55 protein-coding genes, 3 tRNA genes and 1 pseudogene (1 of these 59 cut by a window edge) are annotated in these 55450 nt (G+C 72.6%); 33 read left to right on the forward strand and 26 right to left on the reverse strand.

Annotation, left to right across the window (positions count from 1 at the left end):
- The first annotated feature begins 5 nt into the window (after window positions 1-5).
- A tRNA-Ser gene (locus JWR81_RS13380) sits at window positions 6-93 on the forward strand.
- 14 nt (window positions 94-107) lie between these two features.
- Here JWR81_RS13380 and JWR81_RS13385 read toward each other — a convergent pair.
- Window positions 108-692 (reverse strand): site-specific integrase, encoded by a 585-nt coding sequence (locus JWR81_RS13385; RefSeq protein WP_297651147.1) that lies wholly within the window; start codon window positions 690-692, stop codon window positions 108-110.
- 386 nt (window positions 693-1078) lie between these two features.
- Window positions 1079-1705, reverse strand: coding sequence for a hypothetical protein (locus JWR81_RS13390; protein WP_297651149.1), 627 nt, complete (start codon window positions 1703-1705; stop codon window positions 1079-1081).
- Window positions 1706-2199: 494 nt separating this feature from the next.
- On the opposite strand from JWR81_RS13390, the pseudogene JWR81_RS13395 reads away from it, so the two are divergent.
- Window positions 2200-2378 (forward strand): annotated as a pseudogene (locus JWR81_RS13395) (transposase family protein); the annotation flags it as partial.
- A 95-nt stretch (window positions 2379-2473) separates the two neighbouring features.
- Here the strand turns inward: JWR81_RS13395 and JWR81_RS13400 are convergent.
- The gene (locus tag JWR81_RS13400; RefSeq protein ID WP_297651151.1) at window positions 2474-2749 is read right to left on the reverse strand and encodes a hypothetical protein; all 276 of its coding nucleotides are present in this window, start codon (window positions 2747-2749) and stop codon (window positions 2474-2476) included.
- 144 nt (window positions 2750-2893) lie between these two features.
- Window positions 2894-3043: a VOC family protein gene (locus JWR81_RS13405; RefSeq protein ID WP_297651153.1), complete on the reverse strand. Its 150-nt coding sequence runs from the start codon at window positions 3041-3043 to the stop codon at window positions 2894-2896.
- A 418-nt stretch (window positions 3044-3461) separates the two neighbouring features.
- Here JWR81_RS13405 and JWR81_RS13410 point away from each other — a divergent pair, with 418 nt between their 5' ends.
- The 3 genes from JWR81_RS13410 (at window position 3462) to JWR81_RS13420 (ending at window position 5027) form a co-directional block, all read left to right on the forward strand.
- Window positions 3462-3716 (forward strand): hypothetical protein, encoded by a 255-nt coding sequence (locus JWR81_RS13410; RefSeq protein WP_297651155.1) that lies wholly within the window; start codon window positions 3462-3464, stop codon window positions 3714-3716.
- 325 nt (window positions 3717-4041) lie between these two features.
- The gene (locus tag JWR81_RS13415; RefSeq protein WP_297651157.1) at window positions 4042-4341 is read left to right on the forward strand and encodes a phage tail assembly protein; all 300 of its coding nucleotides are present in this window, start codon (window positions 4042-4044) and stop codon (window positions 4339-4341) included.
- 44 nt (window positions 4342-4385) lie between these two features.
- Window positions 4386-5027 (forward strand): DUF998 domain-containing protein, encoded by a 642-nt coding sequence (locus JWR81_RS13420; RefSeq protein WP_297651159.1) that lies wholly within the window; start codon window positions 4386-4388, stop codon window positions 5025-5027.
- A 143-nt stretch (window positions 5028-5170) separates the two neighbouring features.
- Here the strand turns inward: JWR81_RS13420 and JWR81_RS13425 are convergent, their stop codons facing one another.
- From JWR81_RS13425 to JWR81_RS13450, 6 genes are all read right to left on the reverse strand, one after another.
- Window positions 5171-5785 carry a hypothetical protein gene (locus JWR81_RS13425; protein WP_297651161.1) on the reverse strand — a complete coding sequence of 205 codons (615 nt, stop codon included), beginning with the start codon at window positions 5783-5785 and terminating at the stop codon, window positions 5171-5173.
- A gap of 119 nt (window positions 5786-5904) precedes the next feature.
- Window positions 5905-6342: a YdeI/OmpD-associated family protein gene (locus JWR81_RS13430; RefSeq protein ID WP_297651162.1), complete on the reverse strand. Its 438-nt coding sequence runs from the start codon at window positions 6340-6342 to the stop codon at window positions 5905-5907.
- A gap of 206 nt (window positions 6343-6548) precedes the next feature.
- A complete protein-coding gene (locus JWR81_RS13435) occupies window positions 6549-6734 on the reverse strand; it encodes a hypothetical protein (protein WP_297651164.1) in 186 nt (61 codons plus the stop codon).
- A complete protein-coding gene (locus tag JWR81_RS13440) occupies window positions 6731-8074 on the reverse strand; it encodes an O-antigen ligase family protein (protein ID WP_297651166.1) in 1344 nt (447 codons plus the stop codon). The genes JWR81_RS13435 and JWR81_RS13440 overlap by 4 nt, the downstream gene beginning before the upstream one ends.
- A gap of 373 nt (window positions 8075-8447) precedes the next feature.
- Window positions 8448-9287 carry an oxygenase MpaB family protein gene (locus JWR81_RS13445; RefSeq protein ID WP_297651168.1) on the reverse strand — a complete coding sequence of 280 codons (840 nt, stop codon included), beginning with the start codon at window positions 9285-9287 and terminating at the stop codon, window positions 8448-8450.
- Window positions 9288-9576: 289 nt separating this feature from the next.
- A complete protein-coding gene (locus JWR81_RS13450; protein ID WP_297651171.1) occupies window positions 9577-10836 on the reverse strand; it encodes a M18 family aminopeptidase in 1260 nt (419 codons plus the stop codon).
- A gap of 18 nt (window positions 10837-10854) precedes the next feature.
- Here JWR81_RS13450 and JWR81_RS13455 point away from each other — a divergent pair, with 18 nt between their 5' ends.
- On the forward strand, window positions 10855-12276 hold the full coding sequence (locus tag JWR81_RS13455; RefSeq protein WP_297651173.1) for a GMC oxidoreductase: 1422 nt from the start codon (window positions 10855-10857) through the stop codon (window positions 12274-12276).
- Window positions 12277-12304: 28 nt separating this feature from the next.
- On the opposite strand, the gene JWR81_RS13460 is transcribed toward JWR81_RS13455, so the two are convergent.
- A complete protein-coding gene (locus JWR81_RS13460) occupies window positions 12305-12694 on the reverse strand; it encodes an NUDIX domain-containing protein (protein ID WP_297651175.1) in 390 nt (129 codons plus the stop codon).
- A gap of 6 nt (window positions 12695-12700) precedes the next feature.
- Between JWR81_RS13460 and JWR81_RS13465 the strand changes: the two genes are divergently transcribed.
- Window positions 12701-14731 carry a M3 family metallopeptidase gene (locus tag JWR81_RS13465; protein WP_297651177.1) on the forward strand — a complete coding sequence of 677 codons (2031 nt, stop codon included), beginning with the start codon at window positions 12701-12703 and terminating at the stop codon, window positions 14729-14731.
- On the opposite strand, the gene JWR81_RS13470 is transcribed toward JWR81_RS13465, so the two are convergent.
- Window positions 14709-15914, reverse strand: a complete 1206-nt coding sequence (locus JWR81_RS13470) for a benzoate/H(+) symporter BenE family transporter (RefSeq protein ID WP_297651179.1) — start codon at window positions 15912-15914, stop codon at window positions 14709-14711. The two genes, JWR81_RS13465 and JWR81_RS13470, sit on opposite strands and share 23 nt — an antisense overlap.
- Before the next feature lie 61 nt (window positions 15915-15975).
- Here JWR81_RS13470 and JWR81_RS13475 point away from each other — a divergent pair, with 61 nt between their 5' ends.
- From JWR81_RS13475 to JWR81_RS13485, 3 genes are all read left to right on the forward strand, one after another.
- Window positions 15976-16539 (forward strand): helix-turn-helix domain-containing protein, encoded by a 564-nt coding sequence (locus JWR81_RS13475; RefSeq protein WP_297651181.1) that lies wholly within the window; start codon window positions 15976-15978, stop codon window positions 16537-16539.
- A gap of 47 nt (window positions 16540-16586) precedes the next feature.
- Complete coding sequence (locus JWR81_RS13480; protein ID WP_297651183.1) at window positions 16587-16799, forward strand: hypothetical protein; 213 nt, start codon at window positions 16587-16589, stop codon at window positions 16797-16799.
- Between the two features lie 91 nt (window positions 16800-16890).
- The gene (locus tag JWR81_RS13485; protein WP_367278788.1) at window positions 16891-17868 is read left to right on the forward strand and encodes an MsnO8 family LLM class oxidoreductase; all 978 of its coding nucleotides are present in this window, start codon (window positions 16891-16893) and stop codon (window positions 17866-17868) included.
- A 2-nt stretch (window positions 17869-17870) separates the two neighbouring features.
- Here JWR81_RS13485 and JWR81_RS13490 read toward each other — a convergent pair whose 3' ends face one another.
- Window positions 17871-18704: a slipin family protein gene (locus JWR81_RS13490; RefSeq protein WP_297651185.1), complete on the reverse strand. Its 834-nt coding sequence runs from the start codon at window positions 18702-18704 to the stop codon at window positions 17871-17873.
- Between the two features lie 211 nt (window positions 18705-18915).
- On the opposite strand from JWR81_RS13490, the gene JWR81_RS13495 reads away from it, so the two are divergent.
- Entirely contained in the window at window positions 18916-20373 is a 1458-nt protein-coding gene (locus tag JWR81_RS13495; RefSeq protein ID WP_297651187.1) for an APC family permease, read from the forward strand.
- Window positions 20370-21122 carry an IclR family transcriptional regulator gene (locus JWR81_RS13500; protein WP_297651189.1) on the forward strand — a complete coding sequence of 251 codons (753 nt, stop codon included), beginning with the start codon at window positions 20370-20372 and terminating at the stop codon, window positions 21120-21122. The genes JWR81_RS13495 and JWR81_RS13500 overlap by 4 nt, the downstream gene beginning before the upstream one ends.
- 83 nt (window positions 21123-21205) lie before the next feature.
- Here JWR81_RS13500 and JWR81_RS13505 read toward each other — a convergent pair whose 3' ends face one another.
- Entirely contained in the window at window positions 21206-22300 is a 1095-nt protein-coding gene (locus tag JWR81_RS13505) for a glycoside hydrolase family 16 protein (RefSeq protein WP_297651191.1), read from the reverse strand.
- A gap of 244 nt (window positions 22301-22544) precedes the next feature.
- On the opposite strand from JWR81_RS13505, the gene JWR81_RS13510 reads away from it, so the two are divergent.
- The gene (locus JWR81_RS13510; RefSeq protein WP_297651193.1) at window positions 22545-23279 is read left to right on the forward strand and encodes a response regulator transcription factor; all 735 of its coding nucleotides are present in this window, start codon (window positions 22545-22547) and stop codon (window positions 23277-23279) included.
- 158 nt (window positions 23280-23437) lie between these two features.
- Window positions 23438-23710, forward strand: coding sequence for a GlsB/YeaQ/YmgE family stress response membrane protein (locus tag JWR81_RS13515; RefSeq protein ID WP_297651195.1), 273 nt, complete (start codon window positions 23438-23440; stop codon window positions 23708-23710).
- Window positions 23711-23793: 83 nt separating this feature from the next.
- On the opposite strand, the gene hisC is transcribed toward JWR81_RS13515, so the two are convergent.
- Window positions 23794-24846: a histidinol-phosphate transaminase gene (hisC, locus tag JWR81_RS13520; protein ID WP_297651197.1), complete on the reverse strand. Its 1053-nt coding sequence runs from the start codon at window positions 24844-24846 to the stop codon at window positions 23794-23796.
- A gap of 61 nt (window positions 24847-24907) precedes the next feature.
- On the opposite strand from hisC, the gene JWR81_RS13525 reads away from it, so the two are divergent.
- The 4 genes from JWR81_RS13525 (at window position 24908) to JWR81_RS13540 (ending at window position 27902) form a co-directional block, all read left to right on the forward strand.
- Window positions 24908-25606, forward strand: a complete 699-nt coding sequence (locus JWR81_RS13525; protein ID WP_297651199.1) for a dienelactone hydrolase family protein — start codon at window positions 24908-24910, stop codon at window positions 25604-25606.
- A 68-nt stretch (window positions 25607-25674) separates the two neighbouring features.
- Window positions 25675-27639, forward strand: coding sequence for an acetoacetate--CoA ligase (locus tag JWR81_RS13530; protein ID WP_297651201.1), 1965 nt, complete (start codon window positions 25675-25677; stop codon window positions 27637-27639).
- Window positions 27640-27693: 54 nt separating this feature from the next.
- Window positions 27694-27783: transfer RNA gene (locus JWR81_RS13535), tRNA-Ser, on the forward strand.
- 46 nt (window positions 27784-27829) lie between these two features.
- Window positions 27830-27902, forward strand: a tRNA-Arg gene (locus JWR81_RS13540).
- Between the two features lie 181 nt (window positions 27903-28083).
- Here the strand turns inward: JWR81_RS13540 and JWR81_RS13545 are convergent.
- The 3 genes from JWR81_RS13545 to JWR81_RS13555 are packed head-to-tail and all read right to left on the reverse strand — an operon-like array spanning window position 28084 to window position 30538.
- Entirely contained in the window at window positions 28084-29199 is a 1116-nt protein-coding gene (locus JWR81_RS13545) for a zinc-binding alcohol dehydrogenase (RefSeq protein WP_297651203.1), read from the reverse strand.
- Entirely contained in the window at window positions 29196-30191 is a 996-nt protein-coding gene (locus JWR81_RS13550) for a Gfo/Idh/MocA family oxidoreductase (RefSeq protein ID WP_297651205.1), read from the reverse strand. The genes JWR81_RS13545 and JWR81_RS13550 overlap by 4 nt, the downstream gene beginning before the upstream one ends.
- Window positions 30192-30199: 8 nt before the next feature.
- A complete protein-coding gene (locus JWR81_RS13555; RefSeq protein WP_297651207.1) occupies window positions 30200-30538 on the reverse strand; it encodes a hypothetical protein in 339 nt (112 codons plus the stop codon).
- Window positions 30539-30577: 39 nt separating this feature from the next.
- Between JWR81_RS13555 and JWR81_RS13560 the strand changes: the two genes are divergently transcribed.
- Together JWR81_RS13560 and JWR81_RS13565 are read left to right on the forward strand one after the other, a co-directional pair.
- Window positions 30578-31402 (forward strand): glycosyltransferase, encoded by an 825-nt coding sequence (locus JWR81_RS13560; RefSeq protein ID WP_297651209.1) that lies wholly within the window; start codon window positions 30578-30580, stop codon window positions 31400-31402.
- Between the two features lie 641 nt (window positions 31403-32043).
- Complete coding sequence (locus tag JWR81_RS13565) at window positions 32044-33141, forward strand: hypothetical protein (RefSeq protein WP_297651211.1); 1098 nt, start codon at window positions 32044-32046, stop codon at window positions 33139-33141.
- A gap of 1 nt (window position 33142) precedes the next feature.
- Here JWR81_RS13565 and JWR81_RS13570 read toward each other — a convergent pair whose 3' ends face one another.
- The 3 genes from JWR81_RS13570 to JWR81_RS13580 are packed head-to-tail and all read right to left on the reverse strand — an operon-like array spanning window position 33143 to window position 35061.
- Complete coding sequence (locus JWR81_RS13570) at window positions 33143-33526, reverse strand: ankyrin repeat domain-containing protein (RefSeq protein WP_367278789.1); 384 nt, start codon at window positions 33524-33526, stop codon at window positions 33143-33145.
- Between the two features lie 9 nt (window positions 33527-33535).
- Window positions 33536-34711, reverse strand: coding sequence for a DUF6596 domain-containing protein (locus JWR81_RS13575; RefSeq protein ID WP_297651214.1), 1176 nt, complete (start codon window positions 34709-34711; stop codon window positions 33536-33538).
- A complete protein-coding gene (locus JWR81_RS13580; RefSeq protein WP_297651216.1) occupies window positions 34705-35061 on the reverse strand; it encodes a YciI family protein in 357 nt (118 codons plus the stop codon). The genes JWR81_RS13575 and JWR81_RS13580 overlap by 7 nt, the downstream gene beginning before the upstream one ends.
- A gap of 288 nt (window positions 35062-35349) precedes the next feature.
- On the opposite strand from JWR81_RS13580, the gene JWR81_RS13585 reads away from it, so the two are divergent.
- The 9 genes from JWR81_RS13585 to JWR81_RS13625 all read left to right on the forward strand — a co-directional run bounded on the left by JWR81_RS13585 (window position 35350) and on the right by JWR81_RS13625 (window position 47063).
- On the forward strand, window positions 35350-37155 hold the full coding sequence (locus JWR81_RS13585; RefSeq protein WP_297651218.1) for an NAD(P)/FAD-dependent oxidoreductase: 1806 nt from the start codon (window positions 35350-35352) through the stop codon (window positions 37153-37155).
- A 64-nt stretch (window positions 37156-37219) separates the two neighbouring features.
- Window positions 37220-38836: an NAD(P)/FAD-dependent oxidoreductase gene (locus JWR81_RS13590; RefSeq protein WP_297651220.1), complete on the forward strand. Its 1617-nt coding sequence runs from the start codon at window positions 37220-37222 to the stop codon at window positions 38834-38836.
- A 32-nt stretch (window positions 38837-38868) separates the two neighbouring features.
- Window positions 38869-39378, forward strand: a complete 510-nt coding sequence (locus JWR81_RS13595) for an SRPBCC family protein (protein ID WP_297651222.1) — start codon at window positions 38869-38871, stop codon at window positions 39376-39378.
- The gene (locus tag JWR81_RS13600) at window positions 39378-40424 is read left to right on the forward strand and encodes an LLM class flavin-dependent oxidoreductase (RefSeq protein WP_297651224.1); all 1047 of its coding nucleotides are present in this window, start codon (window positions 39378-39380) and stop codon (window positions 40422-40424) included. Before JWR81_RS13595 ends, JWR81_RS13600 begins: the two co-directional genes overlap by 1 nt.
- A gap of 191 nt (window positions 40425-40615) precedes the next feature.
- On the forward strand, window positions 40616-41698 hold the full coding sequence (locus JWR81_RS13605) for an alpha/beta hydrolase (protein WP_297651226.1): 1083 nt from the start codon (window positions 40616-40618) through the stop codon (window positions 41696-41698).
- Between the two features lie 375 nt (window positions 41699-42073).
- Window positions 42074-42892, forward strand: coding sequence for a PaaX family transcriptional regulator C-terminal domain-containing protein (locus JWR81_RS13610; protein ID WP_297651228.1), 819 nt, complete (start codon window positions 42074-42076; stop codon window positions 42890-42892).
- 64 nt (window positions 42893-42956) lie between these two features.
- Window positions 42957-44474 (forward strand): FAD-dependent monooxygenase, encoded by a 1518-nt coding sequence (locus tag JWR81_RS13615; protein ID WP_297651229.1) that lies wholly within the window; start codon window positions 42957-42959, stop codon window positions 44472-44474.
- A gap of 241 nt (window positions 44475-44715) precedes the next feature.
- On the forward strand, window positions 44716-46359 hold the full coding sequence (locus JWR81_RS13620; protein ID WP_297651232.1) for a (2,3-dihydroxybenzoyl)adenylate synthase: 1644 nt from the start codon (window positions 44716-44718) through the stop codon (window positions 46357-46359).
- On the forward strand, window positions 46356-47063 hold the full coding sequence (locus tag JWR81_RS13625) for a maleylpyruvate isomerase family mycothiol-dependent enzyme (RefSeq protein WP_297651234.1): 708 nt from the start codon (window positions 46356-46358) through the stop codon (window positions 47061-47063). Before JWR81_RS13620 ends, JWR81_RS13625 begins: the two co-directional genes overlap by 4 nt.
- 57 nt (window positions 47064-47120) lie before the next feature.
- Here JWR81_RS13625 and JWR81_RS13630 read toward each other — a convergent pair whose 3' ends face one another.
- A complete protein-coding gene (locus JWR81_RS13630; RefSeq protein WP_297651236.1) occupies window positions 47121-47897 on the reverse strand; it encodes a nucleoside phosphorylase in 777 nt (258 codons plus the stop codon).
- A gap of 77 nt (window positions 47898-47974) precedes the next feature.
- Between JWR81_RS13630 and JWR81_RS13635 the strand changes: the two genes are divergently transcribed.
- Both JWR81_RS13635 and JWR81_RS13640 read left to right on the forward strand, forming a co-directional pair.
- Entirely contained in the window at window positions 47975-48496 is a 522-nt protein-coding gene (locus JWR81_RS13635) for a VOC family protein (protein ID WP_297651238.1), read from the forward strand.
- 379 nt (window positions 48497-48875) lie between these two features.
- Window positions 48876-49769: an LCP family protein gene (locus JWR81_RS13640; protein ID WP_297651240.1), complete on the forward strand. Its 894-nt coding sequence runs from the start codon at window positions 48876-48878 to the stop codon at window positions 49767-49769.
- 11 nt (window positions 49770-49780) lie between these two features.
- Here JWR81_RS13640 and JWR81_RS13645 read toward each other — a convergent pair whose 3' ends face one another.
- Window positions 49781-50737, reverse strand: coding sequence for a Ku protein (locus JWR81_RS13645; RefSeq protein WP_297651242.1), 957 nt, complete (start codon window positions 50735-50737; stop codon window positions 49781-49783).
- Window positions 50738-50764: 27 nt separating this feature from the next.
- Between JWR81_RS13645 and ligD the strand changes: the two genes are divergently transcribed.
- Both ligD and JWR81_RS13655 read left to right on the forward strand, forming a co-directional pair.
- A complete protein-coding gene (ligD, locus tag JWR81_RS13650; RefSeq protein ID WP_297651281.1) occupies window positions 50765-51694 on the forward strand; it encodes a non-homologous end-joining DNA ligase in 930 nt (309 codons plus the stop codon).
- A 121-nt stretch (window positions 51695-51815) separates the two neighbouring features.
- Window positions 51816-52403, forward strand: a complete 588-nt coding sequence (locus JWR81_RS13655) for a putative glycolipid-binding domain-containing protein (protein WP_297651244.1) — start codon at window positions 51816-51818, stop codon at window positions 52401-52403.
- A gap of 73 nt (window positions 52404-52476) precedes the next feature.
- On the opposite strand, the gene JWR81_RS13660 is transcribed toward JWR81_RS13655, so the two are convergent.
- The 3 genes in view from JWR81_RS13660 to JWR81_RS13670 are tightly spaced (at most 30 nt apart) and all read right to left on the reverse strand, a layout consistent with a single transcriptional unit that may run on beyond the window.
- Complete coding sequence (locus JWR81_RS13660) at window positions 52477-53421, reverse strand: prephenate dehydrogenase (RefSeq protein ID WP_297651246.1); 945 nt, start codon at window positions 53419-53421, stop codon at window positions 52477-52479.
- 25 nt (window positions 53422-53446) lie between these two features.
- Entirely contained in the window at window positions 53447-54772 is a 1326-nt protein-coding gene (locus JWR81_RS13665; RefSeq protein WP_297651248.1) for an amidase, read from the reverse strand.
- Window positions 54773-54802: 30 nt separating this feature from the next.
- On the reverse strand, window positions 54803-55450 hold the 3' portion of the coding sequence (locus tag JWR81_RS13670; protein ID WP_297651250.1) for a M20 family metallopeptidase. It continues 567 nt past the right edge of the window; only the last 648 of its 1215 coding nucleotides appear in the window; its start codon lies off the right edge, out of view; its stop codon occupies window positions 54803-54805.

Raw genomic sequence — 55450 nt, forward strand, 5'->3', positions numbered from 1 at the left:
CACCTGGAAGCGTGGCAGAGCGGCCGAATGCACTCGCCTTGAAAGCGAGAGACCCGCAAGGGTCCGGGGGTTCAAATCCCTCCGCTTCCGCCAGGTCAGCAGCATGATCACTGGTCTTCCTCGTCGTTTGAGGGCGGATTGACGGCAACCGTTGACGGCAACGTCCCGGCGACGGCCGTCCCGAGCTGGGTGAGCGCCGCGGCCTTCTCGTCCAGATGACCATGCGCGTAGACCGTCATCGTGACCTTGATGTCGCTGTGGCGGGCGATCTCCCGGACCACGTGCGGCGGCACGCCGAGGGCCAGGAGCAGCGATACCGCGGAGTGGTGCAGGTCGTGGAAGCGCAGCGTTCCCAGGTCGGCCGCCGCGCGGACGTCGAGCCAGTACTTGACCAGAGTGAACGGCGACATCGGCCGGCCCTGCCGGGTGGTGAGGACGAACCCGGTGTCCTCCCACCTCTCGCAGGCATCGGGCCGTTCGGCCTCCTGTCGCTTCTGGTGCTCGCGCAGTGCCGCCACGACGACATCGGGCAGTGGAATCACCCGTCGGGAGGCTCGCGACTTGGGCGGGCCGACATGGCTTGAGGGAGCGCACGTATTCGTGCTTCCTGACCGATGGTCATCCTTGAGCCTTGAGTAGCTCGCAGCGTCGAGGTGATGCTCACGAGCCGCAAACGCTATTAGTCGCTCCACCAGAGGACTTTGTGTACGCCTTCAAGCCGGCTCTGACGGGCCGGGCGCAGCCCTCCCGCGCGCTCGGCCTTGCCGCTCCGCTCCCGGCCAGCGCCCCCGGGCCGCGCAGAACCCGCAGACCAGTGAGAGGCGACGAAAGATCACCGAGCCAGGGGTGCGCCGTGCGAGAGGGCTTCCTCGTCCGCATCCAGCGTCATGGGCCGCACCGGCCGCATCGACCCCGCTGCGTGCCTCGCCACCGACCCGGCCCGACGTGGGCAGCAGAGGTCACCACGCGATCGAAGGGAGCCGGGTCGGCGACGAGGTGTTCCAGAGTTGACCCGCCCGGTACGGGCCATGAAGCAGCCAGGACGACGAGGAAGGGGGCGAGCGACCCGGGCCGGCAGTCAGGCGTCGAACCGCACCGTTGAGAAGTCGCCCGTGCTGGACAGATCGGTCGTGTCCTGGAACCCCCATCCGATTACCGATGCGCTCGTCGGCACGAGGTAGACCCAGGTCATGTCAGCTTCGAAACCCGGCTGGAGCTGAGCGTTGCACTCCGGGTTGCCCTTGATCTTGTAAAGATCCTGGATCGCGTCGAAGTTGCGCTGCTGCGCGTCGATGAGCTTCGTGTTGATCGGCAGACTGCACGTCAGGTCGAGGCTCACTTGGGCGTTGTTGACCACGTGGGCGGTCACCATCACGAACCGCCCACCCGCATCGGGCAAGGTCTTCGTGTACTTCTCGTAGCCCGAGCCCGCCCGATAGCTCGACTCGTTCATCTCGATCGAGTCGACCGCGCGGGCCTGCTTGACCGTGAGCGTGATGCCCTTGTTCGTGACCGTCTGGCCCACCTGTGCGGACGGGGCTGCCGTGGGTGTCGGCGAAGGGGCCTCGTAGGTCGGGCTGCACCCGCTACCCCGGCAGGAGTCCGTGGACGCGGGGGACGTCGCGGGTGTGACGGGCTCCGCGCTGCACCCGGCCAGTGCAAGCAGGACGGCGACGACGACGAGGACGGGCGCAGCGGCGCGCATGGTGCCTCCGTAGTTCGAGGGATCTGCCTCCACATCGGCGAGCCCGCCCGTCCCATTACGCACTGATGACCTGACCATCACTTTTGATGCCAGCTCGCTCTTGACCACGACCACGACCACGACATCAACCCTGCCCGGACCTGGGGGACATGCGCGAACGCCATTGGACCGCTGACCAGCGCGAGGACCTCTGGGACGGCGATCCTGCGGGCCCTGAAAGCGAGAGACAAGCGTGTCCGGTGATCTCGGTGGCCTTCGTGGTGAACTTGGCGAGGTAGCCGGCCACGGCTCATGTGGTGATCTCGCCACGGTCGTCGACGTCGCGGACGGTGAGCCGACCTGCCGGGGGTCGAGCTGCTCACGCCATTCGATCGCCCAGCCCTCCTCGACGTCCTCCGTGCGGCCGGGGTGAAGGTGATCGTCGATCACGGCTACCGCGGTGCCGGTTCGAGGTCCCACAACGACGTCGCCCCGCCGACCCCACAACCGGCGAACGTCGCAGGCTCTCGCGCAACCAGCGAGACGTGAACTCCGCCCATGCCCGTCAGCGCGGACCGGCGAGCGGGGTAACGCGCAGCTCAAGGCCTGGCGGATCCTCCGCAAGATCCGTTGCTGCCCCCGAAGGGCAACAGATCTCGTCAAGGCCGTCCTGGTCCTCATCCACGCTGGCTGACGCCAAGTGGAAAGGGCTCAATGACTCGGCGCTCTCTTCTATGGCGCCTTCAGCACGACAAACCGCAGCGCGAAGACGGCGGCATCGGCGCCCTGTTACGCGTCGCGGTTGTAGACGGCGACGACCGCCGCTCGACCTATCTCTTCAGCCAGCGTTCGCGCCGACTCATGGTCGGCACTCGAGAGCCGCAGGGTCTCGCCTGAGGCGAGCCGGCGGGCGATGACCGATCCGATCCCTCCAGTGCCGATGATCGCAGTCGTCATGACCGGAACCTCGTTGGTAGCCTTCTCGGAATGACTGGTAGGGAGCTCCGTGTCTGGGGGCCGGCCACCCTCGATGGAAAGTATTTCGCCGGTGATCTTGACATTCACTCGGGTTCCTCGACTGGCGAACTCAATGGCCAGTGAGCGCGCGACCAGTCCCCCTCCGGGTCGGTCGTCTGCCCACTTCGATCAGATGACCGTCGGGGTCGCGGATGTAGCAACGGATCTCGTACTGGTGCTGTTTAGGCGGCGTCAGGAACTGTTGGATAGCGCGACGTAGGTCACGTCTCCGGAAAAAGCCATCGTGCCGCCCAGTACTTCGGTGTAAAAGCGGCGAGAACGCTCGACATCGTCTGAAACGATGAAGTGTGCCAGAACCAATTCCTGGTCGATGCCGCTCATAAACGGCCTCCTTTGTTGAAGCGGATTCGATAGTCGAGCCGTGGCCACGCGTCGTACGCTGCCTTGGCCTCATTCGGCAGCTCCGCGATGGAGCCGGAGAAATTCGCCAGCGTTCAGCAAAGGCAGGCATGTTCACTCCAGAATCGATCTCAGCTTGTTCACCCCGATACTCGCAGCTGACGAATGTGCTTCGCACGTACCGCTGATCCCGCTCCTCGGCCCGGGATCGCCGTGTGATCCATCTCGGTGAAGGCCCGCAGAGCGAAGCGGTGCTCCGCGGAGTCCTGCAGAGCGCCGTTGGGCTGTTCGGCGGTGCATATCTATGGCATTCGCTGCTTATCGTCAGTTCCGTTGGCGGTGCGGGGACCGCGGCGAACGGGGTCCGGGGGGTCCGGATGCCCTGCTTGCTCGTGGGGGGATGATCGTCGTGGATGTTGTGCTGCTCGCTGCCGACAGCGGCTCCGGGAACACCGTACTGCTGGTGGTCGTGGTCGTCGTGGTGCTGGGCTGGCTGGTTTCGCTGGTGCTGCACCCCTGGACGGCCTGCTCGGCCTGCAAGGGCTCGCCCCGCCACTTCGGTTCGGTGGCGTCGAAGTCCTTCCGGCTTTGCTCGGCCTGTGGGGGCAGCGGCCGGCAGTTGCGTTTCGGCGCTCGCATGTTTCGCGGGGAGTAACCCGCCCGAACTCCTCATGGCGCGCCGGCCGCCTGCGGCGACCGGCCTGACGCGTTTGATCGAGTTCGGCGCCCGACCGGAGCGGAGATCACCTGTTGACCCGCGCCGGCGGCGTCTCCCGCCGACTGGCCTCGAACTCGTGGAGGCGGTCGAGATGGCGGTGAGTCGGAGCCGACGACTCCCCAGCCCTCTTCGTCGTGCCGGACGCGGACCTTCCCTGTGGTCGCCGTGCCGAGCATCATGACCGACTTCCGCCAGCCCCGGTGATCGTCACGCCACGATCGAGGACTCCGCGCGGACCGGTTCGGGCAGTAGTCTTCGCGGTGTGACGCAGCACACCCGCAAGGACGCGGAAGTTCCGTTCACCCTGCCGCAGGGCTTCGTCGACGCCGAGGGGGTCGTGCACCGCGACGGCACCCTGCGCCTGACGTCGGGGCCGGACCAGGACGGGCACGACGCCCGCGACCGCGCCAACCCGGACCACCTGCTGATCGAGCGGCTCTCGCGCGCGGTCGTGCGGCTCGGCGGGCTCGAGCACGTCGACACAGCGACGATCGAGGGGCTGTGCGCCTCGGACCTCTGGTACCTCGACAGCCTTCAGCGTCGCGCCGCCGTCGAGGGATAGGCGCCGGGATGTAGCGGCGGCGGCACTGGTCCATGATCGGCGGCATGAGCGAGTCACTGGCGTCCGAGGCGGGCACGCTGGTCCTGTCCTACCTCGGCCTCCGCAAGGCCGTGGGGATCATCGGCATCACGCTGCCGTTCGTCCTACTCGTCGGCAAGCTGTTGGTCGACGGGGCCGGGCTGCCGGGGTCGATCAGCGCCTACTACTACACGGGCATGCGGAACGTGCTGGTCGGAGCGTTGTTCGCGATCGCGGTGTTCCTCATCTCGTACCGCTACGGCCCGCAGGACAACCGGGCGGGCACGCTCGCCGGCGTCATGGCGATCGGGGTGGCGCTCTTCCCGACATCGCCCGCGAACCCGACGGCGCAGCAGCAGACGATCGGGATCGTGCACCTGGTCTGCGCCGGGGTCTTCTTCCTGACGCTCGCCTACTTCTCCTATTTCCTGTTCACCCGGACCGACCCGGCCCGGCCCCCGACCCGGCGGAAGCTGCAGCGCAACGTCGTCTACCGGGTGTGCGGCGTGCTGATCGTGGTCTGCCTGGTGCTGGCGGTGCTGTCGGACAACCTGCTCGGCCGTGCGCTGGTCGACGCGCTGAACCCGGTGTTCTGGCTGGAGTCCGTGGCGATCGTGGCGTTCGGGGTGTCGTGGCTGGTCAAGGGCGAGACGATCCTGCGCGACTGACGTCCTCGGCCGGCTCGACCCGCCGCCCGTCCGGATCGACGACGACGGCGCGCACGCCCCACGGGCCTCCCGACGGCGGTCGCTGCAGGGTGCCGTCCGCGTCGACGAGCGCGGTGACGGCGACCGCGACGAACCGCAACCCGTCAGTCCAGGAAGGGGTGGGGGTCGCGGCCGGCGGTCAGCAGGAACTGGTCGCGCCACGACACGTGCCCCGGCGGGTAGGGGATCGGCTCGCGGAACACCCCGATCGACCGCCACTGCTCCGCCACGGGCGCGGTGCCGACGAACATGCCATTGGCGAGGTCCTCCGGCAGTGGGCAGGCGCGGGAGCCCAGCGCCATCGCGATCTCGTGGGCGAGGAAGCAGCGGGCGATGTTGATCTGCCAGAAGTAGTCGCGGGCGGCGAAGTCGCCGAAGCTGCAGTGCACCACGGCCTCGCCGTCGGTGACCTCGCGCGCGGCGGCGCAGGCGGCCTCGGAGATGCGGACGACGCTGCCGTGGGGGTCGTCGCCGAGCAGGTCGCCGTCGAACTTGTCGCGGCCGACCTCGTCCATCGAGCGGCCCGCCAGCATGTCCGGCACCCACGCGTTGTCGGACGCGTACTGGTTGACCAGCGGACGCAGCGGCGTGGGCTTGTCCGAGCCGGGCATGTCGAACAGGGGCGGGATGAGGAGGCGCCAGTTGTCCCCGCGGATCCGGCCGATCACCTCGACCAGCATCTCCTCGGCCTTCACGAACAGCTCTGCTTCGTGAATCATCGCGCTCCTTCGCCCGGTGGGGCCCGATCACACCAGAATCCGGGCGGTTCGGAGGTCGAAATCTGAGACGCTCCCGCGATGGATGGTCGGAACGCCCGTCCCGACGCCGCCGACCTCCTCTAGGACCGCAGCGCGTCGACCACCTTCGTCACGCGCCGGGCGCGGGTCTCGATGGCCTTGGCGCCCTCCACCGACAGCACGTGGGCGCGCTGGTTGCTGTAGCTCATGGCGTCGAACGCCGCCCTGGTCGCCGGCTCGGCGTCCAGCGCTGCGGCCAGGTCGTCGGGGACGGCGACCTGGCGCGGCTGGTCGTCGAGCTCGACGTCGACATCCACCTCGTCGCCTGCCGCGACGCCGGCGTTCTTCCGCACCTCGGCGCTGACGGGGATCAGGTAGCGCCCGCCCATCGACGCGATGGTGCTCGGATAGCTGTACCCGTTGATCGTCACGGTGACGGCGGGCCGCTTGCCCGGCCCGAGCCCGGTGACCACCTCTTCGGGGACCTCGATCCCCGTGGCGGTCTTGCGGGCGAGCTCGACGGTGGCGTGGAACATCATGGCCCGGATTGTGCCGTCACGCCGTCGGCCGGCGCAGGGAGCGGCTCGTCGGCGCGCCGACGACCGGGCACTCGCCGAACATGATCTGCCCGCGCAGGACCGTCGGGTGACGGTCGAGCCGAACGCCGGCCCGCGGGACAACGTGTGCTCCTGAGTGGACGCCGATGCGGCCGGGCCGCCGGAGTCCGGCGACCCGGCCGCCGGGCTCAGCCGGGCATCGGGGCGCTGGCGTTCCCGACGGGCGGGCTCGCGTCGCCGACGGGCGGGCTCTGCTTACCGACGGTGGCGGCCGACGGCGTGGCGGCACCGGCCACGCCGGTGGACAGCGCCAGCCCGGCGCCGACCATCAGCACCACGGCGGCCTCGAGGACGATCTTCTTCTTCATGTTCATACGTGCTCCTGTCGATCGGTGGTGAGGGAGGCGACGGCAAGGGTCATCAGCAGCGGCAGGACGGGAACGTGCCAGAGGAAGTCGAACGCGCTGTGCACGGCGAACCCGGCCAGGATCGCGAGCGCGGCGGCGGCCTCGGGCGTCCGTCGGCGGACCGCGCCCGCCGCGAGCGCCACCGCACCGGCCAGCGCCAGCGCGAGGCCGACCACGCCCGTCTCGGTGGCGGTCTGGAGGAACTCGTCGTGCGTGTACTGCGCATGGACCGGCGCTCCCGTGTGGTCGACATAGTGCAGGTTCAGCAGGCCGGGCCCGACACCCGTCAGCGGTGACGACCAGAACTGCGCGGCGGTCACGCGCGTGAGGTCCGCGCGCTCGTCCGAGGTGGCGGTGAGCCGGGTCGTCGCGATCCCGGCGGCCGCGTGGCCGACGAGGCCGCGTCCCGTCGGCAGGACGAGGAGCAGCGCGACGGCGAGCACCGCCACCAACGCCAGGTGCCGCAGCCGCAGGCGTCCGCCAACGACGAGCACGGCCGCGCCGACGACCAGCCCGGCCAGCGCCGGCAACGGCTGCGCGGCCCCGCCCACCGGCAGCGACGGCAGCAGCCCGACGAACGCCACCGCCACGGCCGGCAGCACCGGCATGAAGCGACGCCACCGCGCGACGTCACGAACGAGGAAGGCGCAGACCACCGCGGCGACCACGAGGCCGAGCGCGCCCGCCCGGCTCATCGTCGTCGCCAGCCCGAGGAGCAGCACCGCGGCCAGTCCGTTCGTGAGCAGCCCCGGCGGCACGACGGTCACGGCCAGCACCAGTGCGACGACCAGGAACGCGGCGGTCACGTTGGCGTAGGTGATGGTCGACGACGCGCGCCACAGCCCGCTCGACGGCAGCGCCAGGGGCTCCAGGTGCAGCGCCACGCCCACCCAGCACGAGAGCGCCACCACGGCGGCCACCGCCAGCACGACGCTGAGCAGGATGCGCCGCGACTCCGCGAGCAGGCCCGACGCCGCCAGCGCCGACGCGGCCAGCCCGCAGGCCACCGCAGCGGTCGGCACGGCTGCGCCCACGTCGGCGTGGATCAGCCCGCTGACCAGCGCCCACCCCGCGAAGAGCACCCAGCAGGCCGCCGCGATCGCCACGGCCCGCCCGACCGGCCTGCGCGTCAGGACACGGGCGACGGCCGCGACGGCCACCAGCACCAACACCGTCACGGCCTGGCGTCCGTAGAAACCGCCCTGTGCCAGCGCCGCGTAGGCGACGGCCGCACCGAGACCCAGCACGACGACGCGGTCGGCGACGCCGGGCCGGGAGCCGGTCACGGGGAGTGCTGGTGCGATCACGATCATCAGCGTGAGATGTGGAACGGCGGAGCGTGAAGATCCACGAGCGAGAAACCCCGGATCGGGTGTCCGTCGGTCGGGGCGTTCAGGAACGCTCGGGTGAATACGGGTGTCCTCGCCGGTGACAACGTCTACCCTGACGCGCCGTGCCAGGTTGACGCACTCTCCCGCCCCGCGCTCGGCCGCTGTCCCGGCTGACCGTCGGCTGGGCGCTGCTGACCGACGTCATCCCCCTCTACCCGCTGTACGCGCTGCTGTTCGCCCCCGGGAGGCCCTGCTCCTGCCGAGGTCCCTCCGCACCTGACCCCCGCGAGTGGCCACGAACTCGGGGCGCGGCGCGGTGGGTGGCGGGTGACCGTGCCCCCGGGGAAAGTCACCCGCCGACAAGACGAGGCGTCCAGCGGCGTTCTGATACCTCCCCGCGCACGAGACGTCGGGCTTCTTGGATGTTCGGGGGCGCCGGGACGTCGGGGAGCAGGTCCGTGACCGTGCGCAGGGTGCGCAACGCCACCGTGGTGCCGAGGTCCGTCGTGGGGGCGCCGGGAAGGCCGTAGAGGCGCCGTGCCCAGCGGGGGAGCGTGCCGAGCGACAACGTCGCGATCGCGGGGATCGCCAGCTTCACCCGCGACGGTGCGTCGCCGCGCGGGGCGAACAGGCTGCCGACCGCGGCCCGGGCCTCGTCGGTCAGCTTGAGCTCGGGCCGCACGCCGGCCAGGTACTCGCGCATCTCCGCCCGCGACGACGGCGCGTCGTCCAGCCCGATCACCCGCGCGGCCCGGACGCTCTCGGCGAGGTAGCGCTCGACGCCGGCGTCGTCGAGGAGGCCGGAGCGGCGGGCGATCACGGCGTAGGAGTCGATCTCCGTGGCGTGCACCCACATCAGGTGCGACGGGTCGTCGAGGCGGAACGTGTACCCGGTGTCGGGGTCGTACCCGCGCAGCGACGCGTGCAGCCGCCGCACCCGGGACGCGACGCGCTCGACGTCGGCCGTCGCCCCGAACGTCCGCGTGCCGACGAACTCGACGGTGCGCTGGAACCGCGACCACGCCTTCTTCGGGTCGAACAGCGCGGAGTTCTGGTAGGTCCCCCGCATCACGCGCGGGTGCAGCGACTGCAGCAGCAGCGCGCGGAACCCGCCCACCCACATCACCGGTTCGAGATGGACCCGCCAGGTCACGGAATCCGGTCCGAACAAGCCGTGGTCCTGGGTCATGGATCCAGTGTGGGTCAATCCTGGGCGGCGCGCCTGGGCATGAGGGCGAGGGCGATCGACGCGACGACGCAGCAGCCCAGGATGTAGACGCCGATCCACGTGCTCGACCCGGTGCTCGTGAGGATCGCCGCCGCGATCAGCGGCGCCGGGCCACCCGCGATGACGGACGCGAGCCGGTGGCCGATGCCCGCCCCACTCGCCGCCGACGGCGACGCCCTGCGGCAGCCGCTGGACCGTCAGCAGCAGCGGAGCGGCGTAGCCGACGGCCGTGCTGCTCCGCGTGAAGGGGTCAGACCGGGTCGGTCAGGAACGCCGTCGCGGCCGCGGCCAGGAACCCGGGGTCCGCAACGCCGCACAGCTCCCGCGCCGAGTGCATCGACAGCACCGGGATCCCGACGTCGACGGTGCGGATGCCCAGCCGTGTGGCCGTGATCGGCCCGACCGTGGACCCGCACGGCACCGTGTTCTTCCCGACGAACACCTGCGTCGGCACGCCCGCGTCGCGGCACGCCCGGTGCCACGCGGCGGCGCCGGGCGCGTCGGTGGCGTAGCGCTGGTTGGCGTTGACCTTCAGCGTCGGGCCCTGGTTGGGCAGCGAGCGGTGGTCGGGATCGTGCAGCTCGAGATAGTTCGGGTGCGCGGCGTGCGTGACGTCCACCGAGAGGCAGCGCGACGTCGCGAACACCGGCCCGCGGGCGTCGAAGCCGCCGGCGAGCTGCGTCAGTACCGTCTCCAGCAGCGGGCCCGCCGCGCCGGTGGCCGAGTTGCTGCCGATCTCCTCGTGGTCGAACCCGACGAACACGGGAATGACGCCGTCGGCGTTGTCGGCGGCGGCGAGCAGCGCCCCGATCCCGGCGTGGACGGACGCCAGGTTGTCCAGCCGGGGCGCGGCCAGCAGGTCCTGCTCCTCGCCGAGGCGCGCGGGCGGGGTGAGGTCGTGCACGACGAGGTCGTGGGCCGCGACGTCGTCGGCGTCGACGCCCACCTCGGCGGCCAGGAACTCCAGGAGATCGCCCTCGGCCGGGGCGCCGAGGCCCCAGATCGGCAGCAGGTGCTGCTGGGGGTCGAGCTTGAGGCCCTGGTTGACCTGCCGGTCGAGGTGGATCGCGAGCTGCGGCACGCGCAGCAGGGGCCGGTCGACGTTCACGAGCACGGTGGATCCGTCGTAGAGCGCCAGCCGCCCGGCGAGGCCCAGGTCGCGGTCGAGCCAGGAGTTCCACAGCGCCCCGCCGTAGACCTCGACGCCCACCTGCCGCCAGCCCCCGCGCCCGACGTCGGGGTTGGGCTTGACCTTGAGCGTCGGCGAGTCGGTGTGGGCGAGGAACACCCGGATCGGCGCGCCCGCCGGCACGCCCGCGGGGACGGACCAGGCGAGCACCGTGCCGTCGCGCACGAGGTAGCGGCCGCCGGGGCCGCCGGCCCACGGTGCCGTGGCGGGCTGCTCGGCGAACCCGGCCGCCTCCAGACGGCGGACGGCCTCGCCCACCGCGTGGTACGGCGAGGGCGCCACGGAGATGAAATCGGCGAGATCCTGTGCTAGATCGTCCATCGGGTGCATCCTCCCCCAGTGGCCCGGAACTACGACGTGGTGGTCGTCGGTGGGGGCTCCTCGGGCTGCGCGCTCGCGGGCCGCCTCACCGACCGCCCGGGGTTGCGCGTGCTCCTGCTGGAGGCGGGCCCCCTCGGGTCGCTGCCCGAGCTGCGCGACGCCACGTCGCTGGCGGCCACGGCCCCGCGACACCCGCGCAACTGGGCCTACGCCGCCGAGCTGCGCCCGGGCAACTCCCACATCGTGCCGCGCGGGCGGGGGTTGGGCGGCTCCGGCGCGACCAACGGTGCCAACTGGACTCGCGTCACCCCCGCTGACGCCGACGACTGGGGCGTGCCGGGCTGGTCGTACGCCGACCTGCTGCCGCTCTACGTCCGCTCCGAGCACGACCACGACATGGCCGGGCCCGCGCACGGCGACCGGGGGCCCGTCCCCGTCCGGCGCGCGGCGGGGGAGCTGCGCCATCCCGCCGTCGGGCGGTTCCTCACCGCCGCGGCGAGGCTCGGCTTCCCCGACGAGCTGGACAAGAACGGCGGCGGTCCGCCCGGGGCGGGGCTGGTCCCGTCCAACGCCTGCGACGGCGTGCGGATCGACGCCGCCACGGCCTACCTCACCGGCGAGCGGCCGGGCCTGACCGTGCGCGGGGGCATCCCGGTCGCCCGCGTGCTGGTCGACGGCGGCCGGGCCCACGGCATCGTCCTGCACAGCGGTGAGGTGATCGAGGCGGGGGAGGTGGTGCTCTCCGCGGGCGCCGTCGCGACGCCGCAGCTGCTGATGCTGTCGGGGATCGGCCCCCGAGGTGCCGTGGCCGACCTGCCCGGCGTGGGCCGCGGCTGGTCCGACCATCCCGCCGTGTTCCTGCCGATGGCCGACGTGGACCCGCAGGCCCATCCGCACGCCCCCAGCAGCCCGGTGGCGCTGAACCTCGACTGCGGCGCCGACCCGGCGGGGGACGCCGAGGTGCTGTTGTTCGTCCGGCCGTTCGTGCCCGGGGGAGACCTGCACCTGATGTGTGCGCTGCAGGCCCCCGACAGCCGCGGCACGATCGAGCTGGTGTCCGACGACCCGCGCGACCGCCCCCGCATCGCCTACGGCTACCTGCGCACCGAGCACGACCGCCGCCGGCTGCGCCACGCCATCCGAACCGCGGCCGAGCTGCTGCGCGCCGGGCTCGGCCGCCGCACCGCCCCCGACGGCGACGTCCTCGGCAACGACCGCGCGCTCGACGGCTGGATCGCCGACAACCTGACGACGTCGGTGCACCTGTGCGGGAGCGCCGCGATCGGGTCGGTGGTGGACGCCGAGCTGCGCGTGCTGGGGGTCGACGGACTGCGGGTGGCGGACACGTCGGTGCTGCCCACGGTGCCGCGCCGCGGTCCGTCGGCCACGGCCGTCGCGATCGGGGAGAAGGCGGCGGAGCTGCTGGCGGGGTGCGGCTGACGCCACACCGGGAGAGAACCGACGTCCGTCAGATCTCCAGGAACCGGCGCAACGGGGCGAACAACTCGCGCCCGCGCAACTCGTCGGGCGTCAACCAGGCCAGGTCGGTGGCCTTGTCCGGCTCCATGATCCGCGCCTCGCCCGCCACCGTCTCGCACGCCAGGAACAGCGTCACGTAGTGGCGTCCGATCTCGGGCATCGGGTCGTCGGTGAAGCCGAGCCGGGCCCTGGCGACGACGGTCAGGCCCGTCTCCTCGGCCACCTCGCGCACCGCCGTGCCCTCGGGCGACTCGCCGAACTCCTGGTGCCCGCCCGGCAGGCCCCACGTCCCGGCGCCGTGCGCACCCGCGCGGCGCAGCACCAGCCAGCGCCCGCCGTCCTCGACCACCGCCGCGACCCCGACCCGCACGTGCTCCACCGACCTATGCTCGCCCAGGTGAACCCGTTCCTCGCGCCCAGCCCGCTCCCGTACGAGTTTCCCGACTTCGACGCGATCCGCGAGGAGCACTACCTCCCCGCGTTCACCGACGGGATGGCGCAGCAGCGCGCGGAGGTCGACGCGATCACCGCCGACCCGTCCGAGCCGACGTTCGAGAACACGATCGTCGCGCTCGAGCGCTCGGGTGCCGTGCTGCGCCGGGTGGCGTCGGTCTTCTTCACGCTGGTCAGCGCCACGAGTACGCCGGGGATCCGCGAGATCGAGGCCGAGGTGGCGCCGCAGCTCGCCGCCCACGCCGACGCCATCGCCCTCGACGCCGCGCTGTTCGCGCGCATCGAGGCGGTCGTCGCCGCAGCACCCGATCTCGACCCGGAGTCCCAGCGGCTGCTGGAGCGCTACCACCGCGACGCGGTGCGCGCCGGCGCCCGGCTCGGCCCGGCCGAACAGGCGCGGCTGCGGGAGCTCAACTCCGAGCTGTCGGCGCTCACCACCGACTTCGGCGCGAAGCTGCTGGCCGGGGCCAACGCGGCCGCGGTGCTGGTGGACGACCCCGCCCAGCTCGACGGCCTCTCCGCCGACGCCGTCTCCGCAGCGGCCCGCGCCGCGCAGTCCCGCGGGCTCGACGGCCACCTGCTCACGCTCGTGCTGCCCACCGGCCAGCCCGCGCTCGCCGACCTCTCCGACCGCGCCCTGCGCGAGCGCCTGCACACCGCTTCGGTCACGCGGGGGCTGGCGGGCGAGCACGACACCCGCGACCTCGTGCTGCGGCTGGCCACCCTGCGTGCCGAGCGTGCCCGGCTGCTCGGGCACCCGCACCACGCGTCGTGGGTGGTGGAGGTGGGCACCGCGGGCACGGTCGAGGCCATCGACGCGATGCTCGGCGCGATGGCCCCGATCGCCGCCGCCAACGCCCGCGCCGAGGCGGACGAGCTCTCCGCCGACGCCGGCTACCCCATCGAGGCCTGGGACCGCGCGTTCCACGCCGAGCAGGTGCGTCGCAAGCGCTTCGACCTCGACGCCGCCGCCCTGCGTCCCTACTTCGAGCTGGAGCGCGTGCTGCACGACGGCGTCTTCCACGCGGCGGGCCTGCTCTACGGGCTGCGCTTCGCCGAGCGTCACGACCTGCCCGTCTACCACCCGGACGTCCGCGTCTTCGATGTCGCGGACGACGACGGGCCGCTCGGGCTGTTCGTCGCCGACTTCTACGCCCGCGACTCCAAGCGTGGCGGCGCGTGGATGAACTCGTTCGTCGAGCAGTCGCGGCTGCTGGGCACGAAGCCGGTGGTGCTCAACACCCTCAACATCGCGAAGCCGGCCGACGGCGAGCCCACCCTGCTCACCGTCGACAACGTGCGCACGATGTTCCACGAGTTCGGCCACGCGCTGCACGGCCTGTTCTCCGACGTGCGGTACCCGATGTTCTCCGGCACGTCGGTGCCCCGCGACTTCGTCGAGTACCCCTCGCAGGTCAACGAGATGTGGTTGGACACGCCCGAGATCCTCACGCACTACGCGCGCCACCACGTGACCGGCGAGCCGTTGCCCGTCGAGCTGGTGGAGCGGCTCGCCGCGTCCCGGGCGTTCGGCGAGGGCTTCGCGACCACCGAGTACCTCGCCGCCACGCTGCTCGACCAGGCCTGGCACCGTCTCGGCCCGGACGAGACGCCCGACGACGTCGAGCGCTTCGAGGCCGACGAGCTGGCCGCCGCGGGCGTGGACGTGCCCATCGCGCCGCCGCGCTACCGCAGCACCTACTTCAACCACATCTTCGGCGGCGGCTACAGCGCCGGGTACTACTCCTACATCTGGAGCGAGGTGCTCGACGCCGACACCGTCGAGTGGTTCACCGAGAACGGCGGCCTGAGCAGGAAGAACGGCGAGACGTTCCGCCGCGGGCTGCTCTCGCGCGGCGGCGCCGTCGACCCGATGGAGGCCTATCGCGCGTTCCGCGGGCGCGACCCGGAGACCGCGCCGCTGCTGGCCCGGCGCGGCCTCACGGCTCCTCCGACGAGCTGACGCCCCTCACGGGCTCGTCGGCCCGTGCGGTGGCCCGCAGGCGCCGGCGCCGGTGCAGCAGCGTCATCGCGCCGCCGGCCAGCAGTCCCCAGAACGCCGAGCCCAGGCCGAGGAAGCCGATGCCCGCGGCCGTCACCACGAACGTGACGGCCGCGGCCTCGCGCCCCTCGGGCTCCGCCAGCGCCGAGGCGATCGACGCGGCCAGCGCCCCGAGCAGGGCCAGCCCGGCCACGGCCTCCACGAGCACGGGCGGCGACTGTGCGAGCACCGCCGTCGCCACGCCCGCGGCCAGCCCGAGCACGGCGAGCCCGAAGCCCGCGGTGACCGACGCGATCCAGCGCCGGTGGGCCGGGCCGGCGTCGGGCCCGGCGGCGAGCGCCGCGCTGATGGCGGCGAGGTTCACCGCGTGCCCGCCGAACGGGGCGCCGGCCAGCGTGGCGAGGCCGGTCGCGACCAGGATCGGCCGCAGCGACGGGTGGTAGCCGTACTGCGCGAGGACCGCCATGCCCGGCACGTTCTGCGACGCCATCGTGACGAGGAACAGCGGCAGCCCGATGCCGATCAGCGCCTGCGGCTCGAACACCGGCGGGGTCCACAGCAGCGCGGGGGCGAGGTCGACGCCGGTCAGGCCCGGTCCGGTGGTCATGATGAGGACCACGGCGACGGCCAGCGCGGCCGGCACCGCCCATGCCCGCGCGAACCGGCCCACCACCGCCCAGACGATGATCACCGGCGCCGCCAGCAGCGGCACCTCCGCCACGGCTCTCACCGGGGCGAGGCACAGCTCCAGCAGCACGCCGGCCAGCATCGCGCCGGCGATGTGCGACGGGATCGCCTCGATCAGCCGCGCCAGCCCCGGCACCACCCCGGTCACGACGACGAGCGCCCCGCAGAGCAGGAACGCTCCCACCGCCGCGCCGAACCCGCCCGCCGGCGTGCCCGCCGCGAGGAGCAGCGCCGCACCGGGCGTCGACCACGCGATGCTGATCGGCATCCGCGTCCGCAGCCCGAGCACGAGTGCCACCAGCCCCGACCCGAGGCAGACCGCCAGCAGCCCCGACGCCGCTTGGGCCTCGTCGGCGCCCGCGGCGCGCAGCCCGGTGAGCACGACGGCGAAGGCCCCCGCGAACCCGACGAGCGCCGTGACCACGCCGGCGAGCAGCGGCTGCAGCACGCGCTCCACGTCTCTCCCCTCCGACCGTTCCGTTTACGGAACGTTTGCTCCGGGGGAGGACGATAGCTGCGTGACAGCAGCGGCGGAAGGGGGGCGGCCGGCGCTCCCGGCGGGCTCGGCGGAGGTCGGCCCGCGGGTGACGGCGCTGCGCGGCGAGCGCGGCTGGTCGCTGTCGGAGCTCGCGCGGCGCGCGTCGCTGGGGAAGGCGACGCTGTCCGGACTGGAGTCCGGCTCCCGCAACCCCACCCTCGACACGCTGCACGCCGTGGCCGCGGCGCTGGGCGTGCCGCTGACCACGATCCTGGTCGTGCCCGACCCGGGGCCGGTGCGGGGCGCCGCCGTCGACATGGCGCTGCTGCGCGTGTTCGACGACGGGCCGGTGACCTACGAGCTCTACCGGATGCGCATCCCCGCGGGCACGGCCCAGCAGTCCCCGCCGCACCACGCGGGCGTCACCGAGCACGCCACGGTGTTCGCCGGCGTCCTGGAGGCCGGGCCGGCCGCGCGGCCGGAGCGCGCGGGCCCGGGGGAGTACGTCGCGTGGGCGGCGGACGTGCCCCACGGCTACGCGGCGGTGGGTGAGGCGGACGTGCAGGCGAGCCTGCTGATCCGCTATCCCCGCCCGCCGGGCTGATCCCCCGGCAGGAGAGCAGCCCGACCGCCGACGGCTACGCTGAGCAGGTGACCCACCCCACCCCTTCCCCGAAGTCCGAGCAGCCCGCCGTCGAGGAGCCCGAGGTCGACGAGGCCGCCGCCGAGGTGGAGGCCCCCCTCAACCGCGCCGCCCGCCGGGCCAAGGCGAAGAAGGCCGCCCCGTCGCACGTCGGCCCGACTGCAGGACGCTCCGGCGAGGGCCACGGCCCCCGCAGCCACACCAAGCGCCAGATCAGCTGAGGCGGGGCGCCCCCTCCGCGCCACCCTATGCTCGCGCGCCACATCGTGTCGCCTCGCGGAATCGGTTGAGGGCCTCGCTGCGTTGTCGCCGATGATGTCTCCGCACGTCAGGCTGTCGTTGCTCGATCGGTCGCGCACGCGGGCCGGTGAGCCCGACGCGGTCGCGCTGCGCCATACGCTCGAGCGGGCGCGGCGGGCCGAGGAGCTGGGCTACCACCGGTTCTGGGTGGCCGAGCACCACGCCGTGCCGGGTATCGCGAGCGGCAGCCCGCCCGTGCTGATGGCCGCGGTCGCGGCCACCACCGAGCGGATCCGTGTCGGCTCCGGCGGCGTGATGCTGCCCAACCACCAGCCGCTCGTCGTCGCCGAGCAGGCCGCGATGCTCGAGGCGCTCTTCCCCGGCCGCATCGACCTGGGCGTGGGCCGCTCGCTGGGCTTCACCCCGCCCGTCCGACGGGCGCTGCGCCGCGACCGCGACGCCCCCGACACGTTCGCCGACGACCTCGCGGAGCTCCGCGGCTACCTCGACGGCACGGCCGCGGTCACCCTGCGCCCACGCCTCGACAACCCGCCACCGGTGTTCGTGCTGGCCACCGGAAGCGGCCTGGCCGTCGCGGGTGACGCCGGGCTGCCCGTGGTGGTCGGCGGCCCCGTCCTCGACGACGACGCGGTGGGCGACCGGCTCGACGACTACCGCGTCCGAACCCGGGCCGCCGGCGGCGAGCCGTACGTCGTCGTGTCGCTCGACGTGCTGGTCGCCGACTCGGAGGCCGTCGCCCGGGAGCTGGCCCTGCCCGAGGCGTGGGCGCTGGCGGCGGCGCGCAGCACGGGCGAGTTCCCGGCACTCGAACCCGTGCACCCGGCGCGTCCGCTGACCGACCGGCAGCGCGCCGCAGTCGACGCCGCCGTGGGCCGCACCGTGCACGGCGACGAGACCACGGTGGCCGCCCAGCTCGACGATCTCCTGGAGCGGACCCGGGCCGATGAGCTCCTCGCGTCCACCTCGACCTTCGACCTCGACGCGCTGCGCGAGTCCGACACGCGCCTCGCGAGGCTGTTCGCCGGCTGAGATCAGGCCGACGCGCGCCCGTTCTCGGCCTTCGCCCCCGGCATCTGGGTGGGCACGACGTGGCCGGAGTCGCGCGTGGCCTTGTCGGTGGCCGCCTCCAGGAACCGCAGCAGCTCCACCGGGAACGGCAGGATCAGCGTGGAGTTCTTCTCCGACGCCACCTGCACCACCGTCTCCAGCAGCCGCAGCTGCAGCGCCGCGGGGTGCTCGGACATCGCCGCCGCCGCGAGTGCCAGCTTCTCCGACGCCTGCAGCTCGCCGTCGGCGCTGATCACGCGGGCCCGCCGCTCGCGCTCGGCCTCGGCCTGCCGCGACATCGAGCGCTTCATCGACTCGGGCAGCGCCACGTCCTTGATCTCGACGCGGTCGATGTGCACACCCCAGCCAAGGGCCGGGCTGTCGATGATCAGCTCCAGGCCCTCGTTGAGGCGCTCGCGGTTGGCCAGCAGGTCGTCGAGGTCGCTCTTGCCGATGATCGACCGCAGCGACGTCTGGGCCACCTGGGCGATGGCCGACATGTAGTTCTGGACGTCGACGGTGGCCCGCACCGGGTCGATCACGTTGAAATAGACGACCGCGTCCACCCGCACCGTCACGTTGTCGCGGGTGATGCCGTCCTGGCCCGGCACGGGGAGCGTCACGATCTGCATGTTGACCTTGCGCATCTTGTCCATGCCCGGCTGGACCCGGGTCAGCCCCGGCCCGCGGACGTCGTCCTGCACCTTCCCGAACCGGAAGACGACGCCGCGTTCGAACTGCCGGATCACCCGGAACCCGGCCCCGAACCAGACCACGGCGACGCTCGCGAGCCCCAGCACCACGTCCAGAACGACCATGACGCGCTCCCTGCCCGCCGGGACACGGCCCGGCCACGGGCACTCCTCAAGGTACGCCCAGCCAGGTGCCCTCGTACGCCGAAAAGGTCGCCATGTTGTTCCCCGGCAGCTCGGAACTTTCTCATCCGGGATGCGCGAGGGGGTCACGCGATGGCGGCCCGGGTTAACGTTCCCGTCCTACGCTGCCCCCTGACCAGCGGGAGGAGGGCCGATGCGCCACGGTGCGCTCTCCGGTCTGCGCCACCGTTCCCCGGTGCACGGCCTGGACCGGCGCCGTCTCGGCCCGCTCGAGGTGCTCGCGCAGTCGGTGTCCACCGCGGCGCCCGCTGCCGCGATGGCGGCCGCCCCGGCCATCGCCGCCACCACCGCGGGCTCCGGCACCATCTGGTCGTTCGTCGTGGCCATGGCGGTGTCGCTGCTCATCGGCTCCTGCATCGGCCGCTTCACCCGCCGTATGGCCGTCGCGGGCTCGCTCTACAGCCTGACGGCCAAGGGCATGGGGCCCGTCGCGGCGTTCACCTCCGGGGTGGCGCTGCTCGTCGGCTACGGCGTGCTGGCCACCGCCGCGCTGGTCGGCTCGGCCACCTACATCGGCGCATTCCTGGTCAGGCTGGGCATCGCGGCCGGCGGATCGCAGCCGGTCACGGTGGTGGCCGTGCTCGTGCTGGGCCTGCTCGCAACGGGCGGGGTGCTCGCTCGCGTGCGGCTCTCGGCCCGCGTCGTGCTGCTCGTCGAGGCGGTGTCGATCAGCCTGATGATCGGCGTGTTCGTGGTGCTGCTGAGCGTCACGCCGGGCGTCCCCGCGCCGGTCTCCGCGGCGCCCGGCCCGGGCCTGGCCGGGCTCGCGGCGGGCGTGCTGCCCGCGCTGAGCGCGTTCATCGGCTTCGAGGCGGCCACGGCGCTGGGCGTGGAGGCGCGCCGGCCGTTCCGTGCGATCCCCCGCGTCGTGATGGGGACGGCAGGGGTGGCCGGGGTGCTCTACCTGTTCGCCACCTTCACGCAGCTGGTCGGGTTCGCGGGCACCTCGGCAGGGCTCGCCGCCGTGGCGGAGCCGGTGCCCGCCCTCGCGATCGCGCTCGGCCGGCCGTGGCTCGCGCTGGTGCTCGACCTCGGCATCGCGATGTCGTTCGCGGCCTGCTCGCTGGCGACCCTGAACGTGCTGGTCCGGGTGGTGTTCTCGATGGCCCGTGACGGGATCGCCCCGGCAGCCCTCGGCGCCACGCACCGCCGGCTGCAGACCCCGCACATCGCGATCGCGGTGGTGATGCCGGTGGTCGTGGGCGTCCCGGCGGCGCTACTCGCTGCGGGGCTCCCCGCCGCGCAGGTGCTGGCCGACCTGCTCACGCTGTCCACCTTCGGCTACCTGGTGGCCTACCTGCTCGTCTGCCTCGCCGCGCCCCTCTTCCTGCGCCGCATCGGCGAGCTCACCGCGCCCCCGGTGGTGGTCACCGCGGTGGTCGTGCCGGTGCTGCTGGTGGTGCTCGTCGCGTTCGTCGTCTCGGCGTGGGGCGGGGTGGTCCCGGTCCTCATCGGGGTGCTGCTCATCGTCGGACTCGCCTGGCTGGGATGGCTGCGCCTGCACCGTCCCGCGGCGCTGGCCGGCATCGGCGTCTACGACGAGACGGTGACGGCCGACGTGCTGGGTGCCGCACCGGGACGGGCCGCGTGACGTCCCTCGACCCGGTCCCGATCTCCGGGCGCCAGCCCCGCGCGGTGCGCAGTGCGCTCGCGGTGCTCGAGGAGGTGGTCGCCGCGGGCCCCGGGGTCACGGCGAAGGAGATCTCGGCCGCCCTCCAGCTGCCCCAGGCCACCACCTACCGGCTGCTCAACCTTCTGGTCGGCGAGGAGTACCTGGTGCGCCTGCCCGATCTCAGGGGCTTCGCACTCGGCCGCCGGGCCGCCCGGCTCGCCCTGCCGGTGGTGCCGACGCCACCGGCCGCAGCGCGCGCCGTGCTGGGGCACCTGCGCGGGATGGTGCGCTGGGGCGTACACCTGGCGTCGTTCCGCACCGGGCAGGTGACGCTCGTCGACCGCGACCCCGACCACCCGCCGAGCGAGGACGTCGTGCTCGCCCGGCACCCGCACGCGTCGGCGCTGGGCCTGCTGCTGCTCGCCGACCAGCCCGACCGGCGCGCGCTGGCCCACGATCTGCGCCCGCTCACCGCGCACACCGTCACCGACCAGGGAGAGCTCGACGCCCGGATCCACGCCGTCGGTGCGGCCGACCTCGCCCGGCAGTGCGGCCAGGTGCGCGCCGACCGCGGTTGCATCGCCGTCCCGGTGCGCGAGGCCGGCACCGGCGCGCTCGTGGCCGGGCTCGCGCTGTGCGGGCCCGCCCAGCGCGTGGCCGAGCCCAACGAGGAGCTCGTCGCGCTGCTGCGGGAGCACGCCGAGCACCTGGTGCCGCTGCTGTCCTGACACGGCTGCTTCCCCCGGAACGACCCGTCCCGCCCGGTGGGGAGCGCCGGGCGGGACGGGGTGGAGCGGTGCGAGGAGGTCTGTTACTTGTAGATCCGCACGTAGTCCACCTGCATCTCGGCGGGTTGCATCGAGGTCCCGCCGAAGTTGTCGAGCTGGATCGCGAGGTGCATCGGTACGTCCGGGATCGTCTCGCTCCGCGTGCTCTGGAACCACTGCTTGCCGTCGATGTAGCCGGTGACGCTGCCGGGCTCCCAGTCCACGGCGTAGTTGTGCCACTGGGTGATGTCGAGGTTCTGCTGCGCCGACACCTGCTGGTTGGACGAGCTGAAGTGCAGGTTGAAGCTGACGTCGTTCGAGTCGCTGGTGGTCTCGGCGAAGTCGATCTCCGGCGGCCACCCGTTCTCCGGCCACAGCAGGAGCACGGGGTGGTAGAGGCCGCCGCCGCTCGGGAAGCGCGCGCGGACCTCCCACTTGCCGTAGGTCTGGTTGTCGTTCCAGGCCATGCCGCCGCTGTTGCCGCCCGAGTCGCCGTTGATGGTCAGCATGCCGTTCCCGACGCTGATCGCGTCCGGGGTGCGGCGGCCGTTGCCGCCGTTCCCCGCACCGTCGTAGGCCCCCCAGCTCGAACCCAGGCTGCTGCCGCCGAACTCGTCGCCGGCGATCTTGCTCCAGCCGAACGCGGCCGCGGCCTGCACACCGCCGGTCGCTGCGGCCACAGCCTTCTTGACCGGAGCGGGCACGGGCTTGCGCACCTTCGGCTTCGGTTCGGGCTTCGGCGTGATGGTCGGGGCCGCCGGCGTGGTGGTCGGCGTGTTGCCCGCGGAAGGGGCGGCCGGGGCGATCTCCAGCGGTGCGGGGTCGTTCGCCACCAGCGCCGAGCTGAGCTCGGGACCGGCCACGGTCTGCTCCTTCGGCGGGCTGACGATCGCGGCGATCGTGGCGGCCACCAGCATCACGACGGCACCGGCGGCCAGCGGGGCGAGACGGCGGGTCAGGGTGCGGTTCGACCCGGACCCGGACCCGGACCCGGACTCGGGAGCGGCGGTGGTGACGACGGCGGCACGGCGGTGCCGTCCTGTCTCCTCGGTCGGCGAGCCGTGCTCGGCCGAGATCCGCGCGATCAGCTCGGTCGGGGACTCCGAACGATCATCCGCAGCGGAACGTTTCCGTCGCATGGCCCGTGACACTAGGGAAGGTCACACCCTGTGATCACTAAACCTGAGAGCGAAGGTTGCTCGTCGTCGCCCACAGGTCGCTCACGCGCGCCGGAATGCACCCGAACGGTCGGTATTCTCAGGATCTGTACTCCGTTCGGAGCAGCGAGGCTCTCAGCTGTGGGGAAAAGCCTGCGATCAAGTGGGTGATGTCGCTCCGTTAGTCGATTGTTATCCCCGACCGGACGGGGCAAGGTGGACGGCGATGCTCCCCGTCGCTCCCCCGGGGGGTGCGTCCTCGCCCGCGCCGACGGTCCTGTCGGCCCTGCGTGCGTCCGTACCCCCGAACGATCATGTCCTGCTGGCGCTGCCCCCCACGGCCGCGTCGGCCTCCGTGCTGCGCAGCCTCCGTTCCGATGGGGTCACGGTGAGCCCCGTCAGTGACGGCATCGGCGTACTCGACGCCGTGCGCTCGCGCGACCCCGCCCTGCTGGTGCTCGACGTCGAGCTACCGGGGCCCGACCAGGCAGCGGTGCTGGCCGCCGTCCAGTCGGAGGCGCCGAACGTGCCGGTCATCGCCGTCACCCCCCGCGACCGGCGAGCGGCCCTGCTCGGCCAGCTGCGCGGCGACCGCGACGACTACGTGGTGCGCCCGTTCGCCGTCGACGAGCTCGCGGCGCGCATCCGGCTGCGGCTGCAGCTCGGCCAGGTCGTCGAGAACACCGTGCTGCGCCGGGGCGAGCTGACCGTCGACACCGAGTTCGGCGAGGTCAGCGTGGACGGCCAGGCGGTGTCGCTGTCGCCCACCGAGTACGCGCTGCTGATGGCGCTGCTCGGCGCACCCGGCCACGTCGTGCCGCCGGACCGGCTGGCCCGCGAGGTCTGGTCCGAGCCGGCGTCGGCCAACCTCGTGCAGGTCTACATCTCCTACCTGCGCCGCAAGATCGGCCCGGAGCGCATCCGCACGGTGCGCGGCGAGGGGTACGTCCTGGAGGCCTGAAGCCGCTCCCGAAGCTCTGGGCTGAACGGGTGACGTCAGGTCGATAACACTTCGGACGTCACCGCCGTTTGTGGCGTGCGCGACGGATTTGTCCGTGCTACTCAATGCGCACCGTAGTCGCGAGGGGCGCGACCCGGAGTCAGTCGGGAGACACAACCATGCTCGGCAGCATCATCGGCGCGATCGTCATCGGTCTGATCCTCGGCGTGCTCGCACGGCTCATCCTTCCGGGCAAGCAGGACATCCCGCTGTGGCTGACCATCGTGGTCGGCATCGTCGCGGCCTTCATCGGTACCTACATCGCCCGGCTGTTCCACGTGGACCAGACGTCGGGATTCGACTGGATCAAGCACATCACCCAGCTCATCGTGGCGATCATCGGGATCGCCCTGGTGGCCGGCATCTACAGCAGGCGCGGGGTGAAGAGCTGACGCACCTGCGGACCACGACGGCCCGGTCCCGCTTCGGCGGGGCCGGGCCGTTCGTCGTCCGGGGTGCGCAGGAGTGTCTGTAGCTATCGGTCGAAAGTCCCAGCCGCCGCCACGAACGTGTCGTTCTCCTCGGGGGCGGAGACGGTGACGCGCACGCCGTCGGGGTGGAACGGGCGCACCACGACCTTGTGGTCCAGGCAGTGCGCGGCGAAGTCGGCCGTGCGGTCGCCGAGGGAGACCCACACGAAGTTCGACTGGGTGGGCGGCACGGTGAAGCCGAGCGCCAGCAGGGCGTGGCGCACGCGGTCGCGTTCGGTGGCCACCTCGGCGCACGCGGCGAGCAGGTTCGCGGCGTCGTCCAGCGCCGCGACGGCGCCGGCCTGCGCGAGCGTGCTCACGCTGAACGGCGCGCAGACCTTGCGCAGCGCCGTGGCCACCTCGGGCGCGCCGACCGCGTAGCCGACCCGCAGCGCGGCCAGGCGGTAGGCCTTGGAGAACGTGCGGAGCACCACGAGGTTCGGGTGGGCGTCGATCAGGGACATGCCGTCCACGGCGTCGGGATCGGTGACGTACTCGTGGTAGGCCTCGTCCAGCGCCACGAGCACATCCGGGCCGACGGCGGCCAGGAAGCGCTCCATCTCGGCGCGCGTGACGGCGGTGCCCGTCGGGTTGTTGGGGCTGCACACCATGATCAGGCGCGTGCGCGGGGTGACCGCGGCGGCCATCGCGTCGAGGTCGTGGCGGAAGTCCCCGTCCAGTGGCACCGTGACGGCGGTGGCCGCGCCGATCTGCGTGACGATCGGATAGGCCTCGAACGACCGCCAGGCGAAGATCACCTCGTCGGTGGGGTCGAAGCAGGCGATCTGCACGAGCTGCTGGCAGATGCTCACCGATCCGCAGCCGACCGCGATCCGCGCCGCGTCCACGCCGAGGTACTCGGCCAGCCGCGCCGTGAGGCGTGTGGCCGCGAGGTCCGGGTAGCGGTTGCCGGCCGCCGCGGCCTCGGCGATCGCGGCGAGCACCGGGGCGCTCGGGGGCAGCGGCACCTCGTTGCTCGCGAGCTTGGTCAGCCCGGGGATCGCCCGGCCCGGCACGTAGGCGGGGAGGCTGTCGAGATCGGCGCGGATGAGCGTCATGAGAGTCACCCTAATTGCGCCCCGCGCGGTCCGTGGCAGGGTGTCGTGCCAGGCTGTGGGCATGACCGACATCCGGACGGAGACCGTCCCCCTGGTGGACGGCAGCGCGCTGCGACTCACCGTGGCGGAGCCGGTCAGCTCGATCCGCGGCGGGATCGTGGTGTTGCACGAGGCCCGGGGCGTCACCGACGCCGTGCGTGGGCTCGTGGGCGGGCTCGCCGGCGACGGCTGGCTGGTCGTGGCCCCCCACCTCTACCACCGCGACGGCGCGGACGTGCTGGACGGCGACGAGGGGCAGGTGCAGGAACAGGTCGACCGGCTCGACGGCGAGCAGGTCATGGCCGACACCGACACCGCGTTCGGCTGGCTGGCCGAGCACGACATCAGCGCCGACCGCATGGGCGTCATCGGGTTCGACCTGGGCGGCTCGGTTGCCCTGCTGGTGGCGGCCCAACGCACGCTGGGCGCCGCCGTCACGGTGGCGGGTGACCGCGTCGGCGCCGCGCCGTCGGCCCAGCTGACGGCGCTGGTCGACGCCGCGAAGGGCCTCACCTGCCCGTGGCTGGGCATCTACGGCGAGTCGGCCGAGGGTGAGACGGACGCGGGGGTCGACCGGCTGCGCGTCGCGGCGTCGTCGTCGGAGGTGGCCACGGACGTGGTGGTCTACCCCCGCCGGGAGAACCGCTTCGACGACGACCCCGACACCGCCGCCGACGCCTGGCAGCGCACGCTGAACTGGTTCGACTCCCACCTGCGGTGACCGCGCCGCGGTCGTGGCGTCCGGGGGCGGCTCTGGCGCGCCGCCCGCCGGGATTGCATGCTGACGGCATGGCTGAGACCCCCGACGTCCTGTGGGTTCCCGATCCCGACCACGCGGGTCCGATGACCGCGTTCGCCGAGTGGGTGCACGAGCACCGCGGCGTCGACACGTCGGACTACTCGGCTCTGCACGCCTGGTCGGTGGCGGACCTCGACGGCTTCTGGTCGGCAGCGGCGGAGTTCCTCGGCGTCCGGTTCAGCACACCGCCCACGGCGGTCCTGGGGTCGCGGGAGATGCCGGGCGCGGAGTGGTTCCCGGGCTCGACCCTCAACTACGCCGAACACGCCCTCGAGTCCGGCCCCGGTCGCGAGGACGACGACGTCGCCCTGATCTTCGCCCGCGAGGACGGCCTCGAGCGAACCGTCACCCACGCCGAACTCCGTGACGCCGTCGGGCGCGCCCGGGCCGGCCTCGTCCGCGCCGGTGTGGGTCGCGGTGACCGGGTGGTCGCGCTGGCCCCCAACTCCACCGAGACGCTCGTGGCGTTCCTGGCCGCGGCCAGCCTGGGCGCGATCTGGTCGTCCTGCTCGCCGGACTTCGGCGCCCGAGCGGTGCACGACCGCTTCGCGCAGATCGAGCCGACCGTCCTCGTCGCCGTCGACGGGTACGTCTACGGCGGCAAGCGCTACGACATCCGTCCGACGGTGACGGCGCTGCAGGCCCAGCTCCCCACGCTCCGGCAGACGGTCCTCGTCCCGTACCTCGACGACACGGCGACCCTCGATGCCACCACGCCGTGGGCGGAGTTCACCGCCGAGGCCGGGCCGCTGGAGTTCGAGCCGGTGCCGTTCGACCACCCGCTGTGGGTGCTCTACTCGTCGGGCACCACCGGCCTGCCCAAGGGCATCGTGCACGGCCACGGCGGCATCGTGATCGAGCACATGAAGGCGCTTCGCCTGCACATGGAGCTCGGCCCGGACGAGCGGTTCTTCTGGTTCACCACCACCGGCTGGATGATGTGGAACCTGCTCATCGGCGGGCTCCTCGTCGGTTCGACGATCGTGCTGTTCGACGGCAACCCCGGCTACCCCGACCTCGGGACGCTGTGGAAGCTCGCGGAACGTCACCGCGTCACGTACTTCGGGGTGTCGGCGCCCTACATCCAGTCGTCGCTCAAGGCCGGTCTGCGTCCGCGCGACCAGTTCGACCTCGCCTCGCTGCGCGCCATCGGGTCCACCGGCGCGCCGCTGTCGGTGGAGGGTTTCCGCTGGGTCGGCGACGCCGTGGGCGAGCACATCCAGATCTGCTCGGTCTCCGGCGGCACCGACGTGTGCGCCGCGTTCGTCGGGTCGGCGCCGACCGTGCCTGTGTGGCTCGGGGAGATCTCCTGCGCGGCGCTGGGCGCCGACGTGGTCGCCTACGACGAGTCGGGCGAGGAGCTCCACGACGAGGTGGGCGAGCTCGTGCTGACGAAGCCCACCCCGTCGATGCCGGTGATGTTCTGGAACGACCCGGACGGCACGCGCCTGCGCGAGGCCTACTTCGAGGAGTTCCCCGGCGTCTGGCGGCACGGCGACTGGGTACGCCTCACCCCGCGCGGTTCCTACGTGATCTACGGCCGCAGCGACTCCACGCTCAACCGCGGCGGCGTCCGCATGGGCACCGCCGACTTCTACGCGGTGGTCGAGGGCTTCGAGGAGATCGCCGACTCGCTGGTGATCGACACCACCGAGCTCGGCGCGAAGGACGAGGGGGCGCTGCTGTGTTTCCTCGTGCTCGCCGCCGGTGTCTCGATCGAGGACGTCGAGCCCCGGCTGCGCAAGGTGCTGCGCTCCGAGCTCTCGCCCCGTCACGTGCCCGACCGGTTCGTCGTGGTCGACGCGATCCCGCGCACCCTCAACGGCAAGAAGTGCGAGGTGCCGGTCAAGAAGATCCTGGCCGGAGTGGCCCCGGACAAGGCCGTGAGCCGCGGCGCGCTGCAGAACCCGGACGCCCTCGGCCCCTTCCTCGCCCTGGCGTCCGGGGGGTCGTGAAACCGCTGGACGGGCCTGTGTAACCTTGGGCCCGCAGGAGGCCGCAAGGCTTCGGGAGGCTTCGCCTAGTCTGGTCTATGGCGCCGCACTGCTAATGCGGTTTGGGGTCACCCCCCATCCCGGGTTCAAATCCCGGAGCCTCCGCGCTGGGACGGCCTTGCTAGGCTGTCCCAGTACAACTCAAGATCATGCGCCCGTAGCTCAACGGATAGAGCATCTGACTACGGATCAGAAGGTTGGGGGTTCGAATCCCTTCGGGCGCACAAGATCGACACTAGCCCTGACCAGCATGACCGGTCAGGGCTAGGTTATTTCTCTAGCCGCATAGTTGATCTCTGGCCACGGTCCTGGCCACGAACGTGGGTAGCTTCCCCGCTGTGACCACGAGCGAGGTGCCCGCCGGTAGCCGGCGACGCGGCGGCATCCGTCGGCACGGCCCGGCGGTCACTTCTCGGGTCCAGCGCCGGGCGTGTGGTTGTCGACGGTGAGAACGGCCTGGATGGCATCGCGGCGTCTGGCAGCGAGGTCGGTGAGGAAGGCAGGCGCCATGCTGATGTCGAGCTGGTCGGTGATCATGTGTTCGCGGATGGATGGGCCGTTGGCCAGCAGCAGTGCGATGGTCTCCGCGGACAGTCGTTCCCGGTCCCATGTGTGTGCGGTGCCGCGGGGAACGCGTCCGATCTGGGCGCACCGGATGCCCAGGCCGTTGTGGTGGAACTCGGCGCCGAGCCGGAGCGCTGCACCGTCGTCGGTGTAGAAGGCCATGTCGATGACCGTGCCCTGGGGGCGCAGGAGCCGTAGCGCGGTGGCGAGCGAGGCGGTGCGGCCACGGCACTGGAAGACGACATCAGCTCCGCGGTCCCCGGGGCCGTGGCGCCAGCGGCTCTTGAGAACGGGCGCCGGATCGGTGGCGTCGGGATCGAGGACGTCGAGCCCGAGTGCCTCGGCGGCGTCGCGACGTCGTCGGGTGGGGTCGATGACCACGATCGACTCGGGGCCGTGGTGGCGGGCGAACAGGGCGGTGAGCAGGCCGACGACCCCGGCGCCGAGCACGGCGATGCGGCGTCCTCGTATCCCGTCGCCGAGGGAGCGGATGTCGGTGCCGCACGTCTCGGCGGCCGCGTGGAGCAGCCCGTTGGCGCAGATCGGCCCCATGTGGGCCACGTAGATCCCGAGGAGTGGATCGAGCTCGGGGGGCAGCACGACCATGCGCTCGCGCAGTGGGCTGGCCCGGTAGGAGGTGCGGTGACCGTAGGCCATGGCCACGACCTCCCCGGGAGCCGGGCCGATGCTTCCCAGGTTCTCCGCCACCAGGCCGACTTCCATGTAGCCGAGCCGATCCACCGGGTAGCCCGCTCCGGGCTGCTCGGGCCGGAACAGTCCGAGCTCGGTATCGAATCGGCTGTGCAGCGCGGGGTTGGTGCCGTTGAGGAAGGTGAGTTCGGTGCCGGCGGAGACACCGCTGAACAGGGTCTGGACGAGGATGGGGCCCTCGGTGGCGGGCACCGCTCGGAAGGCTGCGACGTTGGCCGATTCGATCACCACCGCGCGGTCGCTCATCGGAGGTGCTCCGGGGCGCCGGTCTGGGCGGATCGGGCCAGCGCACAGGCCAGGCGGTGGCTGTTCAGGGCTTCGGTGTGGTCGGGCAGCGTCGGAGCGCAGGTGTGGTCCGCGGGTGAAGCTGGGTTGCGGACGGCGTCGACGAAGGCGCGGTCCGCCGCGGCTCGCGCGACCGACGGATCGTAGGAGCTGCGCCGGGACGTGACGCCGTCGCCTACTTCCAGCCAGTCCTCACCCACCCCGACCACCAGCCCGTCGGCCACGATCTCGACGCCTGCGCGGTGCTTGCCACTGAGCACACAGGTTGTGGCGATCGTGCCGACAGCACCGCCGGCGAAGCGCAGCAGCGCCGCGGTGGCCGCATCGGTGTCGGAACCGGCCGGTCCGGCCGAGACTGCGTGCACCTCGGAGACCTCACCGACGAGCAGTCGCATCAGGTCCAGGACGTGCACCGCCTGTTCGACGAGCGGGCCACCGGACAGGTGCCGATCTCCCCACCACGGCACCGGCGGGACCTTGTCCAGCCACCAACCGCCGACGAGCCGGACCCGGCGCCCCTTCAACAGGTCGTAGGCCCGCCGAACCGGTTCCGCGCAGCGCCAGTGCAGCCCAACCCTGGTCGTTACCCCGCCGGCAGCGAGGAGACCGGCCACCGTCTCGGCGGTGCCCGCGTCGGCCGCCAGGGGCTTCTCCACGAACGCGGCCACCCCGGCGTTGACCGCGGCCGATTCGGGGCCGCCATGGGCGAACGGCGGCACACAGATGTAGAGGGCGTCGAGGCCCAGCCCGATCAGCGCGTCGGTACCCGGAACCGCCTGGCCGCCGTACTGGGCGACGAACGCCTCAGCCCGATCCGGATCGACATCTGTGGCGCCGACGAGGTCCACGTCGGCGAAGGATCGCAAAACACCAGCGTGTCGCCGCGCAACACCGCCGGTTCCCACGAATCCGATACGGCATGTGGTGGGCGACTGTCTGCTCGTTGCTCCCATACTGTCAGCTACCTGTTTCGGTCCAGGTCAACCGGGCATAACGCGTCATGCCCATGACAGTTCTCATCAATTCCGGCCCCTGGCTGTCGGTGCCACCGCCGGGCTACGGGGGGATCGAGAACGTTCTCGCCGCACTCGTTCCCGAACTTCGCTGCCGTGGGGTTCGGGTGATCCTGGCCGGTGTCGGGGACAGCACTCTGGCCGTCGACGAACGCGTCTCGGTGTTCCGGACAGGGCAGTTCGCGCAACTTCAGCGCCCCTACAACCAAGTCATGGGGATAGCGGCGGCCCATCTCCACCGGGTGGTCACCGAGCTGCGCCGTCGCGATGACGTGCTGCTCGTCCACGACCACCAGGAGGCGTTCGGCCTGACCGTTCTCGGGGCCATGAGCACCGACATGCCGCCGGTCCTGCACACCCTGCACTGGGACCTGCGCAAGCATCCGGAGCTCTACGGTGCCGTCGATGGCGGAGGCAGGATCTCGGTGAACGGGGTCTCCGCCGCCCAGCTCGCCACCGCCCCCCTGGCATTGCAGGCACTCAGCGTCGGGCACATCCACCTCTCGACCCCGTTGGCGGTCGATGCCGACCAACGGCCCGGCCCGGCCAAGGCCGGGCACCTCGTCGTCCTGGGACGCATCACCGCCTGCAAGGGGCAGCACACCGCTGCGCGGATCGCGCACCGTCTCGACCGCGACCTGGTGCTGGCCGGCCCCATCGGGCCACACCACAACCCCCGCGATCTCGCTGACGCCGATGAAGCCAACCCTGATGTCCGGTACTGGCACGAGCACGTCGAGCCCCTCGTCGACGGTAAGCGGGTTCGCTGGGTCGGCACCCTGCACGGCGCCGAACGCGACGCACTTCTGGCGACCGCGGCAGCGGCGTTGTTCCCCATCGACTGGGAGGAACCAGGCGGGACCACCGTCGTCGAATCACTCGCGGTCGGCACCCCGGTCGTGGGCTACCGTCGCGGCTGCCTGCCCGAACTGGTCGAGCACGGCCTCACCGGTCTGCTCGTGGCGTCCGGTGACGAGGACCAACTCGCCAACGCCGTCACCGAGGCAACCGTCATCGATCCACAAGCATGCCGCAGCGCGGCAGCCCGCCGCTTCACGCCAGCCCGTATGGCCGAGCAATACCTGCGGCTCTACGACCGCGTCCTCGCACAAAGCGGAAGAACGCCGCGTGCACACCTGGTCAGACACTGACAACGACCGCAGGTTAGGCAAAGCGGGTGGGCTCCATGACCAGCGATTGGATATCGCCATCCTGCCTGGCACGGGTGTCGATGCCTCGTGGGCACCGCGAGACGACGGAGATCGGGACGCCCGCCTTCTCCGTGAGCGACAGCGGTGCGACGTCCCTCATGCAGCCCGAGCCTCTTCACGCCGGCCCGTTTCGACACGCGGCCGAACTCGTCGGAGTACCACTCGGGATGCGCCGCACGGCTGAGCTCGTCAACGCCGACGTACCCGCTGTTCTCGTACCCCTCGCCTGCGGCGAGCCGCTCACGAGCCTGCTGGCGCGGAGCGTGCGGAGAGCTCGGCCACGTTGCAGCCGATGCTCGACCACCTGCCGCCCGGCACCCCCGCCCACCGGCCCCGACGGGCCGGTCGCGGTGTTTGAGCGGCGGATCGCCGACCTGCTCCGCACGCCGTCCGCGCTGTTCTTCCCGACCGGTGCGATGGCCCTGCGGGTGCACGCCGGGTGCCGGGGGCGGCGCGGGCCGGCCCGGCCGCGGTCGACGGCCGGGCACAGTCTTCTCCGCGTTGATCGCCGGCTGTACGTTCTGCGGCGTGGCGACGCTCGCGGACGGCCAGGTGCTAGCCCGGCGCGGCCGTCTCCGCTGGTGAGGACCGCCCTGATCATGCCGACGATCCGGCCCCACGCGGGCCGGGTCGCGGAGCTGTTCCTCGACGATGCGCGGGCGGGCGGGATCGACCTGGCCGACGTCGCGCTGTACTTCTCCACCGACCCACCCCTCCCGGCCGGCGCGCCGACGGTCGACGGGACAGGCCTCCGCCTGGTCCGCCACGTCGACGGCGAGCGGCGCCGTGCCCTCGCCCGCGAGCTGGCCGCGCGGTGCGACGTCGATCCCGGGGTGCTGGAACGGGCCGTCGTGCGGCGCGGTTACGCCTCGGCGCGCAACGCCGCGCTGGTGGAGGCCGTGCTCGACGGCAACGACGTGGCCGTGTTCGTCGACGACGACGTGCATCCGCTCGGCGGGTTCCTGCCGTCGCACCTCGCCGGCCTGGCCGCGGGCGACGACGTGACCCGCGGCGGGTACCTCGGGCACAGCGCACCGCTGGTCGACCTCGCCCCGCTGCTGCCGGAGGTGTGCCGCGTGGAGCTGGGCCGGGCGTTGAGCCTGGGCAACGAGGTGCTCCCGCCGGACTGCCTGACCGCTCCGGGGCGCACGGCGGGGGAGCCGGCCCGCGGGCTCGTGGTCTACGGCGGCAACGTCGGGCTCTCGCTCGCCGCGCTCACCGGCGGTCGGCTGCCCGCGTTCTTCTGCCCGCCCGGGGCCCGCGGGGAGGACACGTTCTTCGGGCTCCTGCTCGCCGGCCGCGCGCGCGTCGGGTCGGGCGCCGCGCCCGTGTTGCACGACCCGTTCCGGCTGGGTGTCGGCGCGGAGGGGGCCCGGGTGGAGCCCACCCCGGCCGCCCTGCGCCGCTTCGCCGGGGCCGTCCGGGGCTGGGTGTGCTACGCCCCGCTGTGGGTCCGCACCCAGCACGACGATCCCGCGGCCGGTGACGCCGTGCTGCGCACCATCGCGACGATCTACGCCGGCCACGCCTCCTGCCTGGCCGTGCTGGGGCTGGCCGACGTGCCGGACGTCCTGGCCGCGGCCGTCGCGGCGGCGGAGGCCGAGCTCGCGCTGATGCAGGCGGTGGACCGGGCCTGGCGCGGGACGCTCATGCCCGCCCTGGCCGCATCAGCGGCGTAGGTCAGCGGCGCAGCAGCTCGGCCATCTCGGGCAGCTCGAAGAACTCGGCCGTGGCGATGGCCGACGGGGTGCCCTGGGCGGGGTCGGCGCCGGCGTCGAGCAGCGCGGTGACCGACTGGGCCGAGCGCTTGAACACCGCGGCCGAGAGCGCGGTCTGGCCGCGGTCGTTGGTGCGCGCGAGATCGGCACGCCGGGCGAGCAGCGACGCCACGGTGTCCGGGTGCCCGTAGTAGGCGGCCAGGATGAGGAAGGTGTCGCCCTTCGCGTTGGTGAGGTCCACCGGCACGCCCGAGTCGATGTAGGCCGCCAGCTGCTCCGTGCCGCCGTCGCGGGCGAGGTCGAACAGCTTGTCGGCGAAGGCCATGGCCTCGTCGTTCAGCTCCACGCCGCAATCCTACGGCGCCCGAGGGGTGTCCAGCTCGATGAGCTTCCGCTCCAGCAGGCGCCGCTCGGCGTCGTCGTGGACGAGCGCGAGCGCCCGGCGGTAGGCCTCGCGCGCCTCCCCGGGGCGGCCCAGCCTGTGCAGCAGCTCGGCGCGCGTGGCGTGCAGGTAGCGGTAGTCGCCCAGGTCCAGGACGTCGACGAGCGCGAGTGCGGCCTCGGCGCCGTCGACCTCGGCGACCGCGACGGCCCGGCTCAGCTCCACCACCGCCGAGCCGGTGATCCGCGCGAGGGTCCCGTAGAGGGCGGCGATCTGGGCCCAGTCCCGCGGCTCGTCGGCGTGCAGTGCGGCGATGGCGGCCTGCACGACGTAGGGCCCGCGGCCGAGCAGGGCCAGCGACCGGTCCAGGACCTCCCGTCCCTCGGCGATCTGCGCGGCGTCCCACAGGGAGCGGTCCTGGTCGGCGAGCAGCACCAGGTCGCCGTCAGCGAACCGGGCGGCGCGCCGCGCGTCGTGCAGCAGCATCATGGCCAGCAGGCCCTGGCACTCGGGCTCGTCCGGCATGAGCTCCACCAGCGCCCGGCCGAGCCGGATCGCCTCGGTGGCGAGGTCGACGCGGCCGCCGTAGCCCTCGTTGAAGATCAGGTAGACGACGGCGAGCACCGCGACGAGACGGTCGGGCAGCAGATGGTCGGGCGGCACCCGGAACGGGATCCCGGCGGCCTTGATCTTGCGCTTGGCCCGCACCAGCCGCTGCGCCATCGTCGGCTCCGGTACGAGGAACGCCCGGGCGATCTCGTCGGTGGTGAGCCCGCCCAGGGTGCGCAGGGTCAGCGCCACCTGCGCCTCCGTCGCGAGCGCGGGGTGGCAGCAGGTGAAGATCAGCTCGAGCCGCTCGTCGGGGAACGAGGAGACGTCCATCGGATCCGCCTCGGGCATCGTGAGCAGGTGGGCCTTCGCGGCCAGCGTGCGGTCGCGCCGGATGCGGTCGACCGCACGGTTGCGCGCGGTCGTCACCAGCCAGGCCCCCGGGTTGGACGGTGTGCCGTCCCGCGGCCAGCGCTCCGCGGCGATCGCGAAGGCCTCCTGGGCGGCCTCCTCGGCGAGGTCGATGTCGCCGAGGAAGCCGACCAGTGCTGCGAGGACGTAGCCCCACCGGTCCCGGAAGACCTGGTCGAGGACTACCACTCGGCGATCGGGCGGACCTCGACCGCGCCACCCATGGCCGCCGCGGGCACCATCGCGGCGATCGCGATGGCGGCGTCGAGGTCGTCGGCCTCGAGCAGGAAGTACCCGCCGATCGCCTCCTTGATCTCGGCGAACGGGCCGTCGGTGGTGAGCGTCCGGCCGTCCTCGACGCGCACGGTGGTGGCCGTCTCGGGGGACTGCAGGCCCGCGCCGGGCGTGACACCGGGCGTCTGGTTGATCGCCTGGTAGGCGGCGTAGACCTTGCCCTTGTCGGCCTCGGACAGGGCGTCCCACTCGGGCGTGCCGGGCAGCGGCGTGGAGCCCTGGTGGATCAGCAGCATGTACTTCATGGCGTCCTCCTTCTCGGAATGGTCTCCTACGAGACGAACGGGGGACGCCCGGATCGACACCTGTCCGGAGGAATCCTTCCGCGAGCTTCACAGTGCAGCACGGCGTGGGCCCATCGGTGATCGACACCGTGTGTCCTGAGGCGGCGGGCGGGCAGCCGTCGCGCCGGCGGTCCACGGCGAGGGGCGGCCGGCCGCGACCGGTCCGGCCGCCCCGACCGGTCCGGAGGGGTGCGCAGAGCGACTCGGCGAGGTTGACTGTTGCCGTCGTCACATCCGAGGAGGCCTTACGTGAGTCAGACGGTCGATGCAGCCCGTTCCGAAGCCGCCGTCCGCGTCGACGAGTGGTTGTCGGCGTTCCAGGACGCCCTCACCGCCCGTGACGCCGAGGCGGCCGGCGCCATGTTCGCGGCCGAGAGCTTCTGGCGCGACCTCGTGGCGTTCACCTGGAACATCCGCACCCTCGAGGGCCCGGCCGAGGTCGCCGACATGCTCCGCTCCCAGCTCGACGCGATCGACCCCACCGGGTTCCGCGTCACCGGGGAGCCCACCGAGGCCGGCGGCGTCGTCGACGCGTGGCTGGAGTTCGAGACCGCCGTCGGCCGGGGGAGCGGGCACCTGCGGCTCGTCGACGGCAAGGCGTGGACGCTCCTCACCACGCTCGACGAGCTGAAGGACCACGAGGAGCCGCAGAGCACCCGGCGCCCGATGGGAGCGGAGCACGGCGCCAACCCGGACCGCATCACGTGGCTGGAGGCCCGCGAGAAGGAGGCGGCCGAGCTCGGCTACACCACCCAGCCCGACGTCGTCATCGTCGGCGGCGGGCAGGGCGGCATCGCGCTCGGTGCGCGGCTCCGCCAGCTCGGCGTCCCGACGATCATCGTGGAGCGCAACGAGAAGCCGGGCGACTCGTGGCGGCGGCGCTACAAGTCCCTCGCCCTGCACGATCCCGTCTGGTACGACCACCTGCCCTACATCGACTTTCCCAAGAACTGGCCCGTGTTCGCGCCGAAGGACAAGATCGGCGACTGGCTGGAGATGTACGCGAAGGTCATGGAGCTCAACTACTGGGGCTCCACGACCTGCACGGAGGCCACGTACGACGGCTCGGAGTGGACGGTCGTGGTGGACCGCGCCGGCGAGCAGGTGACCCTGAAGCCCCGGCACCTCGTGCTGGCGCTGGGCGTCTCGGGCAAGCCGAACGTCCCGAGCTTCCCGGGCATGGAGAGGTTCCGCGGCGACCAGCACCACTCGTCGCAGCACCCCGGCCCGGACGCCTACAAGGGCAAGAAGGCCGTGGTCGTCGGCTCCAACAACTCCGCGCACGACATCTGCGCGGCACTATGGGAGGCCGGCGCGGACGTGACGATGGTGCAGCGGTCGTCCACGCACATCGTGCGGTCCGACTCGCTGATGGACCTCGGGCTCGGCGATCTCTACTCCGAGCGCGCAGTGGCGTCGGGCGTCACCACGCACAAGGCCGACACGATCTTCGCATCGCTGCCGTACCGGATCATGCACCAGTTCCAGAAGCCGACCTACGACGCCATCCGCGAGCGCGATGCGGACTTCTACGCCGCGCTGGAGAAGGCCGGGTTCGAGCTGGACTTCGGTGACGACGAGTCGGGTCTGTTCATGAAGTACCTGCGCCGCGGCTCGGGCTACTACATCGACGTCGGCGCGTCGCAGCTCGTGGCCGACGGCAAGATCAAGCTCGTGCGGGGGCAGGTGGCCGAGCTGACCGAGGACGAGGTCGTGCTGTCGGACGGCACCCGCCTGCCGGCCGACCTCGTCGTCTACGCCACGGGGTACGGCTCGATGAACGGCCTCGCCGCCGACATCGTCGGGCAGGAGATCGCCGACAGGGTGGGCAAGGTGTGGGGCCTCGGCTCGGACACGACCAAGGACCCCGGCCCGTGGGAGGGCGAGCAGCGCAACATGTGGAAGCCGACGCAGCAGGAGGCGCTGTGGTTCCACGGCGGCAACCTGCACCAGTCGCGCTACTACTCGCTCTACCTCGCGCTACAGCTCAAGGCCCGCAAGGAGGGCATCCCGACGCCCGTCTACGGGCTGCAGGAGCGCCACCACACGTCCTGACCGCGTTCCGCTGGGTGGACTCCCCGGCGTGCGTCCGCGTGCGCCGCGGTTCACAGTCGCAGATGTGACCGCAGCGCAGCAGGAGCACGAGGACGTCGACGCCGTCGTGATCGGGGCCGGGTTCGCCGGCCTCTACATGCTCCACCGGTTGCGTGGGTCGGGGATGTCGGTCGTGGTGCTCGAGGCGGGCGACGGCATCGGGGGCACGTGGTTCTGGAACCGCTACCCCGGCGCCCGCTGCGACTCCGAGAGCTCCTACTACTCCTACTCGTTCTCCGACGAGCTGCAGCAGGAGTGGGAGTGGACGGAGCGCTACCCGCGCCAGCCCGAGATCCTGGCCTATCTCAACCACGTGGCCGACCGGTTCGACCTGCGACGCGACATCCGGCTGGGGCGGCGCGTCACCGCCGCCACCTTCGACGACGGCGGCGACCGCTGGGAGGTGCTCACCGACACCGGTGAGCGCTGGTCGGCACCGTTCCTCGTCACGGCGGTGGGCTGCCTGTCGTCGGCCAACATCCCGAAGATCCCCGGGCTGGACGCGTTCGACGGCGAGTGGTTCCACACCGGCATGTGGCCGCACGAGGGCGTGTCGTTCGCGGGCAAGCGCGTCGGCGTGGTCGGCACCGGGTCCACGGGCATCCAGGCCATCCCGGTGATCGCCGCGGAGGCCGACCACCTGACGGTCTTCCAGCGCACCGCGAACTACAGCATCCCGGCGCGCAACGGCCCGCTCGCCCCGGCGGAGCAGGCCGAGGTCAAGCGCAACTACGACGCGATCCGCGATCTCCAGCGCTCCACCACCAACGGCCACCCCTACCGGATCAGCGAGCGCACCGCGCTGTCCGTGACCGACGACGAGCGCGACGCGATCTACGCGGCTGCGTGGGAGCGCGGCGGGCTGCGCTTCCGGGCGTCGTTCGCCGACCTGCTCACCGACGCCGACGCGAACGAGACGGCGTCGGAGTTCATCCGCGCCCGCATCGCGGAGACGGTGCAGGACGCGGGGGTCGCGGAGATGCTGACGCCGCGCGACCATCCCTTCGCCACCAAGCGGCCGCCGATCGACACCCACTACTTCGAGACCTACAACCGGGACGACGTGACGCTCGTGGACGTGAAGGCGTCGCCGATCGAGGAGGTCACGCCCACCGGCATGCGCACGGCGGCGGGCCACCACGAGCTCGACACGATCGTCTTCGCCACCGGCTTCGACGCGATGACGGGACCGCTGCTCGGCATCGACGTCCGCGGCACGGGTGGGGCGACCCTGCGCGACGCGTGGGCGGAGGGGCCCAAGACCTACCTGGGCCTGCAGGTGGCGGGCTTCCCCAACCTGTTCACGATCACCGGCCCGGGCAGCCCGTCGGTGCTCACGAACATGCCGACGTCCATCGAGCAGCACGTCGACTGGATCACCGACTGCATCGCCCACCTCCGCGAGCAGGGCGTCCGCCGGATCGAGGCGGTCCCGGAGGCGCAGGAGGCGTGGGTGGCGCACACCAACGAGGTGGCCGCGGCCACGCTCCTGCCCCGGGCCGGCAGCTCCTGGTACCTGGGCGCGAACGTGCCAGGCAAGCCGCGCGTCTTCATGCCCTACGCGGGCGGGTTCGCGGCCTACACGCGCCGGTGCGACGAGGTGGCCGCGGCGGGCTACGAGGGGTTCGCCCTCTCCCGTTGACAGCTGGGTCTCCCTGCGAAACTCTGATGGCCATGGAGTGGACCGGAGCCCGCTATGCCGACTGCCCGAGCGTCGAGGTCGAGACCCATGTCGACGCCCCGCCGGAGCGCGTCTGGGTGGTGGTGTCCGACGTGGAGCTCATGCCGTCGATGAGTGGGGAGCTGCAGCGCGTCGAGTGGGAGCACGGCGCAGGCGAGGTGGGCAGCAGCTTCGTCGGCCACAGCAAGCACCCGGCCATCGGTGAGTGGTCGACCACCTCGTACGTGATCGAGAGCGAGGCCCCCCGCGTCTTCGCCTGGGCCGTGGGTGACGCGACGCGGCCCGCCGCCTCCTGGCGGTTCAGTCTCGAGCGCGTCGACGGCGGCACCCGGCTGCGGCAGTGGATGCAGATGGGCCCCGCGCGGTCCGGACTGAGCTCCGCGATCGACCGGATGCCCGACAAGGAGCAGAAGATCGTCCACGGCCGGATGAGGGAGTTCGAGGCCAACATGACGGCCACGCTCGCCGCGATCAAGGAACGGGTCGAGCGAGTGAGCGACTGATGCGCACCGCCACCACGGTCGAGGGCTCCGGCGGCACGTCGTTCCGGGAGACGCTCGACTACGTGGTCGAGGCCGAGAAGCTCGGCCTCGACGTCTGCTGGGTCGCGGAGGCCTGGGGGTCGGACGCCCCGTCCACGCTGGGCTACCTCGCCGCCCGCACCGAACGGCTGCTGCTGGGCTCCGGGATCATCCAGATCGGCACCCGCACCCCCGTCGCGATCGCGCAGGCGGCGCTGACGCTGGCAGACATGTCCGGCGGTCGGTTCCTGCTCGGCCTGGGCCCGTCGGGGCCGCAGGTGATCGAGGGACTGCACGGCGTCCCGTTCGCGAAGCCGCTCACGCGCATGCGCGAGACGGTGGCTGTGGTCCGGCAGGCCATGGCGGGGGAGAAGGTGGCCTACGACGGGTCGACCGTGCGCATCCCGTTGCCCGGCGGCGAGGGCCGTCCGATGGGCCTGTCCACGACGCCGAACCCCGACATCCCGATCTACCTGGCCACGATGTCGCCGAAGATGCTCGCGCTGACCGGTGAGGTCGCCGACGGCTGGCTCGGCACGAGCTTCGTCCCGGAGGGCTCGGCCGCCTACTTCACCCACCTCGACGCCGGGCTCGCCGCCTCCGGCCGCACCCGCAAGGACCTCGACGTCTGCGAGGGGGCCGAGGTGGCGTTCGCCGCCGACCAGGACGAGCTGCGTTCCATGGTGGCCGGCCGCAGGAAGGAGCTGGCGTTCAGCCTCGGCGGCATGGGCTCTGCGAGCACCAACTTCTACAACGACGCCTACAGCCGCCAGGGCTGGGCCGAGGTGGCCGCCGCGGTCAGGGAGCGCTGGCAGGGCGGCGACCGCGACGGAGCCGCCGGCCTCGTCACCGACGAGATGGTGCTGGGCACGACGCTCATCGGCACCGAGGACATGGTGCGCACCCGGCTGGGCGTGTGGCGGGACGCGGGCGTCGACACCGTGCGCCTCTATCCCGCGGGCGACACTCTCGACGCGAAGCTCACCACCCTGGCCCGGGCGCTGGACCTGGTCCGCGAGGTCGGTTGAGGGCAGCTCGTCCCAGGCGGTGCGGCAGGCGCCCGCGGCGAACGCGGGTGCCGAGCCGGCGGCCGTGAGGTCGGAGGTGCCGGCCGAGGCCCTGCTGCTGCCGTCAAGAACACCGCTCTGCAAACTGGGCACTACTCTCAGGAGTCCATCGTCACCCGCGGGTGCGGCTGAACCGGGCGTACCGTTCGTCTGTGCACGGTTCGACGGTGCGGGTGCTGGTTCTGCGGTGGGGCTTCCGCGTTCTGTTCGGGCTGCCCAAGCGCGTGAAACGGCTGATGGCGGGCCCGCCGATCCGGCGTGACGGCCAGGTGCTCGACCTGGACCTGCAGCTGCTCGGGAGGGTCGGGGCCCTGCTGGCGTCGTCCGACGGCGGCACGCTCGACCAGTCCGTGCTCGCCGAGCAGCGGCGCCAGGCCGACTTCGCGGCCGAGGTGGCCGCCGAGCCCGGACTCGACGACATCGCGACGCGCGACCTGGAGGTGCCCGGCGCCGAGGGTCCGCTGCAGGCGCGGCTGTACGTGCCACCGTCGGCGCCGGTGAGCTCGGCGCTGCTCGTCTACTTCCACGGTGGCGGGTTCGTGCTCGGCAGCGTGGCGTCGATCGACCCGCTCTGCCGCCTCCTCGCCGCGCAGTCGGGCGTGCGCGTGCTGTCGGTGGACTACCGGCTCGCGCCCGAGCACCCCTACCCGGCTGCGCTCGAGGACGCGATCGCCGCGTTCCGCTGGGCACGCAAGCAGGCTGAGGACCTCGGAGCGCGCCCGGAGCTGGTCGCCGTGGGCGGCGACAGCGCCGGTGCGAACCTCGCCCTGGTCGTGGCCCACGAGCAGATTCTCGACGAGATGCCGGCGTTCGTCCTCGCGATGTACCCCGTGACCGACGCCGAGCGCCACGGCGGCTCGCGCGAGATGTTCGGGACCGGTTTCGGGTTGACCTACGACTACCTGCAGGAGCTCGAGCGGCTCTACCTGCCCGACGGCGTCCCCACCGACGACACACGCGGCGCGATCCTGCGCGCGGCCGACCTGTCGGACATGCCGCCCGTCTACATCGCCACAGCCGGCTTCGACCCGCTGCGCGACGACGGCGAGGAGCTCGTCGACCGCCTCCGCGCCGACGGCGTGCCCCTCGTCGCCCGCCGGTTCCCGGGGCTGGTGCACGGCTACGCGAGCTTTACCGCCATCAGCGCCGCCGCGCGTGACGCCACCCTCGACGCGGCCAGCGCCCTGCGCGCGGCACTGGCGCTGGTGGAGAGCAGGCGCTCGGCGCGGAGATGAATCGGGACATCCGATTCTGATGGTCTGATGTACATGAAGGAGATCTCGGCGTCCGCCGGCGGGACCGTCTCGTGTCGACGACCCGTTCGCGACCGCCGTCGCTGCGGCCGGCGACGTCCCCGCGGAGCTGGACGGCGGCCCTTCGCGCGACTGATCCCCGACACGGGCGTGCTCGTGGCCGGGGGCGCGCAGGCGCTCGGCCACTCGGGCGTCAGGCCCGACCGCCGCGCCACGCTCCGGTGATCAGGACGAGCGTCTCCGCGATGGGGGCTCCTCGCTGAGGGGCCAACCGCATGGAGCGTTGGGTCGACGGTCGTCACCGAAATGGAACATTTTTCGCCGTAGGTAGGCTCACCGTCCGGTGAGGAGGTGGCGATGAAGGCCCGTTCGCTCGTGTTCGACCTGTTCGGGGACTACCTCCGCTTTCGCGGCGGCGAGGCCCGCCTCCGCACACTGACCGCGCTCATGGCCTGCTTCGACGTGCCGGAGCCGACGGTGCGCGTCGTGGTCACGCGGCTGCGCCGCGAGGGCTGGCTGGAGAGCCGCCGCGACGGCCGGGAGGCCACCTACCTGCTCACCGACGCCGCGTGGCGACTGCTCGACGAGGGGCGCTCCCGCATCTTCGACCGGGCCACGGGGCCCTGGAACGGGCAGTGGCACATGGTCATCTACTCGGTCCCCGAGACGGAGCGAGCGCTGCGCGACCAGCTGCGCAAGCGGCTGGCCTGGCTCGGGTTCGGGCCGCTCTCGCCCTCGGTCTGGCTCAGCTCGCACGATCGGGTCGCGCAGGTCCGGGCCGGCTTCGCCGACCGTCCGAACGTGCGGCTGGACGCCTTTCACGGCCGGTCCGACGGCCCCGCCGCCGACCGTGACATGGCCGACCGGTCCTGGGATCTCGCCGGCCTCGACCGCGACTACGCGGCGCTGCTCGCGGAGTACCGGCCGCGCCTGGAGCGGTTCCGGCGCGGCGAGGTGCAGGGACGCGACGCGCTGGTGGAGCGCATGCGGCTGGTGCACGACTACCGTCGCTTCCCGTTCCGCGACCCGGACCTGCCGCCCGAGCTGCTGCCTGCCGGGTGGTCCGGGCGGGCGGCGCACGAGGTGTTCCTCGAGGCCCACGGGCTGCTGCGGGCGCCTGCGGAGGAGTTCGTCGACGGCCTGACCGGCCCGCTCGCCGGGCGGCCTGACATGTGACAGATTCCCTACGACCGTCGGAGGATCGTTGTACTCTGTGGCCCGTGACGGGCAGCGTGACCGCATGAGGGTCGCGGTCGTCGGCGGCGGCCCGGGCGGCTTGTTCCTCGCCGCCCTGCTGCGCAAGGCGGATCCGTCGGTCGAGGTGACCGTCGTCGAGCGCAACCGCGCCGACGACACGTTCGGCTTCGGCGTGGTGTTCTCCGACCGCACCCTGGCCGCCATCGACGACGCCGATCCCGTGCTGCACGACGGACTCGCCGAGCACGGCGTGCACTGGGACGACATCGAGGTGCGCCTCAAGGGTGATGTGCTGCGCTGCGGCGGCAACGGCATGGCCGCCATCTCGCGCAAGGTGCTGCTGGGGCTGCTGCAGGATCGCGCGCGGGAGTTCGGGGCCGAGCTGCGGTTCTCCACCGAGGTCCGGCTCGGTGACCTCGACGGGTACGACCTCGTGGTGGCCGCCGACGGCACGGGTTCGGCGATCCGCACCGAGGTCGGGCTGGAGTCCACCGTGGACACGGCCACCGCCAAGTTCATCTGGTTCGGCACCGACTACCTGTTCTCCGGCCTGACGTTCGTGCACGAGCGCGGGCCGCACGGCGTTTTCGCCGTGCACGGCTACCCGATCTCCGACTCCGTGAGCACGTTCATCGTCGAGACCGACGAGGAGTCGTGGCGGGCCGCGGGCCTCGACGAGTTCGACGTCACCCGGCCGCCCGGCGCGAGCGACGAGAAGACGAAGGCCTACCTGGAGGAGCTGTTCGCCGAACAGATCGACGGCCACAAGCTCCTCACCAACAACTCCCGCTGGGGCAACTTCCGCACCCGCCGCTCGCCGCGCTGGACCGCCACGGTGGCGCGTCCCGTCGCGTTCCTCGGCGACGCCGTGCACACCGCCCACTTCTCGGTGGGCTCCGGCACGAAGATGGCGATGGAGGATGCGGTGGCGCTCAGCGCCGCGCTCGTCGCGCATCCGGGGGACATGCCGGCGGCGCTCGAGGCCTACGAGGCCGCCGCGCGTCCGTCGGTGGAGAAGATCCAGGGCTCGGCGCGTCCGAGTCTGGCCTGGTGGGAGCACTTCGGCCGCTACCACGATGTCTTCGACCCCTGGCAGTTCGCCTACCACTTCCTCTCGCGCAGCATCACCGACGCGCGGCTGGCCCGGCGCGCGCCCGACTTCGTCGCGTCGAGCCACGAGAAGTGGGTGGCCGCGCACGGCGCCGAGCCGCTCGAGACGCCCCTGACGATCGGTGCGACGACGCTGCCCGGCCGGGTGGTCGTCCCGGATCCGGAGTGGCCCGCGGTCGAGGCACCTGCCGACGAGGCCGGGCTGTCACCGGTGTTCGCGCAGCTCGCCGACCTGGCCGCGGCCGGCACCGCGGTGGTTGCCGTGCAGGGCGGCACGAGCTTCACCCGCACGCTCCTCTGCGAGGAGGCCCGGATGCGGCACGGCCTCGTGGCCCTGCTCGTCGACCCCGATCTCGACCGCGACAAGGCGGTGACGGCGGTGCTCTCGGGCCGCGCCGACCTCGTCGGTGCGGACGGGTCGACCGCAGCCTCGTGGAGCGCCAGCCCGTGACGTCGGAGCGGTCCGGGACTGAAGACCCTCGGAGACCCCTGCTCTGTGCACCACTGCGCAACGAGACCGAGGCGGCGGAGTCCGCCTGGGCGTGCGCACGCCCGCGGCGCCGGCCGAGGTCGTCGTTGCGCTCGGGCGCCGCTGCTCGACCATCCCCACCTCGAGGACGTCGAGATCAACCCGCTGCGGCTCACCGCGGACGGGCTCGTCGCCCTCGACGCCGTTCTCATCGAGGAGACCCGTGGCCACACCGATCGCTGAAGGCACCGTCCCCTGGCCGGTCGAGCTCGCCGACCGATACGTCGCCGTGGGCTACTGGGAGGGCCGCCCGCTCGGCGACCTCCTCGCCGAGGTCGCCGCCCGCACCCCGGACGCCGTCGCGCTCGTCGACGCGGAGTCGGACACGTCCTTCACCTACGCCGACCTGCTCGCCCGCGCCGACGCCACGGCGTCCCGGCTGGGGGATCTCGGCCTCGTGCCCGGCGACCGGATCGTGGTCCAGCTGCCCAACGGCTGGGAGATCGTCGTCCTCACGCTGGCCTGCCTGCGCTCGGGGATCGTGCCGGTGATGGCGCTGCCCGCGCACCGCCGCCACGAGCTGTCCTACCTGGCCGAGCACGCCGAGGCGGCCGCCATCGCCGTGCCCGACGTGCTGCGCGACTTCGACCACCGGGCCATGGCCGCCGAGCTCGTCGCCGAGGTGGACGCGCTACGCCACGTGCTCGTCGTCGGCGACGCCGCCGGGCACGTCGACCTGCGCGCGCTGTCGGAGCCCGGGCCCACCCGGGACGGGCCGGCGCCCGGCAGCCGCGATGTCGCAGTGTTCCTGCTCTCGGGCGGCACCACCGGCCTGCCGAAGCTCATCGCCCGCACCCACGACGACTACGCCTACAACGCCCGGGCCAGCGCGGCGATGTGCGGCGTCGACGCCGGCTGCGTGTACCTCGTCAGCCTGCCAGCCGGCCACAACTTCCCGCTGGCCTGCCCCGGCATCCTCGGCACGCTGCTGTCCGGTGGTCGCGTGGTCACGCTGCCCTCGCCCGAGCCGGAGCGCGCGTTCGCGACGATCGCCGCGCAGGGCGTCACGCACACCGCGGTCGTCCCCGCGGTGGCCGGCCGCTGGCTGGAGCACGCCGCCGAGCACGGATCTGCGCAGCTCACGAGCCTGCAGGTGCTGCAGGTAGGCGGGGCGCGGCTGGCCGACGAACTGGCCCGCAAGGTTCGGCCCGTCATGGGGGCGCAGCTGCAGCAGGTGTTCGGCATGGCCGAGGGCCTGCTCAACTACACGCGCCTGGACGACTCCGACGACGTCGTCTGCGCCACGCAGGGCCGCCCGCTGTGCGCCGACGACGAGGTCCGGCTCGTCGACGAGCTCGACCAGGACGTGGCCGAGGGCGAGCCCGGCTCGCTGCTCACCCGCGGCCCGTACACGCCCCGCGGCTACTACCGCGCCGCCGAGCAGAACGCCCGCGCGTTCACCTCCGACGGCTGGTACCGCAGCGGCGACATCTGCCGTCGCACGCCCGGCGGCAACCTGATCGTCGAGGGCCGCGACAAGGACATGATCAACCGCGGTGGCGAGAAGATCTCCGCCGAGGAGGTGGAGAACCTCGTCTACCAGCTCCCGGCCGTCAGCCAGGTGGCCGCGGTGGCCATGCCGGACCCGGTGATGGGGGAGAAGGTGTGCGTGTACGTCGTGCCGCGGCCGGGCGCCACCGTCACACTCGACGCCATCCGCGAGTCCATGCATGCCGCCGGCGTCGCGAAGTTCAAACTGCCCGAGCGCCTCGAGGTCGTCGCGGAGCTGGCCACCACCAAGGTCGGCAAGATAGACAAGAAGGCGCTGCGCGCGGACGTCGCGTCGCGGATCGGGGAGCAGCCGTGAGTGTTCGGGACGTGGCCGTCACGGTGCCGTGGATGGGTGCCGGCACCGTGTTCCTGCTCCGGGAGGTCGATGCCCTGCCCGACGACGCGTTCGCGGCCCCGAGCAGCCTGCCCGGTTGGACCCGCGCGCACGTCGTCGCCCACCTGGCGCGCAACGCCGAGGCGCTGACCAGGCTCGCGACGTGGGCGCGCACGGGCGTCGAGACGCCGATGTACGCCGATGCCGAGCAGCGCGCGAACGAGATCGAGTCCTCCTCCCGGGCGCCCGTCGCCACGCTGCGCCGGGAGCTGGAGAGCACCGCCGCCGAGCTGGACGCCGCGCTCGCCGCCCTCGACGACCGCACCTGGCAGTCGGAGGTGCGCAGCGCGCTGGGGAGGACCATCCCGGCCGCCGAGGTGCCGTGGATGCGGGTGCGCGAGGTGTGGCTGCACGCGGTGGACATCGACGCGGGCGTCTCGGTCGCCGACCTCCCCGACGGGGTCGTCGACACCCTCCTCGGGGACGTCACGGCTGTGCTGTCGGGCAAGGAGGGCTGCCCCTCCGTACTGCTGGCCCCCACCGACCGCGACCGCACCTGGACGCTCGGCGGCGACGGTGGTGCCGAGGTCCGGGGCGTGGCGGCGGACGTCCTGGCCTGGCTGACCGGCCGCGCCTCCGGGGAGACCCTCACCGGCGAGGTCCCGACCCCACCCCGCTGGCTCTGAGTACCCCGCTCCGACGCCACCTTCCGATCTGCGCGGGTCGCGCGCGGGTCGGAGGCGTCAGAGCGCAAGGGCGGCCTGTGCCGCCAGTCGGAACAGGCCCTCGCGGGCTTCGCGCGCCGTCGTCCAGCCGCGGTGGTCCCAGGCCTCGCCGGCGAGCGAGTCGGCCGCCAGCAGCAGCTGCGCGAACCGCACGCCCCGGTAGCGCGCCACCGCGATGAACGCCGACGCCTCCATCTCCACCACCGCGCAGCCCTCGGCCTGCCGGCGCTCGACGCGGGAGCGGGTCTCGCGGTAGATCGCGTCGGTGGTCCACGTGCGGGCGACGCGGTAGGGCACCTCGGCGGCGTCGAGCACGCGCGAGAGGACCTCCACACCGTGCGTGTCGGCGTCGACCGTGCGCCCGGGCGGCAGGTAGTGGAACGAGGTGCCCTCGTCGCGCACCGCGGACTCCACGACGATCGCGTGGCCGAGCGTCAGGTCGTGCAGCAGCGCCCCCGCCCCGCCGACGGCGACGAACCGCCGGCAGCCCAGCGCGATGAGCTCCTCGAAGAACATCACCGCCAGCGGAGCCCCGACACCGGGCTGCATGACGGCGAGCCGCTGCCCGTCGACCTCCGTCTCCCACACCGGCGCCCGCCCGCGCTCCGACGACAGCCGGCAGATCCGCCGCGCCCCACTCGCCGCGAGCACTTCCACGACCTCGGGGAAGAAGCAGAGCACCGCCACCTCGGGCATGTCCTCCACGTGCAGGCCCACCAGCACGGTGGCAGGCTCCAGCACTCCGGGTGCGGTCAGGTCGTCCTCGAACAGCGGCAGGTCCACGTCCGCGATCATGCACGGCTCCGGAATGTTGCACGCTCAACGATCGTTGGACGGGCAGTCCGACGAAGGTTCGAACCAAGGAGGATCCGATGCCGCAGCCCGAAGGCGCCGAGCTCGATGCCGTCCGCGCACGCCGTGCCGAGCTGAAGGACAAGTACCTGCATCCGCTGGCCGAGCGCCCGGCGAGCACCGTGCGTGGGGTGCACCACCTCGCGCTGATCGCCAAGGACGTCGAGGAGACGATCCGCTTCTACCAGGACCTGCTCGGGTTCCCGCTGGTCGAGCTCGTGGAGAACCGCGACTACCGCGGCTCCAGCCACTTCTTCTTCGACATCGGCAACCGCAACCTGCTGGGCTTCTTCGACTTCCCCGGCCACGACCACCCCGACTTCACCGAGACCATCGGCGGGGTACAGCACCTCGCGCTGTCGACGTCGCCGGAGGAGTTCGTCGCGGCAAGGAGGCGCCTCGACGCGGCCGGCATCACCTACATCGGCCCCGACCGCGGCATCGACAACAGTCTCTACATCCGCGACCCCAACGGCGTCGGCATCGAGTTCTACGCCGAGGAGCTGGGCTTCTTCGAGGGTGAGCCGCTGCTCCGGCGGTAGACCGGGAACCTGCTGACGGCCTGAGACGTCCTACTCCGGGTGGGGATGGGCGGCACGTCGGATCCCGGACGGGGATGATGTCGGCATGAACGGTGACTACCGAGGGCCGGGTGGCCCACCACCCGGACGGCCCATCGGGCAGCCCCGTCGCGGTTCCGGCCCCGGCTGGGGCCAGCCGCAGCGCCCCCGTTCGCAGCCCCCGCTTCCCCCGATGGGAGCGCCTCGGGGGCGCCCGCCGCAGCCGACCGCGGTGATGCCGGCGGGTCGCGGGGCCGGCCGGGCCGCCCCTCCGCCTCCGCCTCCCACGCGGCCCCCGGTCGCCCGTCCGAAGCGCCGTCCGCGCTGGGGTCGGCGCATCGGCATCTCCCTGCTGGTCCTCGTGCTGGCGATCGTGGCGTTCGGCGTCTACATCGACACCTCGCTGAGCCGCACCCCCGCGCTCGCGTCCGAGAGTTCCAACTCGTCGCAGGGCACCAACTGGCTGATCGTCGGCTCGGACAGCCGGCAGAAGCTCACCCCGGAGGAGCGGGCCAAGTACGCCACCGGCGACGAGACGTCGCAGCTCACCGACACGATCATGATCCTGCACACCGGCAGCGGCCCCACCACGCTGGTCAGCGTCCCGCGCGACTCGCTGGTGAACATCCCCGGCTTCGGGCGCGCCCGGATCAACTCCGCCTACGGCAAGGGCGGTGGCCCGGACGGCGGCGGCCCCGCACTGCTCGTGAAGACCATCGAGCAGTCCACCGGGCTGCGCATCGACCACTACGCGGAGATCGGGTTCCTCGGCATCGTCTCGGTCGTGGACGCGGTCGGTGGCGTCACCCTCGACGTCCCGGAGTCGATCAAGGACCCGAAGGCGGCGCTGGACATCAAGGCCGGCGTCCAGACCCTCGACGGCGCCACCGCGCTCGGCTACGTCCGCACCCGCGCCACGGCGTCGTCGGACCTCGGCCGCGTCGACCGTCAGCGGGCGCTGCTGTCGGCGCTGCTCAACAGGGTCGTGAGCCCGACGGTGCTGTTGAACCCGTTCCGGGTCGTGCCGCTGGTCGACGGGCTCAACAAGGCCATCACCGTCGACAGCGGCGACCACATCTGGAACCTCGCGCAGCTGGGGCTCGCGATGAAGGGGATCTCCAGCGGCATCTCCACCACGGTCCCGGTCACGCCCACCGGCACCGGCACGCTGAACTGGGACAAGACCCGCGCGAGCGAACTGTTCCAGGCCATCGCGGACGACCAGGCACCCCCGAAGGACGCGCTCGGCCCCTGAGCCCGGCCCGCTCAGGCGGGCTTGCGGGTGCGCTTGCGCGGAGCGGCGGGCTCGTCGTCGGCCTTGGTGGCGGCCTTGCGCGGGGCGGCCTTCTTCGTGCCGCTCGACCGACTGCTCCGGCTGCGGGCGGCCGTCTCGTCCGCAGCCTCCTCCGGCTCCTCCTTCGCCGCGGCGGAGCCGCCCGACTTGGCCCGCGCGGCGTCCACGCTGGCCTGCAGGGCGCTGAGCAGGTCGGTCATGCTGTCGCCCTCGTCGGAGGCCGTCTTCTCGACCGGCGCGGGGCGGCTCTCCCCCGTGGTGCGCTTGCGCTCGATCATCTCCTCGACGGCGTCGCGGTACTCGTCGTGGAACTGGGTGGGATCGAAGTCGGCACCCAGGCTCTCGACCAGCGACGCGGCCATCGTCAGCTCCTGCGGCCGCAGCTCGACCTCGGTGTCGAGGATGTCGAACTCGGGTTCGCGCACCTCGTCGGGCCACAGCATCGTCTGCAGCACGATCGCGTTGCCCCGCACACGCAGCAGCGCGATGCTCTCCCGCTGCCGCAGCGCGAACCGGACCACGGCCATCCGGTCGGTCTGCACCAGCGCCTCGCGCAGCAGCGCGTAGGGCTTGGCCGCCTTGGCCTCGGGCTCGAGGTAGTAGCTCTTCTCGAACAGCATCGGGTCGATCTGGTCGGCGGGCACGAACTCGATGACGTCGATCTCGTGCCCGGACACCTGCGGCAGCGAGTCGAGGTCGGCGTCGTCGAGGGTGATCAGCTCGCCGTCGTCGGTCTCGTAGCCCTTGACGATGTCGGCGTAGTCCACCTCCTCGCCGTCCATCGAACAGGTGCGCTTGTACTTGATGCGCCCCCCGTCGGCCGCGTGCACCTGATGGAACCGGATGTCGTGGTTGGTGGTGGCGGAGTACAGCTTGATCGGCACGCTGACCAGGCCGAACGAGATCGCACCGCTCCACATTGCCCTCATGGGTGCCAGCATGACGGCGTGCAGCCCATGCTCGCCACCCCTGGGGGCCTCCCGAAAGGTCCGGGTTGGCTCTTCGAGGTGAAGTGGGACGGCATGCGGCTGCTGGCCGATGTCGTCGACGGCGTGCTGAACCTGCGCAGCCGCAGCGGCCGGGACGTCACCGCGAACTTCCCCGAGCTCGCCGGCCTGACCGCGCTGGCCCCCGACGTGCTGCTCGACGGCGAGGTCGTGCTGCTGGACAAGGGCGTGCCCAGCTTCGCCGCGCTCGCCGACCGCATGCACTCCCCGGTGGAGGAACGCGTCGCCCTGGCCCGGCCGGCCACGTTCATGGCGTTCGACGTGCTGCGCCTCTACGGCGTGCCGCTGCTGGACCGCACGTTCGACGAGCGGCGCGCCACCCTCGGGCGGCTCGACACGGCCGCCGTGCCGACGGTCGCGCTCTCGCCGACCTACACCGACGGACAGGCCCTCTTCGACGCCACCGCCCAGCGCGGCATCGAGGGGGTCGTGGCCAAGCGCAGCGACGGCCTCTACCGGCCCGGACGCCGCAGCGAGGACTGGATCAAGATCACCCACCGCCGCACGCAGGCGTGCGTCGTCGGGGGCTGGCGCCCGGAGAAGGTCGGCACGTCTCGGGTGAGCACCTCCCGCGTCGGGGCGCTGTTGCTCGGCGTCCCGGACGCCGACGGGGTGCTGCGGTACGCGGGCAGGGTCGGGTCCGGGCTCGCGTCGGAGGCGGCGCAGTGCGCCCTGCGCGCCCGCCTCGTGGACACCCACGCGCCGCCGTTCGCGGAGCGCCCCGATCGTCCGGATGCGGTCGGGGCCCGCTGGTGCGAGCCGACCGTCGTGGTCGAGGTGGTGTACAAGGGATGGACGGACGGTGGGAAGCTGCGGCAACCGGTCTTCCGGGGCGTTCGGGATGATCTGGACGCCGACCAGGTGCATGCCGAACCGTGATGGCGCCGGGAGTGGCCCGGCGCGACGCCCGGGTGCAGGATGTTGCCGGATCAACGCTCGAGAAGGGGGCGCTCTGTGATGGTGGACCGCAAGTGACGCGACGTCGTCTACGGTGTGCCCGATGACCACCATGCTCACCTGGCAGGCCGACGACGGTCACGGGTTCGAGGGCACCCGCCTGCACTTCGGTACTGGCCACGGCTTCCGGGCACTGGGCCGGCTGGTCCGGGCCGATCCGGAGGGCGAGTTCACGGCGTCCTACCGTCTCGTGGTGCGTGAGGACGGCACGGTCGAGCGCGTCTCGCTCACCAGTGCCACGGCCACCCGCGAGAGGCACCTCACGATCAACCGCACCGAGGACGGCTACTGGCTCCTCGACACCGGGTCCGGCGGCACGCGCGCCGAGTTCGACGGTGCGGTGGACGTCGACCTCGCGGGCAGCCCGATGTTCAACTCGCTGCCGGTGCGCAGGCTGGGCCTGCACACCGAACCGGGCGAGCACACGATCCCGGTGGTTTACGTGTCGCTGCCCGACCTCGAGGTCACGCTGGTGCAGCAGACCTACCGCACGGTCTCGGCGGGCGACGACCCCGTGGTCGAGTTCAGCTCCGACGGCGTCTCCGCCGAGCTGACGCTGGATGCCGACGGCGTGGTGGTCGCCTACCCGGGCCTGGCCACGCGTTACGCGCCCGCGCCCGCCGTCGGTTAGTCCGGCGGCCCAGCCCGCCGCCCCGATATGCGCACCGGGCTTCCTGCGCGGGACACCAGGCTCAGGACCCGGCCTACTGCCAGCCCACCACGACGTCGCCGCGGCGGCCGATCTCGCGCAGCCTCGCCAGCGGGGCTCGTCCGGTGAGCGTCACGCGCACGGCCTGCGGCTCGCGGGCGGCGGCCCAGCGCTGCCGCCCGTCGTGCCCCGCGCGGACGGTGGCGGCCAGCCCGCCGGTGGACGCGAGCGCGCCGCGCATCGCCCCGAGCCGGCCCAGGGCGTCGTCGACGGCGCCGAGCAGGGCGTCCCGGTTGCCCTCGCACATCGCCAGCACGAGCTCGGGGCGGGTGCCGGCCACGCGCGTGCCGTCGGCGAACGAGCCCGCGGCCAGCGACAGTGCGAGGTCGTCCTCGCCCGCCGCGCCCACGGCGGCGAGCACGGCGGCCAGCAGGTGCGGCAGGTGGGAGATCCGGGCGACGGCGAGGTCGTGCTCGTCGGCCGCGGCCGGGACGACCCGCGCCCCGCAGGCCCAGGCGAGCTCGGCCAGGTCGCGCCAGACGTCGAGGTCGAGGCCGTCGTCGGCGGCCACCACCCACGCGGCCCCGTCGAACAGCGTGGCGCTGCCCGCCGCCCACCCCGACTCCGACGTGCCGGCCATCGGGTGCCCGCCCACGTAGCGGGCGCGCGGGGCGAAGCGGGCGACGTCGTCGGCCACCGCGACCTTGACGCTCACGGCGTCGGTCAGCCGGCAGGTGGGCGCCACGGCGTCGACGCGGCGCAGCACCTCGGGCAGCACGGGCAGCGGCACGCAGAGCACGACGAGCGCATCGGCCTCGGCGGCCCGACGCAGGGCGGCGTCGGTGTCGGTGGTGACGTCGAAGCCGTCGGCGCGGGCCTGCTCGGCAGTGTCCGCGGACGCGGCGGTGCCCCAGACGGTGCGCCCGGCCTTCTCGGCGGCCCGCATCAGGGACCCGCCGATCAGCCCGGCGCCGATCACGCAAATCGCCCGCTCGGTCACAGCGAGAGAGTATCCGGGTGGTGGTTCACGACCGGGTGAGCGCCCCCGCCACCCGCAGCACCCCCCGCTCCTCCATGCCCACACCGACCACCTGGACGCCGACGGGGAGGCCGCCGTCGGACACGGCACCGGGCACCGACACCGCGGGCCATCCGGTGAGGTTGAACGGCAGCGTCAGTGCGAGCAACGACGCCCGGACCGGCACCTCCTTGCCGTCGACCTCGACCGTGTCGGCGCCGATGGGCGTCGCGCGCAGCCGGGTGGTGCCCAGCACGAGCACGTCGACGTCGGCGGCCGCACGCAGCTCCGCCACGAGCCGCCGACGGGTGCGCAGCGCGTCGACGTAGGTGCGGGCGGCCATTCCGGCGTTCGGCGTGATGCGCTCGCGCGTGGCGGGCTGGTAGTCCTGCGGGCGTGTCGTGATCCAGTCGGCGTGGGTGGCGAAGGCCTCGGCGCCGACGATCGTGCCGTAGACGTCCGCGAGCCCGTCGATCATCGGGGTGCGCACCTCGACCACGGACGCGCCCTGGTCCCGCAGCCGCGCCACGGCCGCGCCGACACCGGCGTCGATCACGGGGTCGGCCGCGCGCCAGTAGTCGTCGACGAGCACCCCCACGCGCACGCCCTTGACCCCGGGTAGCTGGATGCCGCCGCCGGTGCCGTCGGGGCGGGAGAGGACGTCCCACGCGACCGATGCCGAGTGCACGTCGGCGGTGAGCAGCCCGACGTGGTCCAGGCTCTCCGACAGCGGGAACACCCGATCGGTGGACAGCCGCCCGAACGTCGGCTTGAGCCCCACCACCCCGCACAGCGCCGCGGGGGTGCGCACGCTCGCGCCGGTGTCGGTGCCCAGCGCCAGCGGCAGGTGCCCGGCGGCCACCGCGGCCGCCGAGCCCGACGACGAGCCGCCGGTGATCCGCGTGGGGTCGTGCGGGTTGAGCGCGGGCCCGGTGGCGGCGACGTCGCCGGTGGGGCCGTAGGCGAACTCGTGGGTGTGCAGCTTGGCGACGACCACCGCACCGGCCTCGCGAAGCCGCGCCACGACGGGCCCGTCGGCGGTGGCGGGCGGGGCGTCGGCGAGGACGTCCGAGCCCGCGCGAGTGGGTAGGCCGGCCACGTCGAACAGGTCCTTCACCCCGACCGCGACGCCGTGCAGCGGGCCGCGCCACTCGCCGCGCGCCAGCTCGGCGTCGAGCACGGCGGCCTGCTCCAGGGCCCGCTCGGCGTCGAGGGTGATCACGGCGTTGTGGGTGTCGGCGGCGAGCCGGTGCAGGACGTCGGTGACGTGCTCGGTGGGGGAGAGCTCGCGGGAGCGCAGGGCCATCCCGAGCTCGCTCAGGGAGGAGATCACCGGGTCATCCTGCCCTCCGGGCCGCGGGCGTCAGCGCAGGGCGTCCAACGCCAGCCCGGCGTAGACCGCCACGCCCGAGGCCATCGCGGCCTCGTCGAAGACCACGCGGTTGGAGTGGTTGGGCGCGGCGTCGTACGGCTCGACGCCCGGCGGGCACGCGCCGAGGAACGCCAGTGCGCCGGGCACCTCGGACAGGACGTACGAGAAGTCCTCCGCGCCCATGATCGGCGCAGGCATCGTGGCGATGCGGCCGCGACCCAGCGTGCCGTCCACCACGGCCTCGAGCCGGTCGGTCGCGCCGGTGTCGTTGACGGTGACGGGGTAGCCGGTGCCGATCGCGATGTCGGCGGTGCAGCCGTAGGCGAGCGCGGTGTGCCGGCAGACGCGGTGGATCTCCTCGAGTAGCTGCGTGCGCGTCTGCGGCGAGAGCGTGCGCAGCGTGCCCTCCATGAACGCCGTCTCGGGGATGACGTTGTTGGTGGTGCCCGCCGAGATGTGCGCGATCGTCAGCACCGCCGGCTGGTGGGCGTCGATGCGCCGGGTGAGCGCGGTCTGCAGCGCCCCGACCATCGCCGCGGCCGCCGGTACCGGGTCGAGCGCGTCGTGCGGGGCGGACGCGTGCCCGCCGCGGCCCCGGACGGTGACCGCGATGGTGTCCGCCGCGGCCATCACCGGACC

It is taken from the genome of Pseudonocardia sp. (assembly GCF_025965585.1).
In the GTDB taxonomy this organism is placed as follows: Bacteria; Actinomycetota; Actinomycetes; order Mycobacteriales; family Pseudonocardiaceae; genus Pseudonocardia.

Coding starts and splice junctions, on each gene's coding strand:
- JWR81_RS13630 (WP_297651236.1), bottom strand. CDS start 47,897: ATGATCGCGGACGTGGACCTGCCGCTGTTCGAGGACGACCTGACCGCA.
- JWR81_RS13530 (WP_297651201.1), top strand. CDS start 25,675: ATGGCTGAGACCCCCGACGTCCTGTGGGTTCCCGATCCCGACCACGCG.
- JWR81_RS13635 (WP_297651238.1), top strand. CDS start 47,975: ATGCCGCAGCCCGAAGGCGCCGAGCTCGATGCCGTCCGCGCACGCCGT.
- JWR81_RS13425 (WP_297651161.1), bottom strand. CDS start 5,785: ATGATTCACGAAGCAGAGCTGTTCGTGAAGGCCGAGGAGATGCTGGTC.
- JWR81_RS13435 (WP_297651164.1), bottom strand. CDS start 6,734: ATGAACATGAAGAAGAAGATCGTCCTCGAGGCCGCCGTGGTGCTGATG.
- JWR81_RS13580 (WP_297651216.1), bottom strand. CDS start 35,061: ATGAAGTACATGCTGCTGATCCACCAGGGCTCCACGCCGCTGCCCGGC.
- JWR81_RS13490 (WP_297651185.1), bottom strand. CDS start 18,704: ATGGTCGTTCTGGACGTGGTGCTGGGGCTCGCGAGCGTCGCCGTGGTC.
- JWR81_RS13615 (WP_297651229.1), top strand. CDS start 42,957: ATGAGGGTCGCGGTCGTCGGCGGCGGCCCGGGCGGCTTGTTCCTCGCC.
- JWR81_RS13505 (WP_297651191.1), bottom strand. CDS start 22,300: ATGCGACGGAAACGTTCCGCTGCGGATGATCGTTCGGAGTCCCCGACC.
- JWR81_RS13610 (WP_297651228.1), top strand. CDS start 42,074: ATGAAGGCCCGTTCGCTCGTGTTCGACCTGTTCGGGGACTACCTCCGC.
- JWR81_RS13550 (WP_297651205.1), bottom strand. CDS start 30,191: ATGGGAGCAACGAGCAGACAGTCGCCCACCACATGCCGTATCGGATTC.
- ligD (WP_297651281.1), top strand. CDS start 50,765: ATGCTCGCCACCCCTGGGGGCCTCCCGAAAGGTCCGGGTTGGCTCTTC.
- JWR81_RS13515 (WP_297651195.1), top strand. CDS start 23,438: ATGCTCGGCAGCATCATCGGCGCGATCGTCATCGGTCTGATCCTCGGC.
- JWR81_RS13645 (WP_297651242.1), bottom strand. CDS start 50,737: ATGAGGGCAATGTGGAGCGGTGCGATCTCGTTCGGCCTGGTCAGCGTG.
- JWR81_RS13465 (WP_297651177.1), top strand. CDS start 12,701: ATGCTCGCCCAGGTGAACCCGTTCCTCGCGCCCAGCCCGCTCCCGTAC.
- JWR81_RS13545 (WP_297651203.1), bottom strand. CDS start 29,199: ATGAGCGACCGCGCGGTGGTGATCGAATCGGCCAACGTCGCAGCCTTC.
- JWR81_RS13420 (WP_297651159.1), top strand. CDS start 4,386: ATGAGCGAGTCACTGGCGTCCGAGGCGGGCACGCTGGTCCTGTCCTAC.
- JWR81_RS13405 (WP_297651153.1), bottom strand. CDS start 3,043: ATGAGCGGCATCGACCAGGAATTGGTTCTGGCACACTTCATCGTTTCA.
- hisC (WP_297651197.1), bottom strand. CDS start 24,846: ATGACGCTCATCCGCGCCGATCTCGACAGCCTCCCCGCCTACGTGCCG.
- JWR81_RS13485 (WP_367278788.1), top strand. CDS start 16,891: ATGATGTCTCCGCACGTCAGGCTGTCGTTGCTCGATCGGTCGCGCACG.
- JWR81_RS13510 (WP_297651193.1), top strand. CDS start 22,545: ATGCTCCCCGTCGCTCCCCCGGGGGGTGCGTCCTCGCCCGCGCCGACG.
- JWR81_RS13450 (WP_297651171.1), bottom strand. CDS start 10,836: ATGGACGATCTAGCACAGGATCTCGCCGATTTCATCTCCGTGGCGCCC.
- JWR81_RS13410 (WP_297651155.1), top strand. CDS start 3,462: ATGATCGTCGTGGATGTTGTGCTGCTCGCTGCCGACAGCGGCTCCGGG.
- JWR81_RS13525 (WP_297651199.1), top strand. CDS start 24,908: ATGACCGACATCCGGACGGAGACCGTCCCCCTGGTGGACGGCAGCGCG.
- JWR81_RS13445 (WP_297651168.1), bottom strand. CDS start 9,287: ATGACCCAGGACCACGGCTTGTTCGGACCGGATTCCGTGACCTGGCGG.
- JWR81_RS13655 (WP_297651244.1), top strand. CDS start 51,816: ATGACCACCATGCTCACCTGGCAGGCCGACGACGGTCACGGGTTCGAG.
- JWR81_RS13430 (WP_297651162.1), bottom strand. CDS start 6,342: ATGATGTTCCACGCCACCGTCGAGCTCGCCCGCAAGACCGCCACGGGG.
- JWR81_RS13390 (WP_297651149.1), bottom strand. CDS start 1,705: ATGCGCGCCGCTGCGCCCGTCCTCGTCGTCGTCGCCGTCCTGCTTGCA.
- JWR81_RS13600 (WP_297651224.1), top strand. CDS start 39,378: ATGCGCACCGCCACCACGGTCGAGGGCTCCGGCGGCACGTCGTTCCGG.
- JWR81_RS13495 (WP_297651187.1), top strand. CDS start 18,916: ATGCGCCACGGTGCGCTCTCCGGTCTGCGCCACCGTTCCCCGGTGCAC.
- JWR81_RS13595 (WP_297651222.1), top strand. CDS start 38,869: ATGGAGTGGACCGGAGCCCGCTATGCCGACTGCCCGAGCGTCGAGGTC.
- JWR81_RS13560 (WP_297651209.1), top strand. CDS start 30,578: ATGAGCACCGACATGCCGCCGGTCCTGCACACCCTGCACTGGGACCTG.